We start from the raw sequence: 57,671 nt of genomic DNA on the forward strand, positions 1-57,671 counted from the left end.
TATAATGATGTCCAAGAAACCTAGTGTAAGCTAAAAGTTAGCTATTTTCTATAAGTCCGAATGTAGAAATAGAGTCATCTCATAAATTTAGATTAAAATAATTTTAGTTTTAAACTTATTTAATCGCTACCCTTTCGTGACTTTTATGAGCTTATTCTTATTAATACACCAAGACAGTCATAAATTAACACATTTAAGGTGCTATTTAATTATATTATGTTATCCAAACATTATTTTACTAGTTTATGTAACCATAAACATAACAGCTCAATAACACAAAACCCGCGTTCTTTTTTATCTTCCTGTTGTAACACTTACTAACAAATAAAATAGTTTTTTGTTACACAAGAAGAGTGTTTTAAGCACTCTCACAGTATCTGTACTGCTTTAAAAACATTTCAGTGCAACCACTTTACTTAAAAACTCAAAAACAAGTAACTTACTTGGAATTCATTTATAAAAAAGACAGCGAACAATAAATTTCATGCATTCTCAATAGGTTATATTTCAAAAAACCAACATATACCATACGTAGCACTCGTGTAATTATACCAACTCTTTGGAATAATTACTTATACTAAATTGATACTATTCGTAACTCAAATTTATTTTTAACATTATTATATAGACTACTTTCTGCTAATTAGCGAATACGAACAAAAAAAAGACTGGCACATATTATGTTGATATTAGATTGAGAGGCTTGGGGAGTCGCAAGATACGTAGAATAAAAAACAAGGAAAGTTTGAACATATTAAGAGTAAAATGATGTGCCCAGTATTATCTGGGCACAAAAACAACATCGGCTATTTTGTCGGACGTAATGCTGGGAATAAAATAACATCACGAATGGTATGACTGTTAGTGAATAACATCACCATACGGTCGATACCAATACCAAGACCTGCAGTTGGCGGTAAACCATGTTCTAAAGCAGTAACATAGTCTTCGTCATAGAACATTGCTTCATCATCACCTTCGTCTTTTTGACGAACTTGCTCAGCAAAACGTTCTGCTTGGTCTTCTGCATCATTTAATTCCGAGAAACCATTACCAATTTCACGACCACCAATAAAGAACTCAAAACGGTCAGTAATAAATGGATTGTCATCATTACGACGTGCTAAAGGTGAAACTTCAGCAGGGTATTCAGTGATAAATGTTGGTTGAATTAAGTGGCTTTCAGCGACTTCCTCAAAGATTTCACACTGGACACGACCTAAGCCCCAACTTTTCTCAATCTTAATACCTAATGATTTTGCAATCTCAACGGCCTTATCCATATCGTCTAAATCAGCCACATTGGTTTCTGGACGATATTTACAGATAGCTTGCTTCATGGTCAATTTAGTGAACGGCTGACCAAAATCAAACTGTTGGTCGCCATACTGAACGACTGTGTTGCCTAACACTTTTTGTGTCAGTGTACGGAATAAATCTTCCGTTAATTCAATCAAATCACGGTAATCTGCATACGCCATATAGAGTTCCATCATAGTGAACTCAGGGTTATGACGAGGCGATAAACCTTCATTACGGAAGTTACGGTTAATTTCAAAAACGCGTTCGAAACCACCGACCACTAACCGTTTTAAGTACAGTTCTGGTGCGATACGCAAATACATATCGATATCTAATGCGTTATGGTGCGTGATAAATGGACGTGCTGATGCGCCACCTGGAATAACTTGCATCATTGGGGTTTCCACTTCCATAAAATCACGACCAACCATGAAGTTACGGACTTCAGCTAAGATTTTAGAGCGCACAATGAAAGTGTTACGTGATTCATCATTTGCAATCAAATCCAAATAACGCTGACGATAACGTGTTTCTTGGTCTGATAAACCGTGAAATTTATCTGGCAATGGACGCAAAGCTTTGGTTAACAAACGTACTTCATGACAATGAACAGTGAGTTCACCCGTTTTCGTTTTAAATAAACGCCCTTTCGCACCTAAAATGTCACCCAAGTCCCATTTTTTGAACTGTTCGTTATAAACGCCTTCCGCTAAGTCATCACGTGATACGTAGATTTGAATACGGCCACCAACATCTTGCAATGTTGCAAATGAAGCTTTACCCATGATACGGCGCGTCATCATACGACCCGCGATAGAGACTTCAATATTCAAGTCTTCCAGCTCTTCCGATGACTTTTCACCATACTGAGCATGGATTTTGTCTGAAAGATCTTCACGACGAAAATCATTTGGGAATGGAATTCCTTTTTCACGCAACGCCGCAAGTTTTTCTTTACGGGTTTTAAGTTCGTTATTCAAATCGGGAGCCTGTTCTGCACCCTGTTGCTCTTGAGACATTTTTCCCTCACAGGCCAGCTTTTAAACTAGCTTCAATGAATTTATCCAAATCACCATCCAGTACGGCTTGCGTGTTACGCGTTTCCACACCAGTACGTAAATCTTTTATTCTTGCATCATCAAGGACATAAGAACGAATTTGGCTTCCCCAGCCAATATCTGATTTGTTCTCTTCCATCGCTTGCTTGTCCGCATTTTTCTTTTGCATTTCCAGTTCATATAGCTTCGCTTTTAACTGGCGCATTGCTTGGTCTTTATTTTTATGCTGCGAACGGTCGTTCTGGCACTGCGTCACAATATTCGTTGGAATATGAGTAATACGTACCGCTGACTCCGTTTTGTTTACGTGCTGACCACCCGCACCTGAAGCGCGGTACACATCAATACGTAAGTCCGCTGGGTTAATTTCGATATCAATATCGTCATCAACTTCAGGGTAAATAAAGGCTGAGCTAAACGAAGTATGACGACGCCCGCCCGAGTCAAATGGACTCTTACGAACTAAACGGTGAACCCCAGTCTCTGTTCTTAACCAGCCGTAAGCGTAGTCGCCAATAATTTTCACTGTCGCTGATTTTAGACCCGCGACATCACCATCAGACTCTTCAATAATCTCGGTTTTAAAGCCCTTCGACTCCGCCCAACGCAAGTACATACGTAATAACATACTTGCCCAATCCTGAGCTTCAGTACCACCAGAACCCGCTTGTAAGTCGATATAGCAATCAGCGCTGTCGTATTCACCCGAAAACATGCGGCGAAATTCCAATTGCTCTAATTTGCCTTGTAGTAATTCAAGCTCCGCCCCCGCTTCATTGAAGGTATCTTCATCGTCAGCCTCAACGGCCAACTCCAATAAACCTTCAACATCCTCAAGACCTTGTGTTAGTTGATCGATTGTTTCAACTATCGCCTCAAGAGATGAGCGTTCTTTACCAAGAGCTTGCGCTCTTTCTGGCTCATTCCAGACATCGGGTTGCTCTAGCTCTGCGTTGACTTCTTCTAAGCGTTCTTTCTTGGCATCATAGTCAAAGATACCCCCTCAGAACCGATGTCCGATCAGACAGGTCCTGAATCTTACTTTTTACTGGGTTTATTTCAAACGTCATTTTCAATATCTTATGGTTGGTCAAAATAATTTTTATTTACAAACCAATTAGTATAACGGAATTTATCTCAGGTTTATAGCACCCTAAAACGCTATTTCATCCCATACTCATCGATAATATTTGTGTTTAATCAGGCCAAATATGCTCAACCATTAATTGTACGCTTCGTTGCCCTCGGTATTCATTTACATCGAGTTTAAACGCAATTTTAGCTTTCTTAATGCTGTTATCTGGCCATCTGCGCACATCAATGTTAAACATAATTGCATCCAGCATTGGACCACCATTGGCAGGTTCTACCATCAGTTTAAGGTGGCGCTCTCCCACTAACCGTTGCTGTAATAATAAAAAGTGTCCGTCAAACACGGGTTCGGGGAATGATTGCCCCCATGGCCCGCTTTCACGAATTAATTCTGCGGTTTCTAGGCAAAACTCGTTGCGAGACAGCTCACCATCGCTCCAAACAACACCCGCTAATTGTTCTGGTTTAATGAGCTCCCCCATTAAACGCTCAAAATGATGCTTAAAATCCTCAAATTTACTTTCGTCTAAAGTCAAACCCGCAGCCATCGCGTGGCCACCAAACTTTTGCATTAATCCAGGTTGCAAGGTATTTAAACGTTCAAGGGCATCACGCATATGCACACCTTGAACTGAACGCCCAGAACCTTTGAGTACGCCATCCCCTGCGGGAGCAAATGCAATCACAGGCCGATGATATTGCTCTTTAATTCGAGATGCTAAAATCCCAACAACCCCTTGATGCCACTCAGGGTGATAAATGGCAAGGCCATTGGGTAGTTGATTATCACTGTACTCAAATTTGTTAAAAAGCACCGACGCTTCGTGCTGCATTCCCTGTTCAATTTCACGACGAGTTTGATTTAACCCATCTAATTCGTTAGCAAGCTCCCTCGCATAAGCCATATCATCAGTCAGCAGTAATTCAATACTCACAGACATATCATCCAACCGACCCGCCGCATTCAACCGTGGGCCAAGGGCAAAACCAAAATCATTGGCAACTAGCCTTGGTAAATCACGCTTTGACACCTCAACGAGTGCCTTAATACCTGCGCAGCAACGCCCTGCTCTAACACGGTTTAATCCTTGGTGAACCAGTATCCGATTGTTGGTATCAAGAGGTACCACGTCCGCCACCGTGCCTAATGCCACCAAATCAAGATATTCGGCTAAATTAGGTTCGCTTAACCCTTGTTGGATAAACCATTCTTTTTGACGTAAATGTGCGCGCAGTGCTGACATTAAATAAAATGTCACCCCGACGCCTGCTAATGATTTTGAGCCAAAGTGACACTCATTGAGGTTTGGATTAATAATAGCGTCGGCTTCAGGCAGCGTTTCTCCTGGCAAATGGTGATCGGTAATGATGACATTAATCCCATATTGCTTTGCAACGACTACACCTTCATGAGATGAAATACCATTATCCACGGTGATAATTAAATTTGCCCCCCGCTTGTGTGCTTCTTCAACCACCAGCGGTGTTAAACCATAACCATTTTCAAAACGATTCGGTACGATATAATTTAAATTGGCATAACCCATCGATTTTAATGCACGAATAGCCAGTGCTGTACTTGTTGCACCGTCCGCATCAAAATCCCCTACAATGGTAATGGATTCGTGCTCAGTCAGTGCTCGGTAAAGTAAGGCAAGTGCATTCTCAATGCCTGATAGCGAACGATAATCCAGCAAATTTGTGGCTTTACGCTCCAGCTGAGCCATATCCGTAATACCACGATGCAAGTAAATACGCTGCAATAATTCAGGGAGCCCTGGAAGTTGAGCAGACTCACCATCAATGTGCCGTTGTCGTAAAAAAGTTTCTACATTCACAATAATTAACTATTTTTCGTCGAGTAATTGAATAAGTGCATCAGGTTTTAGGAAGCCAGGTAACATTTGACCATTAGGTAAAATAATCGCGGGGGTGCCAGTCACTTTAAATAAATTAGCTACATTCATATGCTTACTTAGATCAATTTTACAGTTGTCTATCATAGCGATTTCTTCACCCTTAAACGCTTGTGTTAACGCATTTTGTGGTAAGCCATTACACCAAATAGACGCCATCTTTTTACCTACATCACTTTGGGCACCTTGACGAGGGTAAGCAAGGTAACGCACCGTCACACCTTTACTATTAAGTTCGCCGACAGTTTCATGGAGCTTTTTGCAATATCCGCAACTAATATCAGTGAAGACAGTGACCACGTATTTTTCTTGTGGCGCTTTAAAATAAATCATTTCATTTTTAAGGGCTTCAACCTTTTTCATTAGCGGCTGGTTACTAATATTCACGGGGTTTTTTCCACTCATATCGTAAATTGGCCCTTGAAGTAAATACTTACCATCATCCGTAATGTAGACGATACCCGTCGTCGTTTCGACCACATTCAACCCAACGATAGGTGAAGGTTTAATTGACTCCACTGTCATATCGTATTTTGCCAATGTATCACGAATGACTATCTCTTCCGTTGCACTGTATGCGTTCGCGGTAATCGCAGCAAAACAAGCCACCGCCAGTAATAGCAATTTGCGTTTCATTAATAATCCTTTAATTGTCATCCTCTTGGATGATGTTGTTCATGTAGCGCGCGTAATCGTTCAGTCGCAACATGGGTATAAATTTGCGTTGTTGATAAATCGCTGTGGCCTAATAACATCTGTACGACACGTAAATCTGCCCCATGGTTCAATAAATGTGTTGCAAAGGCATGTCTAAGGACGTGAGGCGAGAGTGATTCTGCATCAATTTGTGCCAGCACCGCGTAGTACTTTATTCGATGCCAAAATGTCTGCCGGGTCATTTTTGTTCCACGTTTACTCGGAAACAAAATATCACTAGTTTTACCCTTTAATAAATCAGGGCGACCTTCATCAATATATTTTTCCAGCCAATATATTGCCTCTTCCCCCAAAGGAATCAATCTTTCTTTATCGCCTTTACCGACAACACGAATGACGCCTTGGCGCAAACTAATGTCAGAAAACGTTAAACCAATCAGTTCAGAAACACGTAAACCGCAGGCATATAAAACCTCTAGCATGGCTTTATCCCGCAATTCTAGGGAGTCTTCTGTTGCAGGCGCATTTAATAAATCATCGACTTGTTGTTCACTGAGGTCTTTTGGTAATCGCTGCGGTATTTTAGGTGCTGCAATGACAGCTGAAGGATCATCGCTACGCAACTTTTCTCGATATAAGTATTGAAATAGACGACGCATCGCGCTTAATAAACGAGCAGAGCTAGCGGCCTTATAACCACCATCAATACGTTCAGCGAGAAAAGATTGCAAATCAATTGATTGAACACTCTCTAAATGTAAATGATGCGCATCAAGCCATCTATCTAGTGATTGAAGGTCATTACGATACGATGCTAATGTGTTCTCCGCTAAATCCTGTTCAAGCCAGATTGTATCAAGAAATTGCTCAATTAATGGATTAAGGTGTTTTGTTTCCACAGCTAATTCGTTTCCTTTGAATAATACCACACGATTCTATTATGCCTGAAAGGGGGGGCTTCTGTTACAATACCCCTCTTGTCATCAAAACCATAGCTGGACGTAGTAATAATATATATGAAAATAGGCCTTTTTTACGGTTCTAGCACCTGTTATACCGAAATGGTTGCTGAAAAAATACGTGATATTCTCGGTGATGATTTCGTCACACTGAATAATGTTAATGATACTCCCCCCAGTGAAATGGAACAGTATGATATTCTAATTTTGGGAATACCCACCTGGGATTTCGGTGAAATACAGGAAGACTGGCTAGAAATTTGGGACGCGCTTCCCAACCTTAACTTAACGGGCAAAATTGTTGCTATGTACGGGTTAGGCGATCAAATAGATTATAGTGAGTGGTTCCTCGATGCATTAGGGTTGCTATACCATCAACTTAAACCGACGGGCGTGCAGTTTATCGGTTTTTGGCCAACCGAAGGATATACTTTTGATAGCCCAAAACCTTTAAATGAAACAGGCGATATGTTTGTGGGGCTTGCGCTTGATGAAGTGCACCAATTTGAACAAACTGATGAACGCATTGCCCAATGGTGCGTACAAATTTTACAAGAAATTGAAGCGTCCCTTTAAGACGCAATTCTGGCGGTAAATATTGTTCCTACTTAACTATGGATTGAACTCACTTTTAAATATCTGGGTATTGGAGCAATAACTGATTGAGATTCCGCCAGTTTTCTTCTGAAACTGAATCTCTGGCAACCCACAAATGAATCTTCTGCGCCTTTCCTTGCAGAGCTTCCAGTGTCAGTAATATACCATAGCGGGTCAGCCACGGCGCTTTCACGATATTCCATTCGTTTTTCTTCCATTGAACTTTATTACCGTTTACCAGTACAGCAACACCTTTTATTTTGCTGATATTTTTTTGGCTTTTAGCCCAACTAGCCACCACAACAACGAGTAATGGCAGCCAAAACACAGAATTACCTTGTGACCATGGAGCCAATAGCAAAAATATGCCAACGACACCATGAACACAGGTAGAAAAAAATTGTGTCTTCCATGAAATGGAGAGATTAGATTTCCACAGGACCACGATTTTTATTTTTTTCCTGAATAAGTTTGACCATACGGAACAACTCGTCATCCTCAGGACGACCGTGATTCATTAACCAATTGAATAAGTCTGGATCCGCACACTCTAATAAACGAACAAAAATTTGTTTGTCGTGTACCGTTAAGCTATCGTATTCATACTCAAAAAAAGGCATGATTGAAATATCTAGCTCACGCATTCCACGACGACAAGCCCAATGAATTCGTGCTTTATTCTCAATATCCATTCCACTACGACCTTTTGTTGCAGTTAACTGATAAGATTGATTATTTTCAATACTCTAACAGATTATCTGCGAAGAAAACATGTCATAGACTACATTGTTGTAATTTTAGTAGTAAAATGCCGTTTTTCTACAAACAGATGATAAAAAAATCCGAGATAATGCAAGCTGCATCATAATAACTACTTGCAATGTTATCTAGCTATTTTACCATTAAGCACCTTTAATCTATCCAAGAACAACAGGTGAAATCATGACTACCCACATTGATAGTACACAGCAATTTCCCCTTGAATCTCAGTCTTTACCACTCGTTTTGATTTCACTGGAAAACTGGGAACTTATTCATCTTGCAGGCCTCGATGCAGAAAAATATCTGCAAGGACAAGTAACTGCAGATATCACCACACTGGGACAAGCTCATACCTTAACAGCACATTGTGACCCAAAAGGAAAAATGTGGAGTGACCTACGCTTATTTCATCATTTAGAGGGTTTTTCTTATTTGCTTAGGCGCAGTGTTGCAGACTCGCAATTAGCTGAGCTTAAAAAATACGCTGTTTTCTCCAAGGTAACTTTTGAGAAAAAAACCGAGATAAAATTACTCGGTGTTGCAGGAAAAGGGGCAAGAGAAGCACTCGCAACGTTATTTACCACGTTACCTGATGAGCAAAACCAAGTTGTCTCTGAGGGTGATGCTACGTTGTTGTATTTTTCATTACCTGCTGAACGTTTTTTAGTGTTAGCCACTGAGGACGTTGCACAAAAAATGGCTGAAACATTAGGTGCTACTCAAGTCAATGATGACCAATGGCTCGCGTTAGATCTCGAAGCGGGTTTCGCAGTTATCGACCAAGAAAATAGCGCACAGCACCTGCCGCAAGCAACTAATCTGCAAGCACTTCCTCACGGGATCAGCTTTAAAAAAGGCTGCTATACTGGCCAAGAAATGGTCGCTCGAGCAAAATTCCGTGGTGCTAATAAACGTGCAATGTATTTATTAAAAGGCACTGCCACAACACTTCCAGCTATTGGCGAAGGTGTAGAATGGCAATTGGGTGACAAGTGGCGCCGCACAGGAACTGTTCTTGCCGCTGTTCGCCTAGGTAATGGTGAAATTTATGTGCAAATCATTATGAATAACGATATGGAAGCCGACAGCATTTTTCGTGTCATGGCTGATGAACAAAGCCATTTAACCATTGCAGCTTTACCTTATTCATTAGAAGAAGAACATTAATTGAGGTTTTTATGTCATCTGCATTAAGTAACAAGCCCATTGAGGTGGTTAATTTTGGGGCTTTTACTGAAGTCGTCCAATTTTTAATGGAGCTCGATAAGCTTAAAAGTATTTATCGTAAAAATAAGCTACTCAACCGTGAACGCCATGAAAATACCGCGGAGCACAGCTGGCAATTTGCCGTTGCCGCAATGAGTTTTGCGCCTTATGTTCAAGGCGTGAATATAGAACATGCAATTAAACTGGCTCTCGTGCATGATATTGTTGAAATTGATGCGGGTGATGTATTGGTTTTCGATAATGCTGCTCGTGATGCTATTCATGCAGAAGAAGTCAAAGCCGCAAACCGTATTTTTAATCTTTTACCAAGCCCACAAAATACAACATTGTTAGCACTGTGGAACGAATACGACGCATTAGAAACCCCTGAGTCGCTCTATGCGAATGCGATTGATAGAGCCATGCCAATGCTGATGAACTTGCATAATCAAGGTCAAAGTTGGGTCGAAAATCATATTCGCCTCGAACAAGTACTCAGTAAATGTGATTACATTGAGCAAATACTTCCTGAGTTCTACCAACAACTTAAGCAACAATTAGAGCTTGCTCAACAAAAAGGTTGGTTGCTTTAATTAATCGGCTAAAGCGGCTTTTCTGTCGCTTTAGCCTAATCCAGAAAGCATCTCTTCACTTACCTTCACCTTAAATAAAACTAGCCTAATTAATAGCCATTTATTAAATCAAATTAAACTATACTTAGATAAATAATTGCCTAGTAATTTATCTTTTATGCAGTTTTGATTCGCTGTCAATGAGGTTAGATATGCCAAAAGACAATAAAAATGCTTCCCCTTATTTGTTATTGCTTGATATTCATTCCCCTTCTATTGTTCAGTTCAATAAGTCAACTCATCACCTAATGCCTCTAATTGAAGGACTCGGGGGTACACCTGACGGTATTGCAGTTGATCCTGATAATCGCTTAATCTATTGGAGCAACATGGGGGATAATTTTGATGAAAATGATGGCTCAATCAATGTTATGCATTTTGATGGTAGCAATAGAAAAATGCTATTAGGCAAAGGAGCAATAAGAACCCCCAAACAATTACAACTCGATCTGCTCAATCAACGGTTATATTGGTGCGATCGTGAAGGTGGAATGGTTTGCTCCTGCAGCATTAATGGTTCTGATCTAATGACCCACATTGCAAGGCCGCGAGATAAAAATGATCAAGTTGACATACTCGAACAATGTGTAGGCTTTGCCCTTGATCTAAAAAACAATTGGATTTACTGGACGCAAAAAGGAACGCCTAAGGGAAACTTAGGACGCATTTTTAGAGCACCATTAAGACCCAAAAATCCGCAATCTCCAGAAAGCCGCAGTGATATTCAGTTACTCTTGGCTGATTTACCTGAGCCTATCGATTTGTTACTCGATGAAGAAGCGAATATTTTATATTGGACTGATAGAGGGGCTGAACCTGATGGTAATAGCCTAAATTGTGCCAATGTCACCCTTCACGGGCTCACGAATCACCGCGTGATCAGCCGAGGATTCAAAGAAACAATAGGCCTAACTTATGATAAATCGGCACAACTGATGTATGTCGCCGATCTCCGTGGCGGCGTTTATCAAGCTAATATAACAACGGGTGAGGTTGAAAAAATTTACCAAGGCAACAGTTATACAGGTATTGACCAATATTCTGGTTAAACGATAGAAGAATAAAAAGGCTTGCCCCAATGAAAATGAAAAAGGAAGCAAGCCTAATATTTATCTAACTAAATACATCTAGTTTACCAGATTAATCAATTACATATAGTCTTCAATCGGCACACATGAACAATGTAAATGACGGTCGCCATAGACATCATCAAGGCGTTTTACTGCTGGCCAATATTTGTTCGCTCTGGTTTGTTCCGTTGGGAATACTGCCAGCTCGCGGCTATAAGCGTGTGGCCACTCACTTGCCAGTTCAGTTTGCACGTGAGGGGAATTCACTAACGGGTTATCTTCTAATGTCCATTTCCCTTCAACCACTTGGTCAATTTCATCACGTATCGCTAACATCGCATCGATAAAACGATTGATTTCTGTGATACTTTCAGACTCAGTTGGCTCAATCATCAATGTTCCCGCCACAGGGAAAGACATCGTTGGCGCATGGAAGCCATAGTCAATCAGACGCTTAGCAATATCTAATTCGCTGATCCCAGTATCTTTCTTAATAGGACGCAAATCGACGATACATTCGTGAGCCACATAGCCCTCTTGCCCCGTGTACAGAATGTCATAACGACCCGCAAGGCGCTTAGCGATGTAGTTCGCATTCAAAATCGCCACTTGACTAGCCTTTCTTAAGCCATATGAGCCCATCATGCGAATATACATCCAGCTGATAGGTAAGATTGACGCACTACCAAACGGAGCAGCGGAAACCGCGCCTTGGTCAGTAACCATATCTAATTCAACCACACTATGCCCTGGCACAAATGGTGCGAGATGCTTTTTCACACCAATAGGCCCCATACCTGGACCGCCGCCGCCATGTGGAATACAGAAAGTTTTATGTAAATTAAGATGAGAAACATCCGCGCCAATGAAGCCAGGTGTCGTCAACCCAACCTGCGCATTCATATTGGCACCATCAAGGTACACTTGCCCACCGTGCTGGTGAATGATTTCACACACTTCGCGAATGCTTTCTTCATACACTCCATGGGTGGATGGATAAGTGACCATCACACAGGATAAATCATCGCTATGCTGCTGTGCTTTTTCACGCAAATCCGTTAAGTCGATATTACCTTCATCATCACAACGCACCACCACGACTTCCATTCCTGCCATATGGGCAGATGCAGGGTTAGTACCATGCGCAGAAGCAGGGATCAAACAAATATTACGCGCACCTTCATTGCGGCTTTCATGGTAACGGCGAATAGCTAACAGACCAGCATATTCCCCTTGTGCACCTGAGTTTGGCTGCATACAAACCGCATCATAACCCGTTAATTGCACCAACCAGTGAGAGAGCTGCTCAATCATTTGGTGATAGCCTTGAGCTTGATCCGCTGGACAGAATGGGTGTAGCTCGCCAAACTCTGGCCACGTAATTGGGATCATTTCCGCGGCAGCATTGAGCTTCATGGTGCAAGAACCTAGCGGGATCATGGCTTGGTTCAGCGCTAAGTCTTTGCGCTCTAAGCTATGCATATAACGCATCATTTCCGTTTCGCTGTGGTAACGGTGGAAATTAGGATGCGCTAAGATTTCGTCTTTACGCTGTAATGCATTGGGGATGGCTTGTTCAATTTCAGCAACTTGCTGATCTAGCTTTTCAAAATTTAGTTTTTCGTCTGAGCCAGTGATTACTGCAAATAATTGATTGATATCTTGGCGAGTGGTTGTTTCACTTAGTGTGACACCTACAGCGCCATGAATATCAGTACGTAAGTTGATTTTTGCTTTTTCTGCACGCGCTAATACCGCAGTTTTGTCTGCCACCTCAATCGCTAAAGTATCAAACCAGGTTTTGTGACGTGATACAAAACCTGCATCTGCTAACGCTTTCGCCAAAATTGATGTAAAGCGGTGGATACGCCCTGCAATCAATTTAAGCCCTTCAGGGCCATGATACACCGCGTACATGGCAGCAATATTAGCCAGTAATACTTGGGATGTACAAATATTCGAGTTCGCTTTTTCACGGCGAATATGTTGTTCACGGGTTTGCATTGCCATGCGTAATGCCGTATTACCCGCTGCATCACGTGAAACACCAATAATACGACCTGGCATAGCCCGTTTAAACTCATCACGGCATGCAAAGAATGCTGCGTGAGGCCCACCATAGCCCATCGGTACACCAAAGCGCTGAGCGGAACCAAAAACAATGTCCGCCCCTTGTTTACCTGGGGCCGTTAATAATACGAGCGCCATCATTTCTGCCGCAACACAGCTGACAATTTGACGCTCTTTTAATTGGGCGAGCAGCTCAGTGTAATCATGAACATTGCCTGTTGTGCCAACTTGTTGTAACAACACACCAAATACGCCTTCATGATCTAAAACTTTTTCAGCACTATCGACAATAATTTCAAAGCCGAAAGTCCCTGCACGCGTGCGCACTACATCAAGCGTTTGTGGGTGAACGTCATCCGCCACAAAGAAACGCTCCGCATTTTTTAATTTACTAATGCGCTTCGCCATCGCCATCGCTTCTGCCGCGGCAGTGGCTTCATCCAATAATGATGCAGAAGCAAGGTCTAACCCTGTTAGGTCAATAGTCAGTTGCTGGAAATTAAGAAGAGATTCTAAGCGGCCTTGGGATACTTCGGGTTGATATGGGGTATAAGCCGTATACCAACCTGGGTTTTCCAGTAAGTTACGTAAGATAACAGGTGGCAATACAGCAGGTGCATAGCCCATCCCAATGTAGCTTTTATAGCGTTTATTCAACGATGCAATGGCTTTTAACTCAGCCAATGCTTCTTGTTCGGTGGCTCCGCCGCCTACTCTTGGCGGCTCTGGAAGTAAAATGGCCTTCGGCACAATTTTATCCATTAAGTTATCGAGCGATGACGCCCCCACGGTATCTAACATGGTTTTTATTTGTTGTTCTGAAGATCCAATGTGGCGCGAGATAAATTCTGAACGGTTTTCTAATTGACTCAGTGACATCGACATATCTGTGTTCCCATCCTTTGTCTGCTATGCATAAGTTGTCGGGCGGTTATTACGGAACTTGCGAGATAACACTCAAAATCAGTGATGTAGCGATTTGTTTCTTGTTTCTAACGAATTATATTTTATCAATCCTCTAAATAGTTCAGCTTGTGGCTAGGCGGCAAGCAAATGAGCCCCTAGGAGCATACACAAGTATGTGACTAGGGCGAGTGAGCGAAGCCAACACCGCCACAAGATGAAATATGACGAGGATTTTATTCTAAATAGTTTGAGTTGTGGCTAGGCGGCAAACGAAGACAATCTTGGGGAGCATACACAAGTATGTGAGCCAAGTTGTCGAGTGCAGCCAACACCGCCACAACACAAAAGATGACAAATAAACTATTCTTCAGCTTCAATCATAGAGGTATACCCCGCCGCATCAATCAAATCCGCCAGCTCTGCGGTATCCGATGCTTTAATACGGAAAATCCAACCTTCTTGGTATGGTTGTTCATTTACCAGCTCAGGAGAATCGCTCAGTTCGCTGTTTACTGCCACAATTTCGCCGCTCAGTGGTGCATAGATATCAGACGCGGCTTTTACAGATTCAACCACAGCAACATCATCACCTGCACTGACGACATTTCCCACCTCAGGTAAATCAACAAACACCATGTCCCCTAACGTTTCTTGCGCATGTTCAGTGATACCAACGGTATATTCACCATTGCCTTCATCACGCAGCCACTCATGTTCACGGGTATACATTAACTCTTTAGGTGTATTGCTCATCATTAGCCTCTCATTTTAAATTTATTGATTGGGTTAGCCCAAATTACACTAAGCGGTTACCTTCGCGGACAAAGCCCGGTTTAACCACTTCAACTGGCATTTCTCGCTGTCGAATTTCAACAATCGCTTTGTCTTGAATTCCGTTCGGGACACGTGCCAACGCAATACTAAAACCTAAAGTGGGTGAGAAAGAACCACTGGTAATGACGCCTTCTTTCAATTCACCCAAATCATCAGTGAAGCGAATCACTTGCCCTGCACGCAGTATACCCTTATCACGCATCACAATACCGACAAGTTTTTCTGTTCCTTGCTCACGTAATTTTTCGAGCGCTTCACGGCCAATAAACTGGCGGTCTTCAGGTTTCCACGCAATCGTCCAACCCATATTTGCAGCAAGAGGAGAAATTGTTTCATCCATATCTTGGCCGTATAGGTTCATCCCTGCCTCTAAACGTAATGTATCACGGGCACCTAAGCCTGCAGGATGAACACCTGCTTTCAATAATTTATGCCAAAAATCAACAACCTGTTCTTTTGGCATTGCAATTTCATAGCCTTTTTCGCCAGTATAACCCGTTGTTGCGATAAACAAATCGCCAGTTTGAACGCCATAAAATGGCTTCATACCCTCAATGGCATGCTTTTGCTCTGGGCTCAATAATGAATGGACTTTCTCTGGCGCTTTAGGGCCTTGAACAGCAAGAAGAGCTAAATCATCACGCACTTGGATATCGACGGCATAGCCTGCAGCGTGTTGCTCAATCCATGCAAGGTCTTTTTCCCGTGTTGCCGAGTTAACCACGAGACGATAAAAATCATCAGCAAAGTAATACACAATCAAGTCATCAATCACACCACCTGATGCATTCAACATACCGGTATACAGTGCTTTGCCTTGCTCGGTGAGTTTATTGATATCATTCGCTAAAAGGTAACGAAGGAAGTCACGGCAGCCACCGCCATGCAAATCGACAATGGTCATATGGGAAACATCAAACATCCCTGCATCCGTTCGAACAACATTATGTTCATTAATTTGCGAACCATAATGCAATGGCATCATCCAACCATGAAAATCCACCATCTTTGCACCACAAGCAATATGCTCGTCATACAGTGTTGTCTGCTTTACCATGAATACCCTCTTTGTTCGATTAAGATATTTTGGAATGTTTACGGGTTAAAAATATCAATTGGTCATTATTAAATGGGCATTTTTAACCTAACGCAAACGATAACTTCTGTTAAAAAACTACCACTGTTTGCCTTCTGACTCTATAAAAAAAAATAGGGCGATATCTCCCTCTGTATTACTGATTACCCCCTACTTTTACCAGTGATTTTTGTTAAATAATTGAGAATGATCACTCAAAAACAGCCCAACACTGCTTATTTAGCTCAAAATATCGTCAGGCAGCTCTAAAAACACATGAATGATTTAATTAATTAAAAGCCCATTAAATTAGAAAAACTAATGCGAAAACTTGATGTAATTAGTTTTTTTCAGTCATTGATGGAAATAATAACAGAGCAAAATTAACTCAGAAATGATCATCAATGGCGACAAAAGATAAAAAGATGAATGACTCAATTATTTAAATTGGCAATTGATGTTATGAAAAAATAGGTCACTGATAGTGGAAAATTGGAAGGTTTTAATCATTTGAGAAGGCATAATTTATATTATGCCTTCTGAGAAAGGAATTTATACTACTTCATCAACTTGTAGCTGTTCCAACCACTTAGGCATATCAAACAACCCCATCGCGTGGTTCAATAATTGGGGTTTTACACCTGGTAGGCTATCTGCCAATACTAAGCCTATATCACGCAAGAGTTTTTTCGCTGGGTTATTGCCATCGAACAACTCACGGAAACCTTGCATCCCTGCTAACATCAATGCAGCGCTGTGTTTACGACTACGCTCATAATCGCGCAAATAAAAATACTGGCCAAAATCCTTACCTTCACGATGTAAACGCTTAATTTCACCGATTAACATCGCCACATCCATGAAACCAAGGTTAACCCCTTGTCCAGCCAATGGGTGGATGGTATGGGCTGCATCCCCCAATAAGGCTAATCGCTGCGCCGCAAACTGCCGTGCATAACGCCCTGTGAGCGGAATGGTCATACGGTCACTTTCGACTTGGCAAAGACCAAGCTGAACATCGAACGCAACAGCAAGTTCTTTATCAAAATCGGCTTTATCCAATGCTTGGCGCCTTGCGGCTTCTGTTGCCGGCTGTGACCAAACAATGGAGCAAAGATGCGGATCAGCTAATGGTAGAAAGGCCAAAATGCCTTCGCCATCAAAAGATTGGCGAGCAACACCTTCGTGCGGTTTTTCTGTGCGAATAGTTGCCACCAGCGCGGTATGTTCGTAATCCCAAAACGTCAGTGGGATATCGGCATGGCTACGTAACCACGAATTCGCGCCATCAGCGCCTACAATCAGCCTTGCAGTCAACATGTTTTCATCATCTAACGTGATAAACACATCATTCTCACCCCATACGACTTTTTTAATGGTTGCAGGTGCCAATAATGTCACATCACGCAGTTCAGAAGCCTTTTGCCACAATGCATCGCGTACCACATTATTTTCGACAATATGGCCTAAATGAGTCAGATTGCGCTCTTGTGCTGAAAATGTGATACGCCCAAAACTGTTGTTGTCCCACACTTTCATACCGTTATAGGCGGCAGCTCTCATGCTTTTAATCGCTGACCAAACGCCCAAATGGGTCAACAGTTTTTCACTTGCCGCATTAATCGCGGATACTCGTAATGCATAAGGCTCCGACGCAGAAAATGTCTTTTTCGGTGGATGATTTTCCACCACAGCAACGCGCAGGCCGCTTCCTTCAAGGCCACATGCAAGGGCAAGCCCCACCATGCCACCACCAGCGATAACCACATCAAACGATTGCATACTTTTTTCCTCTTTATATCGTGGTTATTGGTGAACAACCCAGCCCAATGTTTGACGAGCCAAAACATCGCGGACAGGCGGCAACATCTCCATTGCCATTAAACCTAAATTTCTTCCCACAATTAATGGGATACAGCGATTTGCAAATACGCGAACCAAACCATCAGTCATGGTCACAGTTTTTTCTCGGTCAATTGCACGAGCCTGTTGATACTGACTTAATAGGGAATAACTGCCAATATCTTGCTGATTTTCATGAGCCTTAACCACAATTTGTGCCAATTGCATCACATCACGAATACCAAGGTTAAACCCTTGCCCCGCGATAGGGTGTAATGTTTGAGCTGCATTACCGACTAAAACGACACGGTGACTCACTGGGGTCAGTGCTTTGCGAAGTGCCAGCGGGTAGCAATGGCGTTTACCCGCCATTTCTATTTTCCCTAGACGCCAACCAAATGCGGTCTGCAATTTGTTAATAAAGGTTGCATCATCCCATGCATTAATCGCCTCCGCATGTTCTTGATGATGACACCAAACTAGCGAGCTGCGCCCCTCTGACATAGGTAATAACGCCAGTGGCCCAAACTCAGTAAAGCGTTCAAAAGCTTGGCCTTTCGGGTCAATGGCCGTTTTCACATTAGCAATAATGGCGACTTGGCCATAATCATCCTGCTGCCACTGCATATTGCAGGCTTGACCAACTAAAGAACGACTACCATCTGCAGCAATCAATAGTTCACCACTCACCGTTTTCCCCGTATCTAATGTCACGGTGACTGAATCTTGTTCGCGGCGAATACTGTCAACTTTTGCAGGGCAATATAACGTGACGCCAGGCGCCTTTCGTAATAGCGAAAAAAGACGAGCACCCGCTTCGTGCAACTCAATCACATTACCAAGAGCAGGAATATGATAGTCTTTTGCGTTGATATTCACAAAACCTGCGTGCCCACGGTCAGAAACATGAACGTGAGTAATCGGCGTTACACAATCGGCAAACGCTGGCCATACCCCTATTTTCGCTAAATATTGGCACGTACCATGGGCTAATGCGATAGCACGCGCGTCGAATCCAGGGTGTTTACCTTCTGGTAAAGAGGCCTCGATTAATGAAACCGATAATTTTCCTTGGCTAAGTGAAGAAATTGCCAAGGCTAATGTCGCCCCAGCCATTCCTCCACCCACGATGATCACATTCATGGGTTGTTTATTACCTTTTTATGATTAACCTTTTACCGTTAATAACCTCTACCCTAAACGCTGCTTTGCAGCCGCCATTAGGGCTTCTATTTCATCAGGGTCTTTGACTACTAAATCCGTTAAGTTTTCATTCCCGTTTTCAGTGATCACAATATCATCTTCAATACGAATACCGATGCCACGGTATTGTGGCGGTACGTCAGCATCTGGCGCAATATATAAACCAGGTTCAACCGTCAGCACCATTCCTACTTCTAGTGTACGGTCACGGTCTGTACCATAGAAACCAACATCGTGCACATCTAACCCTAACCAATGACTTAAACCATGCATAAAGAAAGCTTGATATGCTTTGTTTTCGATCAATTGATCGACGTCGCCCTGTAAAATTCCGAGTGCAACTAACCCTTCAGTCTTAATCCGCACAATTTCACGTGTTACCTCATGGATACTGGTACCTGGGCGATACAGCGTTAATGCTGTATCCAGCGCTTTAAGAACAATGTCATAAATTTCACGCTGTGCTTGACTAAACTTACCGTTCACTGGGAAAGTGCGAGTGATGTCCCCTGCATAGCCGTCAAACTCGGCGCCTGCGTCAATCAACACTAACTCGCCATCTTTCATTTGGCATTCATTTTCGGTGTAATGCAAAATGCAGGCATTTTCGCCGCTACCCACAATCGAGTTATACGATGGGAAACGTGCTCCATGACAAATGAACTCGTGTTCTAACTCGCCACAGAGTTGATATTCATACATATTTGGTCGGCAGGTTTCCATCGCACGAATATGTGCTAAGGCGGAAATTCGCCCTGCCTCACGCATGGTATTCAGTTCGGCCTCAGATTTAAACAAGCGCATTTCATGGACGATTGGACGCCAATCGATAACCGCTTGCGGTGCACGTAGATTACGGCGACTGCCTTTACGCAAGGTTTCCAGCGCATCAAATACCAGCTTATCTGCATACGCAAATTCCCCCTGAGCATGATAAACCACATCCAATCCATTCAGTAATTGGTAAAGTTGTTCTTCAATTTCATCAAAGGGCAATGCTTTATCAATCCCCAGTTTTTGAGGGGCAGCTTCTTGACCAAGGCGACGACCAAACCAAATTTCAGCCGTTAAATCACGAACGCGGTTAAAAAGAACAGTATGGCTATGCTTTTCATCACTTTTAATCAGTACTAATACCGCTTCTGGCTCACTAAACCCTGTCAAATAAAGAAAATCACTGTGTTGACGATACGGGTATTCACAATCGGCATTACGCTGCGCAGTTGGTGCAGAAAAAACCACTGCTGCACTTCCCGCGTCCATTTTTGCCAATAATGCATTGCGACGAGCAACAAATTCCTGTTTATTCATACCGTTTTTGCCTTATTATCTGAATTATTAGGTTGCTAACATATTGTTGGTGCCAATATGCGCGACGATAATGACTTAACACTGATTAAAATCGACCCAAAGCCGCTTCGTTCTACCTTTCGATAAAACAAAGTGGCGTGTTTTTAGTCATAAACAAGTCGGGATTAGTGAAGGATCGGCTTGTTATTCTCAACAACAGTTGGGCCTTTTTTCGGCTCAACTAACGCGATATAACATAACTGCACAGCCACTCTCACGTATTCAACCACTTCTTCTAGTGCCTGTTCTAGTTCTTCTTGGTCTTCATCTTCATCGTAACCAAGCATCCCGATATTACGCAAATCCGTAATGACTTCACTGATTTCTTTTTTATCAGCTAATTTCGGTTGTGCGACACCCACGCCTAATAGAAAGTGATTAACCCAGCCCGCTAATGCATCTGCGTGGTCAAATATCGACGCCTCTTCATCAGGGAATAGCATGGTAAATGCAAATTCACTGTCATCAAGCGCTTCAAATGTGGTATCGAACAATTCACGCAGAGGTTGAGCGACAGTTTGCGGGAATGCAAGGCCATCGTTAGCAAGGTCATGGACAAGTGTTTGCCAGCCATGATCACGGCTTCCACCACAGATTAAGCCCGTAATTAAACCATGGATTTCCGCTGCGGTAAGTGCTATTGAGTGCTGTTGCAGCAGTTTGTCCAGTGATTCATAGTTTGGTAAAGATTTTTGTATAGACATCTGAATTCGTCATGTTAGCTTATGATTCGTGATATGCTACCATCAAGGGTAGTCGCTAACCAGTATGCTTTTGTCTTATCTATTAATTGCGCCAAATATGATGTATTTATGGCGAGTATTATTCAGTATGGAGGTTTCATGTCCGCACAACCTGTCGACATTCAGATTTTTGGGCGTTCAATGCGCGTTAATTGCCCATCAGAACAAAAAGAGGCCCTTCTTGAGTCGGCTAAAGAATTAGAACAACGCTTGCAAAATCTGAAAGATAAAAGCGGTGTTACCAATATGGAACAACTTATTTTTATCGTAGCATTGAACGTCTGTCACGAATTAGCACAAGAAAAGACAAAAACGCGTGATTATGCTTATAATATGGAAGAGAAGATAAAAATGTTGCAGCACACAATAGAACAAGCCTTGCACGATCAGGTGAAAATCACTGAGAGGCAAGTATTGCCCTTAGAGTAAATCTGCTTATTAATCAGACACTAGTAAAAAAAAATATACAAAATTAGGGTTGCATTTTAAATCTAGTTTCGTACAATGAAATCACTGAGTAACGATAAGTTCTCAAACCAAATTTCTCTGAGATGCGCGTGAGTGGGCGAGTCCCCTGAGCCGATATTTCAACTAAAAAGAATGCGGTTATTGCGCTGGTGAGCATGCCTGATTCGTTCAGGAAGCCTAAAGGTTGCTAAACTGCGTTCACCTTGAACCAAGGGTTCAAGGGTTACAGCCTACAACGGCATCTTGGAGACCCTCAATTTAGTTTCTGCTTATTTTTCATTTGTTTTCTGCATAACCTTTCATCTTGCGATATACTCTAAGTAATATAATTACTGGGTTAACTGTTTCTTATTGCATTTATAACAGGTTATCACATGCAAGACTCCCTCTCGACACAACGCCAACAGGTACGCCGAACTATTCGTCAAGCACGCCGCCAACTAAGCCCTGAACAACAACACAGTGCCGCTGAGCAAGTCATGCATAACGCATTGCACCACCCGAAAATTGCACAAGCCAATAATATTGCGTTATTTCTTTCTTTTGATGGTGAAATTAATACCCAACCGCTTATTGATGCCTTATGGCAACAAAATAAACAGATTTACTTACCTGTTTTACACCCTTTTAGTGCCCACCATTTGCTATTTCTTCACTATCACCCAGATTCACAGCTAGTGAAAAATCGCTTTAATATTGCGGAGCCGCCATTAGATGTGCGTGATGTTTTACCACCCGAGCAACTTGATGTGATGTTAATTCCGCTAGTGGCCTTTGATAGCCAAGGACAACGCTTAGGAATGGGTGGCGGTTTTTACGATAGAACGTTATCGAATTGGCAGAAAAGTGGTTTTTACCCCATCGGTCTGGCTCATGATTGCCAACATGTTGAACTGTTGCCTGTTGCTCATTGGGATATTCCATTACCTGAAATTATTACCCCGAAAAAAATATGGCGCTGGTAATCAATACCTGCGCCATCGCATTAGAAATAAAACGGGTTATACGAAATTAGAATAACAGACGTGCACGAATAGTGCCTGGTAAGTCTTTCAGTTTTTGTAACGCTTCATCTGTTTGATTTGGTGTTTGCATCAATACGTCAATAACGACGTAACCAACATTGCCAGATGTCCGCAAATACTGACCCACCACGTTAATGTTACTTTCAGTAAACACTTGGTTAATGCTATTCAAGATACCAGGGCGGTTTTCATGGATATGCAAGAAACGGTTAGTATCTTCAGTATGCACTGGCAGAGAAACTTCTGGGAAGTTAACCGCAGAGAGCGTTGAACCGTTATCTGAGTATTTCGCCAGCTTACTTGCGACTTCTAATCCAATATTTTCTTGCGCTTCTTCTGTAGAGCCCCCGATATGAGGGGTTAAGATCACATTATCGAATTTAATCAGTTCAGAAATAAATGGATCATTCGGGTCATTATTTGCCGCAGGCTCACTTGGGAATACGTCAACTGCTGCACCTGATAAATGCTTACTTTCCAGCGCAGCTGCCAATGCAGGAATATCCACCACAGTACCACGTGACGCATTAATAAAGATTGAACCTGGTTTCATGCGGTCAAACTGTTCTTTAGCAAACATGTTTTTCGTGCTAGCTGTTTCTGGGACATGGAGGCTGACGACATCACTCATATTGAGTAACTCAGTCAAAGAACGCACTTGTGTTGCATTTCCTAAAGGCAATTTATTTTCAATATCATAGAAGAAAACATTCATACCAATACCTTCAGCCAAGATCCCCAGCTGGGTACCGATATGGCCGTATCCAACGATACCAAGACGCTTACCACGTGCTTCAAAACAGCCTTTTGCTTGTTTTTCCCAAATGCCACGGTGTGCTTGCATATTCGCTTCAGGAATACGACGTAACAGCAGTAATAGTTGACCTAATACCATCTCAGCAACGGAACGGGTATTTGAGAATGGTGCATTAAAGACAGGGATACCGCGTTTTGCCGCAGCGTCCAAATCCACTTGGTTGGTTCCGATACAGAAACAACCCACCGCCACTAATTTTTCAGCAGCGGCGAAAATCTCTTCAGATAAATGAGTGCGGGAACGGATACCGACAAAGCGCGCATCTTTGATCGCTTCTTTTAATTCTTCATCAGATAATGCGCTTTTATGGTATTCAATATTGGTATAACCCGCCGCTTTTAGGTTATCAACAGCGCTCTGGTGAACACCTTCTAGCAGTAAAAATTTTATTTTGTCTTTATGCAAAGATACCTTGACCATTTCCCTACCCTATCGTGAACGTTTTAAATTTGTGACAGATGAATTTGCTTGTTTGACTCATGGTTTTGCTCAACATAATTCAAGGCATATCCATACCAGCACATTCATCTACCTTGAAATCTGAAAAGAGTATACCAACATAGCAAAATTCCGCGCAGTATCAATACAACCGTTTGCTTAAGAGGTGCTAAAAAGCGCGAAGAAAAAGAAGTTAAATGGTAGAAAATCAGGAGCAGTAACACAAAATAAGGATTTTTCCTGCACAATACATATTAGTGTGAGATATATCACCAAAATCGCGGAATAATAAAAATAATGAAATAAATTTCAAATTAATGATATTTATAAAACTGGTCAATTATTTTCCTATCTACCCACTAACTAAATACGTTAATTCCTTTTTTACCTTATAAAAAAGCCAGCAACTAAACAGTTTGCTGGCCTATAAATTAGGTCAATTAATTCACCAAAATAATTAGCGATTATAATTTGATCGTTTTAACACCTTCATCTGTTGTTCCCATCAGGACAACATCAGCACCGCGATTAGCAAATAAACCAACAGTGACAACGCCCGCAATACCATTAATGGTATTTTCTAACGCGACAGGATCAACAATGCTTAAATTGTGAACATCTAAGATCACATTGCCGTTATCAGTGATCACATTTTGACGGTATTCTGGTGTACCGCCCAGTTTAACCAATTCACGTGCCACATAACTACGTGCCATTGGGATAACTTCAACAGGCAGAGGGAACTTACCTAATACATCAACCAGTTTTGATTGGTCAACAATACACACAAAGGTTTTCGCGATCGCAGAAACGATTTTTTCACGTGTTAACGCAGCACCACCGCCCTTGATCATGTTCATATGGTGATCGACTTCATCCGCACCATCAACGTAAACATCTAATGAATCCACTTCATTGCAATCAAAAACAGGAATACCTAATGATTTAAGTTTTTGAGTAGACGCTTCAGAGCTAGAAACAGCGCCTTCAATTTGCCCTTTCATTGTCGCTAAAGCATCAATAAAGTGCGATGCAGTAGACCCTGTACCTACACCGACAATTGTGCCTGGTTTGACGTATTCTAGTGCTGCCCAACCCACCGCTTTTTTTAATTCATCCTGCGTCATGCTCATGCCTTTTGCTATTTAATTGAGACGTAATTGTGAATGAGTATATACCGAACCGAAAATAAGTTGCAGTGTTGTTCGCTGCATTTGTGCGTTACTTCTTGCGATTTGTCGGAAGCTCGCAATAATTGCAGGTGTTATCAATAAAAATATGGCATAGTGCTTAGCAGAATAACAACAAGGAGACTTTTTGATGAAGCGCCCTGACTACCGCGCATTACAAGCACTGGATGCTGTTATCCGTGAACGCGGCTTTGAGCGTGCAGCTCAAAAGCTTTGCATCACGCAATCTGCTGTTTCACAACGGATAAAACAGTTAGAGAACCTGTTCGGGCAACCTTTACTTGTGCGAACCGTTCCGCCACATCCGACTGAACAAGGGCAAAAACTGTTAGCACTGCTTCATCAAGTTGAATTATTGGAAGAACAGTGGCTTGGAGATGAAAATACAGGGTCAACACCTCTATTACTTTCCCTTGCAGTTAACGCCGACAGTTTAGCAACGTGGTTTCTCCCTGCGCTCAACCCAGTTCTAGGCAATAGCCCTATTCGGTTGAATATCCAAGTGGAAGACGAAACACGCACTCAAGAACGTTTAAGACGCGGTGAAGTGGTGGGTGCAATCAGTATCCAGCCACAAGCGTTACCCGGCTGTTTAGTAGATAAACTAGGCGCCTTGGACTATATCTTTGTTGCTTCTCCTGATTTCGCCGCAAAATATTTCCCTGATGGCGTCACTCGCTCATCCCTATTAAAAGCCCCCGCAGTCGCATTTGACCACTTGGATGATATGCACCAAGCTTTTGTTCAGCAAAACTTTGGCTTATCGCCGGGCAGCGTTCCTTGCCATATTGTTAATTCGTCAGAAGCCTTTGTGCAATTAGCTAAGCAGGGTTCTACCTGTTGTATGATCCCTCATTTACAAATTGCCGAAGAATTGAAAAATGGTGAGTTAGTCGACTTAACACCGGGGCTATGCCAACGTCGTATGCTGTACTGGCACCGTTTTGCACCCGAAAGCCGTACCATGAAGAGAGTGACTGACGCCCTCTTAAAAACTGGGCGTCAGATGCTAAAACAAGAAGACGAAAATGAGACTGAAAGTTAACGTTTCAGTTCAAATACAACATCAACTTGGTCATTAAAATCAATACTTTGCTGTTCATAGGTCTCATCAATATTGAGATCTTGAGCAGCGGCTTTCATTTTACCACCATAAGCTCTTGCCGCTATTGGATAAGGCACTGCCGCAGGTGCATTGTAACTAATGCTATACACTGGGCCCAACTGTGCATTAAACCCTTTTGCAACTTCAGTCGCTTGCTCTGTCGCATTTTTGATAGCTTGCGCACGAGCGGCATCACGGTATTGCTCAGGTTTTAACACCCCAAATTGCACAGAATTAATATCATTTAAACCTGCGGCTAACGCACCGTCTAATAGGGTGTTTAGTTGGTCAAGTTTAGTGACTTTCACTTCAACTGAACGGATTGCGGTATAACCTTCAATCGTCGATTTTTGCTTCACGCTGCTGTAATCATATTTTGGCTGCGTACGCACATTGGCGGCGTTAATGTCTTGTTTCTCGATTCCGTTTTTCTTTAAGAATTCGAAATACTCGGCAACACGCTTGTCTACCGCAGCCTTCGCAGCCGCAGCATCTTTTGCTGTCACTTCCACAACGATATTCAATGTCGCCATATCAGGTGTTGCTTTCACAACAGAATTACCCGATGTGGTAATGTGCGGGCCATTTGGTAGCGCATCGGCCAGAGACAGGGTAGGAACCGCTGCACCTGCCACCATGGCAGCGAGAACTAAAGATTTTAATTTCACAGAACCTCCCAATACAATAATTTGTCGCTAAAAAAGGGACAGTTCACCATAAACTATCCCGAGTACAAATTAACAGTAACACATCATAAAAAAAGTGCAGATCAGAATAATAAGAAATTCATAGTATTTATCATTCTGTTGAGGTTATGTTGTTATTAGGATACTAGCCCCAATCCTTTAAGCCCTTGTATTGCAAGTTGAAATGCAATAAACCACATCACACTTCCTACAAAGATATTAATAATTCGCTGTGACGCTGGCTTATTCAATACAGGCGAGAACCAAGCAGCCAAAATCGCTAATGCAAAAAACCACACAAATGATGCTGTCAGCGCGCCTGCCGTAAACCAAGGCCGTAATTGGCTTTCTAATTGCCCTCCCACGCTACCAAGCACCACGAATGTGTCCAAGTAGACATGCGGATTTAGCCATGTGACGGCAAATAGCGTAACTATCACTTTCCAGCGAGTAATCACTTTATTTTCAGCTTGTAAAACAACATCATCTGGGCTGAGTGCAGTACGGAACGCACCATTGCCATACCACACCAGAAAAATAACCCCTGCCCATGTAATTAACTGCATCAATATTTCGGATTGGCTCAATAGAGCGCTGCCACCAAATACCCCACCAATAATTAACACGGTATCACTTAAAGCGCATAGAAATGCACTCATCATATGAAACTGTTTACGACTGCCTTGTTGTAAAATAAAGGCATTTTGTGGCCCTAGCGGTAAAATCATCGCTGCACCAAGAAGTGCACCCTGGATATAAGTTGTAAACATGCAAAAAATCCTAATAATTATTCAGTTCGTACACGCAAATAGTAACGAGAAAAAATTATTAGTGGAAATGATTAACTCTAATAGGTCATAAGCTAGGCTTATATAATAGAATGGGAATACAGAGACAAAAATAGCGCCATAAATAGCGCTATTTTATTGAGTCTAATTAAAAATTCTTTTATTGAATTTTGTGGGTTTCAGAACCTTGTTTATGTACATGTACATCCATTTGTGGGAATGGAATACCAATGTTGTGCTTATCTAATGCACGTTTGAATTCTTCTAACAAATCCCAATAGACAGGCCACGCATCACCATTTGTTGTCCAAAAACGAACTAAATAATTTAATGACGATGGAGCCATATCATGCAAACGAATAGTCACACCTTTACCATGTTGAATACGGCCATCAGCAGCAACAATGTCACCTAAAACTTTTTTCACCACATCAATATCAGAATCATAAGCCACACCAATAATAATATCTTGACGACGGTTAGGCTCTCGAGTTGTGTTGATGATATTATCTGCGATTATCTTACCGTTCGGAATAACAATAATTCGGTCATCGGCTGTTTTCAGTGTAGTGGAAAAAATCTGGACATTTTGCACTGTACCTTCCACGGCACCAATAGACACATATTCTCCCGCTTTCAGTGGTCTAAACACCACCAGTAATACGCCTGCAGCAAAGTTACCCAGTGAATTTTGTAATGCTAAACCAACCGCTAAACCAGCCGCACCCATCACCGCAATAACAGAAGCCGTTTGAACGCCAATCTTGCCTAAAACAGCAATTAAGGTAAATGCAACAATGGTATAACGCGCAATTGCCGATAAAAAGTCACTAACAGTGCTATCAATACCTTTTAGGGTCATCACACGGTGTAAACCGCGACCAACCCATTTCGCAATCATCATACCGACAATCAGGATGACAATGGCAGAAACAATATTCACCACATACTGGACTAACAGATCTTGGTTTGCGACAAACCAGTTCGTTGCATCATTCAACGCACCTGTAACATCATCAGTATTCATATGTGTGTTCCTTTCGCTTTTGTTATCAAAAAATAAATTTCCGCTAGCTTATCTTAACTAAAGCGTTAAACCGCTAGTTTCACACTGCAAATAATAATGATAATTTGTTAAAATACAAAACTTATCACTAAAAAAAATGCATTTATCGATTTTCGATAACAAAAACACGATAATCCTTTAACATTAAGAGGAAGTCGTCAATACCACAAAAGGCAACGCTTTCATTATCATAGTAGCTCATTCCCTCTTCAAGCCCCTCAGTTTCAAACGACAACTGATTGGCTTTAATCATCACTTCTTCATCATCAAGTAGCAGCGTGTATTCATGGCCAATTAGCTCCCACTGATTTTCGCTGCCTTTTATTTTTTCGTAATTTTCTTCGATAGTATCGAGCAGACTAAGGTCGTTTTTAACCTCTTCATTTAGCCAATATCCAATCGCCTCATGATCCATCGAGAATTTTGCGGAAATAGCGCCTGTTATGTCTTGGAAAAATTGGTAGTCCATATGCAATACCTCTACTCTTGCGTCATTATGGCTCAGTATAACGCGAGACAATTCGATTTGTTGAGCGGTATTAACGCCTATTGCGCGATATTTAAAGAAAGGCATCAATTTCAATGCCGTCTCGATATAATTCGCTTAAAATTAATGCAAATGATATGAATGCAATGAATAGGAGCGGCAATGATCAATCGCTTAGACCATATCGTCCTGACGACAACACAATTAGACGCCTGCCTTGATTTTTACCAGCGCGTTTTAAAAATGCAGGTAATAACCTTTGGTGAACAGCGTTATGCCCTACAATTTGGCCAGCAAAAAATCAATATTCATCAGTATGGTAAAGAGTTTGAACCCAAAGCACACTTGCCTGTACCCGGTGCGTTAGATTTGTGTTTTATCAGTGACATCCCTCTCACTGAAGTTCAGGCGCATATTCAGCAGCAAGGGATCGAGATTATTGAAGGGCCCGTTAGACGAACAGGGGCAATGGGCCCCATTCTGTCTATTTATTTACGTGATGTGGATTTAAATCTGATTGAAATTTCGGAATATCTTTAGACAACAAAAAAGGCCTCTAGTCAGTAGAGGCCTCATCGTTAACAAAATAACAGATTACACTGCGGTTTGGAAAATCACACCGTCAGCTTTTTCCGTATATTGTGATAACTGGTCAAAGTTCAGATAGCGGTAGGTATCTGCCGCAGTTTCATCCACCTTGTCCATATATTGCAGGTATTCCGCAGGCGTTGGTAAACGACCTAACAATGACGCAACAGCGGCCAACTCAGCGGATGCAAGATACACATTCGCCCCAGTCCCTAAACGGTTAGGGAAGTTACGTGTTGAGGTCGAAACGACGGTAGCGCCATCTGCCACACGTGCTTGGTTACCCATACACAGTGAACAGCCTGGGACTTCAATACGTGCCCCACTCTTACCAAATACGCTATAATAACCTTCTTCCGTTAATTGTGCGGCGTCCATCTTCGTTGGTGGAGCAACCCATAAACGTGTTGGTAATTGGCCTTTATGCGAGTCTAATAACTTACCTGCGGCACGGAAGTGACCAATGTTAGTCATGCAAGAACCGATAAACACTTCATCGATTTTCTCGTTCTGAACATCAGACAGCAAACGCGCATCATCAGGGTCATTTGGTGCACACAGAATTGGCTCTTTGATATCATTTAAGTCGATTTCAATTACAGCTGCATATTCCGCATCTGCATCACCTTCAAGCAGTTGCGGGTCCGCTAACCAACTTTCCATGCCTTTAATACGACGTTCGATAGTACGACGGTCGCCGTAGCCTTCTGCGATCATCCATTTTAACAGGACGATGTTAGATTGCAGGTATTCTGTGATTGGCGCTTTATCCAGTTTGATCGTACAACCCGCGGCTGAACGCTCAGCGGATGCATCCGCCAATTCAAACGCTTGTTCAACTTTCAGTTCTGGCAGACCTTCGATTTCTAAAATACGACCAGAGAAAATGTTTTTCTTCCCTTTTTTCTCAACCGTCAGAAGGCCATCTTTAATCGCATATAATGGGATAGCATGTACAAGGTCACGTAACGTGATACCTGGCTGCATTTCACCTTTAAAGCGCACCAATACAGATTCTGGCATATCCAGAGGCATAACCCCTGTTGCTGCTGCAAACGCCACCAAACCAGAACCCGCTGGGAACGAAATACCGATTGGGAAACGTGTATGGGAGTCACCACCTGTACCAACGGTATCTGGTAACAGCATACGGTTTAACCATGAGTGGATAATACCATCTCCTGGACGCAGAGAAACACCACCACGGTTCATGATAAAATCAGGTAATGTGTGGTGAGTTGTTACGTCAACGGGTTTTGGATACGCCGCAGTGTGACAGAATGACTGCATCACTAAATCCGCAGAAAAACCTAAACACGCTAAGTCTTTTAACTCATCGCGAGTCATTGGGCCCGTCGTATCTTGCGAGCCTACTGAGGTCATTTTTGGCTCACAGTATTCACCAGGGCGAATACCTGGGCGACCACAAGCACGACCCACCATTTTCTGTGCTAATGAGAAACCACGATTGCTTTGTGCAACAGATTTCGCATGACGGAAGACGTCGGTTGCTTCTAACCCTAATGACTCACGCGCTTTGCTAGTTAAACCACGACCGATAATCAGTGGAATACGACCACCTGCACGCACTTCATCAATCAGCACGTCAGTTTTTAATTCAAACGTTTCGAGTAACTCATTGGTTTCGTGGTTGCGAACTTCACCTTTAAATGGATAGATATCAATGACATCCCCCATATTTAGTTTAGACACATCCACTTCTATTGGTAGCGCACCCGCATCTTCCATTGTATTAAAGAAGATAGGCGCAATTTTGCCACCTAATACCACACCGCCACCGCGTTTGTTCGGCACGAATGGAATATCATCGCCCATAAACCACAATACGGAGTTAGTTGCAGATTTACGTGAAGAGCCCGTACCTACAACATCACCGACATACGCCAGTGGGAAGCCTTTTTTGCTCAGAGCTTCGATTTGTTTGATTGGTCCAACGTTACCTGCGTCATCTGGTTCAATACCTTCACGGGCATTTTTCAGCATCGCTAACGCGTGCAGAGGGATATCTGGGCGTGACCATGCATCTGGTGCAGGTGATAAATCATCGGTATTGGTTTCGCCTGTCACTTTAAACACTGTAACAGTCATTTTTTCGGCTAACGCAGGGCGTTGTTTAAACCACTCGGCATCTGCCCATGATTCAATAACTTGTTTCGCGTGTGCATTCCCAGCTTTCGCTTTTTCTTCTACATCGTAGAAGTTATCGAACATTAATAAGGTGTGGGAAAGGGCTTTTGCCGCGATAGGAGCTAATTTAGCATCATCCAGCGCTTCAATCAGTGCATGGATATTATATCCACCCTGCATAGTACCAAGCAGTTCAATCGCTTTTTCAGGGGAGATCAGAGGGGAGGAAGTTTCGCCTTTTGCGATAGCGGCTAAAAATCCAGCTTTTACGTACGCTGCTTCGTCAACACCAGGGGGGACGCGGTTGGTCAGCAGGTCTAACAAGAAATCTTCTTCACCTTTGGGTGGGTTTTTCAGTAACTCTACCAGTGCAGCTACTTGTGACGCATCTAATGGCTTAGGGACAATCCCTTGAGCGGCACGCTCGGCTACGTGCTTACGGTATTCTTCTAGCACGACGTTCTCCTCGCTTCTTTGTTATTTATATACCCGGCTGTCTGCACCTTATTGACAAAATTATCATCCGGTGCCAGGTCAGAGGAATTTGCTCGCATAATCTCAATGGCGGTAAAATTATGCCCAGCTTCGGGCTCTCAGCATAGCAGAATTTAAACGTAATGTTAATTCATTCACAAGAAAGTAACATTTATCTACTAACTTCATGCCTTAACACTTAATTACGGGTTATTTTTTAGCTTAAGAGACTATAAATCATCATAAAAAGCTGAAAAAACCATACTTTTTATAATGCATTTTACTGAGTAAAGCACCCTCTTTTGTGGCTTTTTCCCTCAGGTATCACAAATTATATTTATTATCGCAATTTTATTTACATTACTAATTGATAAGGTAAATCATTGCGATTGGTTTTTATAAACTTAAAGGATTTAATTGATTTTATTGACCTTTTATTCCAAGCAAGTTTCCGAAGGGATCAACGAACTGACACATTTGCTTGTTACCATCGATTAACATCGGTCCACGATACAACTTAGCCCCTAGCTGAGTGAAATGCCCAAAAGCCAAATCAAAATTATCGACCTGCCAATACAATACCGTCCCTTTTTTACCCTCGCTCACTTTGGCATCCGCTTGTACCACCTCAATGGTGAAATCCCCGACATGTAATAAGGTGAAATCAAAATCAGGCAGGTACTCCGCCCTAGCATGTGGAAAGGCTTGTTGGTACCAAGCCAAACCCGCTTGAACATCAGGTACATGAATTAAAATTGCAGTGGGTTTTAGTTCCATAGCGCTTTCTTATTGATATGTATTATTTTATTTTAGCTTACACGAATGATTGAAAGTTAGTAGATGCAGATAAGGTGTAAACAATAGCCAAACCAACATTTGCCTACACCTTTAGCATCATCAAGTCAGATCATATTGCGTGTTTTTCTGATAAATAACGAAGAATGGCTAATACATTGACTCTGTAAATATACAGAACTATTTACAGAGTAATATTGTATTGTTCTAACCCAATTTAGATAAAAATTTAGGAACCCACATATTTTCCTGATTCATCTCGCCATAAAATTGCTGGCATTTCATAAAAGTAGAAATTCAACTCATCATCATCTTCTGCTTTCGCATTTTCAGGCCAGTGTTGTTCAAGATAATTCATAATATCTTGGCTATTCGCACTCCAGTACGGAACCACTTTGCCTAAAGGGTCATCTGGTGAACAAAATTTAATTACTTGCTCATCTAATAAATCTTTTATCATAGAAAAAAATATACTCCGATGTTCATAGAAAGATTTATTTGAATTCCAACCCACGATGGAACCAAAGAGCCCTGATAACCATAACCCTTTTGAATCATTCAAAATTTCATTAAAATATAACGTTTTTTCCATTATAGACTCACTTAAAACCAGCTATTGCTTACACCTTTAGCGTCATCAAATCAAATTATATTGCGTGTTTTTCTGATAAATAACGAAGAATGGCTGATATATTCTTTAAGTTATATTTTACAAGTAGTTCATTTTCTTTAGCTTTACATAGCATCTCATAATCAGCCTCTAATTGCCCAATATCTAACTGAGTAGGCTCATTGTATATATCATAAATAGATTCAGAAGGCACATTCCAATAAAAATCTGCATCTAAGTCTATATTATCCATTCCCTGTACTTTCATTTCTTTGAAAATGGCTACTATAGCCTCTTCCAGTAGACTCAGTTCTATTTTCATATTTTAACCTTTACCATTCTTAATTTCATTTATGTTCTAAACATTTAGTTAGTCATCAATAATATTAATTTCTTTATCAATTAACCGTCCTAAATTTTCACTATGAGAGATTACTGATAATGTTTTGTCTAATAGATCTTTTATCTGAACGTGAAGATCTTCTGGATATAAACTTGCCACATCATCTAATTCACAACCTAGGTTTATTATATCTATCAATTTTTCCTCAGAACCCATTTGTTCAAGTAACTTGGCCAAATACGGTTTGAAAATGAATCCTTCCGCTTCATCAATTGATATCAAATTTTTATCTAATGCAGTTAATACACCTAAAGTTAATAAGCTTATAAATTTGCTCGTCTGTTTATCACTAATACTATAATTAAGCCTAGTCACCTATTACTCCAACCACATTTAATTTTCACATTAATGACTCTGCCACTTTGGTTCCCCCACGCTAAAAATGGAGGAACCAACCTGCTTATGCGAGAATCAAACTAAAGGTTCTAAACGTAAAAGATGATCTTTAGCTTTCTCTATCAATAATAAAAATTCACTGTAATTAAATTCTAAAAAATCCGAGTCAGGATAAATAATAATTTTTACCTCTTTCTTATCTTCAGAAAGTGAAATTTCCCCCCACTGAACATCATTAAAGGAGAGCTCAGCATATAAATCATCTCGGCTTAAAGAACTTCCAACACTGTATTCCAACATAAAATCCCCCCATCAATCATTTGCAAACATTATGGCTCTCTAAAACCAATAAATTTCTTACCATCTATACTAAATCTTAATACCCGACCATCAGGTGATTTAGCATCAATCACTTCAATTCTTTTCCTATTTTCATAAATAGTTCTAGGTCTTATTATTACATTTGGATTATCTAATATTTCATCGATTAATGCTCTAGCTTCCTGATTCAATACTGAAGCTTTTTGGTTGGAATAAGCCATCGCGAATATTACCTAAGTTAGCCACTCCCCCCTCAACCAGCGGGACGGTTGATTATCTGGTTGGCTGACAGCGAGTAAGACCGTTAATTTAGCTCCAAGTGTGGACTGGGATATCCTTACTTTTAAAAATCAGACCACTCTGCGTAGCTAATATCATCTTCGGTTAATTCAGTGAAGCCATCTTGACTTAGCATTTTATTAAAATAAAGGATCGTGTCTTCTAGAGCCTCTTCAATAGTATCTCCATACCCAATAGCACATTCGGGAGAGCCATCAAATTTTCTTTTTATTGCCAAGTCAGTCATTCCAGTAAAATTTCCGGATTGACTTTCATAAATTTTCACTTTCATCTTTGAATAAGGCAAAATAGGGATCATCGTAATCGTGAATTCAGCAACTGTTTTCTCTATACAGCTCACATTTGTAATATTTAAATCATGCCACATAAGACATTCCTTTCTATTAATCTGATAGAACCTACCCTCCACGGCTCTATGTCCATTCTACTGCCCCGTCTTTAAGTACCCAAACGGCTCCACCAGGGCATCCTTCATCAAAAAACCAAAATTGATCAATTAATTGCTCCTCTGTTTCTGGAAATGCAGCATAGAATGACTGCAATTGTTCATCTATTGAACCACTTAAAAATTTACCGTACTTAGCTAATTTTAATTTTCCATCACGTAATAATTTGTCTAAAAACCAAAAAAATATTTTTTTCCTTTCCTGAAAAGAAAAATTATCATAAATGAAATGAAGTGAAGGAATCATATCTGGCGTTATATACGCCCATAATCCGTCTAGGGCTTGGGTTTCAGCGTATTCAACAATAGTTTTATATTCAATATTTGATATCATCTTACTTGTTACCTAAACTTGATCTCTGCGTTTTTTCCAAGGCCGTTCTCTACTTGGCGTAAAGCCGGACAATTGATTATCCAGCTGACTGAAGGGGAGTAAAGCGGCTAAGGAGATCCCAGCACAGAACCGGGCTCTCTCTTTAATTATTTTAAACTACAAAACCATCAACCCAACCATCTCTATCTAGAACTTCTTCACTAATACTAAACCCATCAGGGTAATCTATGAATCCAGGTTGATTAGATACCTTGTCTTGAGCCTTTTGAGCAAGCTCAAAACTTGAGTAAATTCCAATAATTTTCATATCTTCATCCTTGGTATCTTCATCTCGAATATGGTAGAGCATATAAACTGTTACCATTATTTAAAGCACTCTCTCTAAACTAGTCAGTAATATGGTCATAGTTCCCCCATTCAGATTGCATATATGGGTTTTCTTTAACAGGTAAGCGTGTTCCAATAACCGTTATTGAATCTACATGCGTCATCTTGTCCATAAACCAACTTCCTTATTAGTTATAAAAAACAGAACAAAGAAATTAGAATTTAATATTTTTATAGTCAACTAACCGTTATTACTAATAAAGATTCGTTAGTTAAAATTAAAAATATATTATTTATAAAATGATTAATATCGATTTTAATAAATAATTGAACAGACACATGCGACTAATTATTTATATTCACAAAAACAAAAAAAGTCAATGTGTTTCCATATTGGCCTCTATACGCTTTGGTGATAAACAGCATACTAGAGATACTGTTTATCTATACGATTAAAGAAAATTATTTTTCCTTTTTCGCTTTTGCGTTTGGTAAATCAGTAATGCTACCTTCGTAAATCTCAGCAGCCATACTGAATATTGCCTAAGGTAGCAATTACACACTCACGCACCAAACTAGACAGTTAATCATCCAATTAGCTGACAGCGAGTAAGACCATTAATTCAATAAAAGTTTATTGTTTCTTTAATGTATCTCTGGCTTCAATTAATATTGAAATTAGATCATCTAAAGGCATTTTCGCTGTAAAACCGCGGGATAGATCTGAACCAAATAGTTCAACTTCTAAATTGTCTACACCTTTATCTTGATTAATTTCTGCAACCCGCCCCCAATTTAATTGAACTTCTAACGTTAGATTCTCATATTCCATTGGACTTGAAAAAAATAGTTCTAATTTATTATCTTTCATTTTATTGCCTTCTTTGGATCTAACACAGTATTAAATGAGCCATCCGTATTATATCTAACGCCTTTTCCACTAGGCAATCGATATTCAAATGCACCGCCACCTAAATCGTTTCGAACGACTTTAGGATCGTTAAAGATTTCTCGGATGAAGTTCTCGGCAGCAGCATTTTTTTGTGCTGGATTACCATTTAAGGGTTAAAAAACGCCATTGGGTCTAGCGGCATGTTTGCCCCACACACGTACAGCAACAGAAAGCCTTTGCTTATTTATTATTTTATTGGCTGAAAAAATGAGCTCTTGTTTAGTAAAGTTTTCAAATTTACTCTCATTTTGTCTTTGATTATTTCTATATTCTTCATCATCTGGCTCAAAACCATTCGGTGTCCCGCTAGTGCTTCTTCCACTTGAGATCCCAAGCGCTTCTTTTTCTTCTGCTGTTAACTCTTTCCCTACATTCGAATTTTTTGCTGCTTTATCTATATCATTTGTGCAACTCATTCCAAAAGAGCAATCAAACGGTTACGCTAAGCCATCACAAATATTGCCTAAGGTAGCCACTACACACTCACACGCTAAACCGGACAGTTGATTATCCGGCTGACTGAGGGAGAGTGAAACTGTTAACAGAGATCCCTGCACTTACAGAGATCTTTTAACTTTTAAAAATCAGACCATTCTGCATAGCTAATATCATCTTCGGTTAACTCAGTAAAACCATCTTGACTCAACATTTCTTTAAAATAGAGGATAGTATCTTCTAACGCTTTCTCAATGGTACTTCCACGTCCAATAGCGCACTCGGGGCAACCATCAAATTTTCTTTTTATTGCTAAATCCGTCATACCTGTAAAAAAACCCGACTGATCTTCATAAATTTTTATCTTCATTTTGGCGTAAGGCAAAATAGGGATCATAGTAACTGTGAATTCAGCAACTGTTTTCTCTATACAGCTCACTTTTGTAATATTTAAATCATGCCACATAACATATCCCTCTATATTATTGTTTTCCAAAAGATATTATCTTTCCTTCGGATGTTCTATCTAAATATTTCCCATTTTTATAATAACGAGTCACATTATCAGTCGCACCTCTTACTTTCACTGTTCTAGCACCTTTTAAGTTTTTGACAAATTCTTCAGCTTTGTTTCTATACTGCTCAACACTACCCGCTCCAACTTCTTTTCCATGTTTTTCATAATGCTTCTGTAATGATTCGTCAGGAGAGTTAAAACTACCCTGATGCCATTTATTTTTAATATTATTTTTGTTTTCAGATAAATAGGCAATATCTTCTACTGTAATCTGATTAGGCAGTGGGGTTATATGCGTATTATCTATATGTTCAGGTATTTGATCTCCGCCAGTATCCGTCCGCCCTTGTTCAGGTATCTGTTTTCCACCCGTATCAATTTTTCCTTGTTCGGGTATTTGGTTTCCACCTGTATCTATCCGACCTTGCTCAGGTATTTGGTCGCCACCAGTATGAGGTTTCCTAACATTCGAATTTTTTGCTGCTTTATCTATATCATTTGAGCAACTCATGCCAAAAGAGCAATCAAACGTTTCCGCTAGGCCATCGCGAATATTACCTAATGTCTTTTCGATACCTTTTACAATATTGCTATTTGCCGTTTGTGTTACTTGTGAATTTGAAGCAACGCCATGAGGTAATGTAGGAACATTCGGTGTGGGAACAGCAAATACACTACTTTGGGCTATTTTCAGCTTATTTAATTCATTTACATTAAACTGAATTTTATCCGTAATACTTTTATGTTGTTTTTTAATTTCGAGCAATTGATTTCTAGCATCACGGTCAGCTCGCTTATTAACCGCATCTATATATAGATCTAGATTATCAAAAGGAAACCTCGGTATACCCGGTATATTATCGTCAAAATCCTCTGCGAGGAGCCTGTCTCTATCTTCAATTGTGCGAAATTTAAAGGTTGCTGAAATTTTTAATTTTGAGGAGTCTGAAGATTGAAAATTCCATTTATATGTACAAGGGTACTTTTGCGGATCAATGATAAATTTCCAGCCAGGCGATTTCTCAATCTCCGCAATATCCTTTCTCAATGTAATTAAATCATTTTCAATTAATGTTTATTTAGATTTTAAATCATCCTTAATTGTAGTAGAAGAATCTTGAAAAGTATCGACTTTGTGATTATCAACATCATCATGGATATGAGCTATATTTTTATTATCATATAGATTTTCATGTAAAATATTTTTTAATCCTTCATACCTCCCTGTTAAATCAATATCTTCATGAGCATTATCATAATTATTAAAATAATCATTGAAATGTTCTCTTGGATTGTTTCCCCTTACAGTTATTGTACCTAGGTGTGTCACATCATCCATAAACTAACTTCCTTATTAGTTATAAAAAACAGAATAAAGAAATTAGAATTTAATATTTTTATAGTCAACTAACCGTTATTATTAATAAATATTCGTTAATTAAAATTAAAAACATATTATTTATAAAATGATTAATATCGTTTTTAATAAATAATTGACAGGCACATGCGACTAATTGTTTATATTCACAAAAATAAAAAAAACCAATGTGTTTCCACATTGGCTTCTATACGCTTTGGTGATAAACAGCATACTAGAGATACTGTTTATCTATGCGATTAAAGAAAATTATTTTTTCTTTTTCGCTTTTGCGTTTGGTAAATCAGTAATGCTACCTTCGTAAATCTCAGCAGCCATACCAATTGATTCGTACAGTGTTGGGTGAGCATGGATAGTTAATGCTAAATCTTCAGCATCACAGCCCATTTCAATTGCTAGGCCGATTTCGCCCAGTAATTCACCACCGTTCACACCGACAACCGCACCACCGATAACACGGTTAGATTGCTTGTCGAAAATCAGCTTAGTCATACCTTCTGAGCAGTCAGATGCAATTGCACGACCTGACGCAGCCCATGGGAAAGTCGCAACTTCGTAGCTGATATTTTGTTCTTTCGCTTCTTTTTCAGTTAAACCAACCCATGCAACTTCTGGCTCAGTATAAGCGATTGATGGGATCACTTTCGGGTCAAAGTAATGTTTCAGACCAGAGATAACCTCTGCTGCAACGTGACCTTCGTGAACACCTTTGTGAGCCAACATTGGTTGACCAACGATATCACCGATAGCGAAAATGTGTGGAACGTTAGTGCGCATTTGTTTATCCACGTGGATAAAGCCGCGATCATCAACTTCAACGCCAGCTTTGCCTGCATCTAAGTTTTTACCGTTAGGAACACGGCCGATAGCCACTAACACAGCATCATAACGTTGTGGTTCTGCGGAAGCTTTTTTACCTTCCATAGACACATAAATACCGTCTTCTTTCGCTTCAACTGCGGTAACTTTCGTTTCTAACAGCAGGTTGAATTTTTTGCTGATTTGTTTGGTGAATACTTTAACCACATCTTTGTCAGCCGCAGGGATGACTTGGTCAAACATTTCAACCACATCGATTTGAGAACCCAGTGCATGGTACACAGTTCCCATTTCTAAACCGATGATGCCACCGCCCATAACCAGAAGACGCTCTGGAACTTCTTTCAGTTCTAACGCATCGGTTGAATCCCAAATACGTGGGTCTTCATGAGGAATGAATGGTAATTGAATTGGACGTGAGCCCGCTGCAATGATTGCGTTATCGAAATTGATAGTCGTACTACCGTTTTCGCCTTCAACAACCAGCGTATTTGCACCCGTAAATTTACCCAGACCGTTAACGACGGTCACTTTACGACCTTTCGCCATCCCAGCTAGACCACCCGTCAGCTGATTAATGACTTTTTCTTTCCATAAGCGAACTTTAGAGATATCGGTTTTTGGCTCACCAAATACGATACCATGCTCTGCTAATGCTTTCGCTTCTTCGATCACTTTTGCAACATGCAATAAAGCTTTTGAAGGGATACAACCCACGTTTAAACAAACACCACCAAGGGTTGAATAACGTTCAACTAAAACAGTTTCTAAACCTAAGTCAGCGCAACGGAAAGCCGCAGAATAACCTGCAGGGCCTGCACCAAGCACAACGACTTGGGCTTTAATTTCAGTACTCATCATGACCTCTTTTTGTTTTGTCCAGCGGTACTGCTGAATAAACGATCTTCCACTGGAAAAGTACACACCGAGAGCAGTTTACAGAATTGTTAACACCCTGAAAAGGCTCATTTCGTGATGTAACTCCCAACCTTTCGTAGCAGCAGCAAAAAATTCTGCCTCAGCCTAAATAAAACAGACCGGCCTATCAGCCGGTCTTATTATTTACATCACTAAACGGCGAATATCGCTCATTAATTGCCCTACTAGGGTGATGAAGCGTGCTCCATCAGCCCCATCGATGACACGGTGGTCAAAGGACAGTGACATAGGCAGGATCAGGCGAGGAACAAACTCGCTACCGTTCCAAACAGGTTTCATTGAAGAACGTGACAGCCCCATAATAGCCACTTCTGGTGCGTTCACGATTGGTGCAAAACCAGTTGTACCGATACCACCAAGGCTAGAGATGGTGAAACATCCGCCTTGCATATCAGCCGCAGTCAGTTTACCTGCACGCGCTTTCTTAGAAACTTCCATCAGTTCACGAGATAACTCTAAAATGCCTTTTTTGTTAACGTCTTTAAAGACAGGAACAACTAAGCCATTTGGTGTATCAACCGCGATACCGATATTGATATATTTTTTCAAGAACAGACGCTGTGCATCTTCAGAAATCGAGCTGTTAAAGCGCGGCATTTCTTCCAGAGCGCGGGCAACTGCTTTCATGACAAAAACTAATGGCGTGATTTTCACGTCCAGTTTTTTCTTCTCTGCTTCTTTATTCTGTTGCTTACGGAATTCTTCAACTTCAGTGGTATCCACTTCTTCCATCAGCGTAACGTGTGGGATCATCACCCAGTTACGGCTCAGGTTTGCACCAGAGATTTTTTGGATACGACCCAGTTCGACTTCTTCAACTTCACCAAACTTGCTGTAATCTACTTTCGGCCATGGCAGCATACCAGGTAAACCACCACCTGCTGCAGCTGGAGACTCAGCACGTTTGACTGCATCTTTCACGTAAGCTTGAACGTCTTCACGCAGGATACGGCCTTTACGACCAGTGCCTTTTACTTTCGCTAAGTTAACACCGAACTCACGCGCTAAGCGGCGAATAACCGGTGTTGCGTGGATGTATGCGTCGTTCTCAACAAATTCATTTTTGCTATCAGCTGCTTTTGCAGCTGGAGCTGGAGCTGCTGCAGGTGCTGGTGCCGCTGCTTGAGCAACTGGTGCCGCAGCTGGTGCCGCACCGGCAACTTCAAAAGTCATGATCAGCGAGCCAGTTTTCACTTTGTCGCCTGTCGCAATCTTGATTTCTTTAACAGTACCAGCAAATGGTGCAGGAACTTCCATTGATGCTTTATCGCCTTCAACCGTAATGATTGATTGCTCAGCAGAAACGGTGTCGCCCACTTTAACCATCACTTCGGTAACTTCAACTTCATCACCGCCGATATCTGGCACGTTAACGTCTTTAATTGCAGAGGCTGCTGGAGCCGCTGGCGCTGCTTGTGCAACTGGAGCAGCGGCTGGCGCTGCGCCTGCGACTTCAAAGACCATGATCAGCGAACCAGTTTTCACTTTATCGCCTGTCGCAATCTTGATTTCTTTAACAGTTCCAGCAAATGGCGCTGGGACTTCCATTGACGCTTTATCGCCTTCAACAGTAATTAAAGATTGTTCTGCGGTCACGGTGTCACCCACTTTAACCATGATTTCAGTGACTTCGACTTCATCGCCACCGATATCTGGTACAGCAACGTCTTTTGACGCTGCTGCGCTTGGTGCTGCCGCAGGGGCTGCTGGCGCTTGTGCGGGAGCTGGTGCTGCTGCACCCGCTTCTGCTTCAAAGACCATGATTAGCGAGCCAGTTTTTACTTTGTCGCCTGTCGCAATTTTAATTTCTTTTACCACACCCGCTTGTGGTGATGGGACTTCCATAGAAGCTTTATCACCTTCAACGGTAATGAGCGATTGCTCTGCTTCTACTTTATCACCAACTTTAACCATCACCTCGGTGACTTCAACTTCATCAGCACCGATATCTGGCACTTGGATTTCAATAGACATTGATATTTACCTCTTATGCCAAACGTGGGTTAACTTTTTCTGGGTTAATGTTGTATTTTTTAATCGCTTCTTCAACGACTTTAACATCAACCTCACCACGTTTAGCTAATTCACCTAACGCTGCTACGATGACATAGCTGGTATCCACTTCGAAGTGGTGACGCAGGTTTTCACGACTGTCAGAACGACCAAAACCATCAGTACCCAGTACGCGGTAATCACTTGCAGGTACATAAGTACGAACTTGTTCAGCAAACAGTTTCATGTAGTCAGTTGATGCAACTGCTGGTGCGTCATTCATTACTTGTGCAATGTATGGAACGCGTGGTGTTGCAGATGGGTGCAGCATGTTCCAACGCTCACAATCTTGACCATCACGTGCCAATTCAGTGAATGAGGTTACACTGTAAACATCAGAACCAATGCCATACTCTGCAGACAGAATATCTGCCGCTTCACGAACGTGGCGCATCATTGAACCTGAACCTAACAACTGCACTTTACCTTTGCTACCTTCAACAGAAGCCAGTTTGTAGATACCTTTACGGATACCTTCCTCTGCACCTTCTGGCATTGCAGGCATGTGGTAGTTTTCGTTCAGAGTCGTGATGTAGTAGTACACGTTCTCTTGTTTCTCACCGTACATGCGCTCTAAACCGTTTTGCATAATCACTGCAACTTCATAAGCGAATGCAGGGTCATAAGAAATACAGTTAGGAATAGTCAGTGATTGAATATGGCTGTGACCATCTTCGTGTTGTAAGCCTTCACCATTCAGCGTTGTACGACCTGAAGTACCACCAATCAGGAAGCCACGTGCTTGTTGGTCACCCGCTGCCCACATTAAGTCACCAATACGTTGGAAACCAAACATTGAGTAGTAGATATAGAATGGGATCATCGGCAAGTTGTTAGTACTGTAAGATGTTGCAGCCGCTAACCAAGAAGAACCTGCGCCCAACTCATTGATACCTTCTTGCAGGATTTGACCTTTCGAGTCTTCTTTATAGTAGGCAACCTGTTCTCTGTCTTGCGGTGTATATTGCTGACCTTTCGGGCTATAAATACCGATTTGACGGAACAGACCTTCCATACCAAATGTACGCGCTTCGTCAGCGATAATTGGCACTAAACGCTCTTTAATAGAGTTGTTTTTCAACATCACGTTCAATGCACGAACGAAAGCAATTGTGGTCGAAATTTCTTTTGATTGTTCTTCTAATAATTGGCTGAAATCTGCCAGTGCAGGGATTTCCAGTTTCTCATCAAAAGTTGAACGACGAGCAGGCAAATAACCACCCAGCGCTTGGCGACGCTCGTGCAGGTATTTGTACTCTTCGGAATCTTTTTCGAAAGTAATGTATGGCAGTTTTTCGATTTGCTCATCAGCCACTGGCACATTGAATTGATCACGGAAGTGGCGAACACCGTCCATGTTCATTTTCTTCACTTGGTGCGCAATGTTTTTACCTTCAGCTGTTTCGCCCATACCATAACCTTTAATGGTTTGCGCTAAAATAACAGTTGGTTTGCCTTTGGTTTCTTTTGCTTTCGCAAATGCAGCATAGACTTTCTTCGGATCGTGACCACCACGGTTCAATGCCCAAATTTCATCATCAGTCATATCTTTAACTAATGCTGCAGTTTCTGGGTAACGATTGAAGAAGTGTTCACGAACGTACGCGCCGTCGCGTGATTTAAAGGTCTGGTAGTCACCATCTAAAGTTTCGTTCATTAACTGAACAAGTTTGCCGCTCGTATCTTTACGCAGCAGCTCGTCCCAACGGTCACCCCACATAACTTTGATAACTTGCCAGCCAGCACCGTTAAAGATACCTTCTAATTCGTTAACAATTTTTCCGTTACCTGTTACTGGGCCATCTAGACGTTGCAGGTTACAGTTGATAACGAAAACTAAGTTATCCAGTTTATCGCGTGTTGCGATAGTAATCGCACCTTTAGATTCTGGCTCATCCATCTCACCATCACCTAAGAATGCATATACGCGCTGCGCAGATGTATCTTTCAGGCCACGGTTATCAAGGTATTTCAGGAACTTAGCTTGATAGATAGCATTGATTGGGCCCAGCCCCATTGATACTGTCGGGAATTGCCAGAAGTCAGGCATCAATTTAGGGTGCGGATATGAAGATAGGCCATTACCACCAATTTCTTGACGGAAGTTGTTCATTTGCTCTTCAGTTAAACGCCCTTCTAAGAAAGCACGTGCATAGATACCTGGAGAGATGTGACCTTGGAAGAATACTAAGTCTCCGCCATCATTATTGTTATGAGCACGGAAGAAGTGGTTGAAGCAGACTTCATACAAGGTTGCTGATGACTGGAAAGAAGCCATGTGGCCGCCCAGTTCTAAGTCTTTTTTAGACGCACGCAGAACAGTCATTACTGCGTTCCAGCGAATTGCAGAGCGAATACGGCGCTCTAAGTCCATGTTACCAGGGTATGCAGGCTCATCTTCAACAGCAATTGTGTTGATGTAATCAGAACGACCAGATGCACCAGCAGCAATACTTACGCCGCCTTTACGCGCTTCGCTTAATACCTGTTCGATAATAAACTGAGCACGATCAACACCTTCTTCACGGATGACCGATTCAATCGCCTGTAGCCAGTCGCGAGTTTCAATCGGATCCACGTCATTTTTTAACATATCTGACATGGTGTATTCCTTATCTGTTATCTATTTTATATGGTTATGTGGAGCCTATCTTCCCGCTATTTTCCCAATATTGCTAAAACAGCGGGAAGATAGGCCCTGATGTAGTTGCCGCTTTAACTCTCTTTTAGAGCATTCACAATAATATAGACGCAGCAGTCAGGATCTATATTACTAAGTTAAATCAGGGTGTTGCTGTAACCGCCGTAAAGAACGTTCTCTACGAGTTTGCTCTCGGCTAATATCCAATAGCAAATCTTCAATAAAAGACAGGTGACGGTGAGATGCTTCGCGCGCTTTTTCAGGTTCTCTTGCCATTATTGCAGCAAAAATTTGTGCTCTATGGGAGCTAACCGCGTTATACATCTCTTTACGGGTATACAAAAATTCAAAGTTTTGACGGATATTCTGTTCTAACATTGGGATCATGCAGCGCAATAAATGCAATAGAACCACGTTGTGAGCCGCTTCTGTCACAATGAGTTGGTATTGGAGTACCGCATCTGACTCGGCATCTAACTCGCCGCTTTTTTGCGCGGTTTCGATAAGTTCATAACTTTGACGAATACGGTCAAGATCTTCTTCAGTACCACGGAGTGCAGCATAATAGGCCGCAATACCTTCAAGGGCATGACGAGTTTCAAGAAGATCAAATTGAGATTCGGGATTACCTTCGAGTAACTGAGCTAAAGGATCACTAAAGCTTTGCCACATTTTCTTTTGTACGAAGGTGCCGCCGCCTTGACGACGAGATAGAAGCCCTTTCGCTTCTAATGTTTGAATTGCTTCACGCACTGATGGCCTAGATACGTCAAACTGTTTTGCGAGTTCACGTTCAGGGGGCAGCTTTTCGCCAGGGCGCAATGTCCCTTCGAAAATAAGATGTTCAAGCCGTTGCTCTATTACATCTGATAACTTTGGTTGGCGAATTTTACCGTAAGTCATAATCTGCCATATTCATAAGTGAGTAATTATTGATTACGTATTACCCAGTGTTAATTGGTAATACCAATTTGTTTATGGGCTAATAAAGTAACAAAGTATTCACTATCTGTCCATAAAGACCTTGCGCTAAATCATAAAATCCTGCAAATATTAACAATTTATTTTAAAATTTAGCATGTTTTGATAACTAAACAACCAATATCGTGAGAGTATTTTTAACATAAAAAACATCATTTACCGATTAAAAATACAAACTGAATCGTAAAAGCAATCACTTTAATGAATAAAAATTCATTAAAAGCAAATTAAAAATCAAATAAAACCTTAGCTGCTCTATTATACTTAAACGTCTCACTTTTTTTGTTTCAAAAATGTTAAAATCACAACTGAATTTACACTTATCTTAAATTCTAACCGCATCTTCAACTCAAATTGGCCCGCTTTCTATTGAATAATATTGATGCTTTTAAAAATAATATGCCAATACTTCCACTTTATGAATACTGATATAAATCACTTAATGAGAAATAAAAGAACTGTATGATGAAATTGAGCAATACAGTTCTTATATCAAACTTTGATAGCGTAATGATGCCCTAGGAATGGTTCTCAACAAAACGCATTGATAAGTCCATCGCTTGAATATGTTTAGTCAAAGCACCCACTGAAATAAAATCAATGCCAGTTTCTGCAAATTCTTTTATTGTTTTTAGTGTCACATTACCTGAGACTTCAAGCGCAGCCTTCCCTGCAGTTAGCACTACAGCCTCTTTCATCATTGTCGGTGTAAAGTTATCTAACATAATGATGTCTGCGCCTGCTTTTAGCGCTAGAAGTAACTCATCTAGGCTTTCCACTTCAATTTCAATAGGTACTTCAGGGTGTGCTTGTCTGGCAAGTTCAACCGCCATATCCACCGAACCTGCTGAAATAATATGATTTTCTTTAATTAAATAGGCATCTGACAATCCCAAACGATGGTTAAATCCCCCCCCCATAAGAACAGCATACTTCAATGCAGTTCTTAGGCCAGGAATCGTTTTGCGAGTATCAAGTAGCTTGGCACGAGTTCCTGCAATCTCTTTTACATATATCGCAGTTACTGTCGAAACCGAAGAGAGTGTTTGGATAAAATTCAGCGCAGTCCGCTCCCCTGTTAATAAAACTTGAGATGGTCCCTGCATTTCACATAACACTTGATTTGATGTGACGGTATCACCGTCTTTCACTTTCCAATCAATTTTAACTAGCCCGCCTAATTGAAGAAAGACTTCTTCTAACCATTGTTTACCGCAAAAGATACCGTTTTCCCGTGTAATAATACGGGCGGTTGCAATCGCGCTTTCACTAAGTAGCTGCCCTGTGATATCTCTTTTATAGTCAACAACCTGTCCAAGGTCTTCTTTTAATGCAACTGTCACCATAAAAGGGATATCAACTGCTAATCGCTCTAATAGAATGCCGCGTCTTTGCTGTTCATCATAACGCCGTATAGCCATTTCTTTCTCCAAAATATGCTCTCGTCTTATTGTATCTATGCTAATCTTTCCATCCAAAGATAACGAGCCCTGACAAAAAGAAGATAGAATACTATGGATAACGAGATGAAAATACATGATGGTTGGTTAAATAATGTGACTCATATCCCCTCACCGCATCATGATCAACGCCCTGATGGTGTTACTCCCTCTTTGCTTGTTATCCATAATATTAGCCTTCCTCCAGGTCAATTTGGTGGGCCTTATATTAATCAATTATTCACGGGGGTTTTGAATCCTCAAGAACATCCTTTTTTTGAGGAAATAAAACACCTTCGCGTTTCTGCTCATTGCTTAATTCGCCGTGATGGCTCAATTATTCAATATGTTCCTTTTCATTTACGTGCTTGGCATGCAGGGCAATCAAGCTACCAAGGAAAAGAAAAATGCAATGATTTTTCAATTGGCATTGAGCTAGAAGGCACTGATTTTGAGCCGTTTACTGAATCACAGTACCAATCTCTCGCGACTTTAACCCAACAACTTATTACTCAATATCCATTGATTGCCCATAATATTACGGGTCATAGTGATATTGCCCCTTTACGTAAAACCGATCCTGGCCCATTTTTTGATTGGCAATATTATAGAAACTTACTTTAAAATTAGTTTAATCATATATAGCAATGAAAATTAATTATTTTCCAATTGCTATATATTTATTATTCTTAATACATCCATTTCCCTTTAATTAAAGAAATTAAAAAAGGCCAATATTAAAGTTAAATTATATTTTGCGAAGCCGATCGATAAAAAATGTAATAAACCATCAATTCATTTATTTATCTACAAAGCGTTTCGCAACATCATTTACAATGAATAAAATATAGAGAAAAATAGCTTTATGATAAAACCTCACTTAACAACAGAGGTTTTATCATGCGCCAACAAGGATTTTCACTTATCGAAATAATGGTTGTTATTGCAATAATATCTATACTTGGTGTTATTGCTATTCCTGGTTATCAAAGCTATATGCAAAAGGCTGCAATGACCGATGTCCTGCAAACCATTTTACCTTACAAAAATAGTATTGAAATATGCCACTTCAATTTCGGTAGTCTATCTCAATGTAATAGTGGCAACGATAATATTCCAAATAATATTTCAGGGAAACACATCAAAACCATTGATGTAAAATCAGGTATTGTGAAACTGAGTGGAGATAAAACATTATCAGATCTTAATATTACACTAACACCTGTTGTCACAGGTAATAACTCGCCATTTAAATGGAATGTTGCTTGCGAAATAAAAGACAATACCAATTTAAAATCTTTATGTGAAAAAACGTTTAGTTTTTAATTAGGGGTAATTATGAATATAACGAAAGATAACCAGTTTATATTTAAAGAACTAAAAAAATTATGTGATAAGCACTATATTATTATCGTGGATTATAACCATAAAAGATTATCTATAGCCACGGTTAAAAAACCTGATGATAATCTTATGGCAACTCTAAAGTTTATTGCTAGCGTTCCTGTTTGCTATGATATTTGGCCTAAAGAAAAGGTTGATCATTACTTCAATAGTGTAATACATCAAATCAAAGAGGAGGATATCCCTTACCAACCTAAAGAAGCAGAGACATTAAATATTACATCCCCTGCGGTTGATTTTGTTGAGAATTTACTTAAAACCGCAGTTCATAAACGCTCATCAGATATTCATCTTGAGCCATCCAAACAGGGGTTAAAGATTAGGATTCGTGTTGATGGGAAACTTTACTTTCTTCCTTCTGCACCCTACGAAATTAACAATGAAATCATTGCTCGGCTAAAAATACTTTCCAAAATGAATATTGCGGAAAAAAGACGTCCACAAGATGGACAAATGAATTGGTATTTTGATGGGCAAAATTACAGCATACGCCTTTCTAGTATTCCCACCTTATATGGTGAGAAACTCGTATTAAGAATTCTTAATACTCAATTAAAATATTCATTAGAGCACATAGGGATGTGCTCTTCCCTTCTTGACTCATTAAAAAGATACTTAAATCAGCCTCAGGGTCTAATCTTAGTGACAGGCCCTACAGGCAGTGGCAAAACAGTGACTTTATATAGTGCCCTGGAATTTTTAAATCAATCTTCTCGGAATATTTCAACAATAGAAGACCCGATTGAAATTCCTTTGCAAGGAATTAATCAAATACAGGTTCATGAAAAATCCGAACTTAGCTTTGCTTTTATTCTTAGAGCACTATTACGCCAAGATCCCGATATTATTATGATTGGTGAAATAAGGGATGAAGAAACCGCCCAAATTGCTACTCGTGCAGCGCAAACTGGCCATTTAGTTTTATCTACATTGCATACTAATTGTACTGTAAGCGCTATAGAACGTATGATCCAGCTTGACGTAGAAAAAAAACAATTAATGTCTTGCTTAAAAATGGTGATAGCTCAAAGATTAGTACGTAAATTATGTCCTAAATGTAAAATACCTACACCATCAAAAACTCAGCTAAATAGAGTGTTAACGATTAATGAATGGAGGTCTAAGGGATGTGAGCACTGTTTTTCTGGCTTTATGGGAAGAACAGCTGTTTATGAGTACATTGACCAGCAAATAATTCAAGATTTACAGGAGCAACAAGGTCGTAATATTGTAAATTTTGAACGTCTTTTTCAAGCAGGTATCAAGCTCATTGAATCAGGGGAAACAACATTACAAGAAATTTACGCCATTGTTGGCAACGAGGGGGCTTGAAATGTTCATTTATTCATATATTGCACTCAATGCTCACAACCAAATAATTGAAGATACCTTGTTAGCTAAAAGTAAAAAAAAAGCTTTTCTTATTATTACTGAAAATAACCTTATTCCATTGAAAATCAAAATTAAAGCGATTTTTAATTTAAATCACGCCTGTATTAACTATCGAATACATTTCTTTCATCAACTAGGTGCCTTAACATCATCTGGGATAACACTAATACAAAGCTTAAAAATACTTTCAGAAAATTGCCACCTTCCTTTTTGGCGTCACTTTATTAAAAATTTGATTCTACATATCGAAAAAGGGGAGCTTTTTTCCGATTTTTTAAAGAATCATCCACAAATTTTTAGCAGTACAATTATTAGCCTTATCATTGTTGCAGAAAAGACAGGTAAATATGATGAAAATTTTAATACGATTAGCTTTATGTTAGAGCATAATGAAAAAATCTCTGCATTGTTCAAAAAAGCAATACGTTATCCGCTCACTCTCTGTCTATTTTCAGGTATGTTACTATGTATTATGTTTTTGTATGTCATTCCTCAATTTAAAGAAATTTACGATAGCTTTCAACAGGAGCTACCTCTATTAACACAAGCTATGCTTTACGTATCCGACTTTATAAAAGAACAATTCACATATTTTTTATCAGTTATTTTCGTTCTTCTAATATTTACACTAAAAATAAATAAGCATCAGCACTTACAACATTTTTTTTCACAACTGCCAGTATTCAAAAGTTTAATCTCCTATCATTATCTAAGCTTGTATTTTCTAACAGTATCATCCACATATAAAATCGGCCTTCCGCTAATTGATTGTTTAAAATGTACAATACAAACAATCAATAATAAGCAATACAAAAAAGATTGTGAAAATATTCTCTCTGCTGTTCTTAAAGGTGGGACACTTTCAAATGCAATGAAAGAGACTGTTTTATTCCCAAGTTTAGCAGTTCAATTAATCGCCGTTGCTGAAGAATCAGGTAAACTCTATTATTTTACAAGATACCTATTTAAGTTCTACTCCGAACAATACATGCTCCATATAGAGAGAAAAGTGAAAAACTTAGAACCTGTCCTTCTTGTATTTATTTCACTCTTAATTGGCATCATTATGCTAGCTATGTACCTTCCAATATTTAATCTAGGGAATGTTGTCACTGGATGATAGTTTTTAATAATATCTATCTCATATTATTAAGATACTCTAACCATATAGAATCATGTTATATAAGTATTTTTAACTATATTCATTCAAGTTAATTTGAGTGAAGACAAACGGATAATTTCAGTGTAATCTATTTTTATTTTCTATAAGTGATCGAAAAATTTATGCCTTATATCGTTGCTTTAACAGGGGGAATTGGGAGTGGTAAGACGACCATTGCAAACAACTTTGCTAAATTTGGTGTCCCCATCGTCGATGCTGATGTAATAGCTCGCCAAGTTGTAGAGCCGAATACCCCTGCTTTTGACGCTATCAGGTCACACTTTGGTAAAGAGATTATTTCTTTAGATGGCACGCTAAATCGAGGCCTTTTAAGAGACATTATTTTCTCAAACACTAATGAAAAAAAATGGCTAAATACACTTCTTCACCCCTTAATTCAGCAAGAGACGCAAAAACAGCTCTACCAAGACAATTATCCTTATGTTTTATGGGTTGTTCCTTTATTAATCGAAAACAACATTTCTCATTTAGCAGATAGGGTATTAGTCGTTGATGTTACCCCTGAAGAACAAATTCAACGTACAATAAAAAGAGACAATATAAGTCTCGAGCAGGTCAAAAATATATTAAATGCACAAGTTAGCCGTGAAAAACGATTATCTTATGCTGATGACGTTATTACAAACCATACTAAAGACACCAGCATTCAAGACAAGGTAGCAAATCTTCACAATAAATATTTAACACTAGCAAAAATAAAACCATAGGAATTAAAATGGGCGAACTAGCAACTACAAATTTAATCACTTATGAATATCCAATGAATGAAAAGATCCGTTCTTGGTTGCGCCTTGAAACTCTTTTATCTCAAATTTATGAGCTCAGCAATATCACCTCCTACTCTTCTGGTATCGCATTTTTTCGTTCAGTCTCAGAACTTATTGAAATTCTAGATAGAGGCGAAGTCCGTTCAGATCTTATTAAAGAGCTTGAAAAACAACGCACTCGCTTATCAAATTGGGCTAGCGACCCTAATGCGGACAATCAACTAATTAGTTCATTACTCACTGATTTATCAGATAAAATATCTCACTTAATGTCTGCACCTCGCTTTGGTCACCATTTACGAACAGATAAAATTATTAGCATGGTTCGCCAAAGACTAAGCATTCCCGGTGGCTGCTGTAGTTTTGATTTACCTACATTACAATTATGGTTAAATATTCCAAAAAATGAACGAGATAAAGCCATCAGTGGCTGGCTTCAAAGTCTCGATCCTTTAAATGATGCTTTAAAAACAGTTCTGTCATTAATTCGCCAATCAGGAACGTTTGAAACTAAAGAGTCATTTAATGGCTTTTATCAAGATAGTGTCGAAGGTAAAGAGCTACTGCGCATAAAATTGCCCGCAGAAAACTTTATTTACCCACAAATTTCAGGTCACAAAACACGCTTTGCTTTACGTTTCCTGCATATCGATAGCGAGAATGGTATACTCCCTGATATGATCCGTTTTGAATTATCTTGCTGTTAAAGTAGAGAAATGTTTTATGAGTGAAATTATTGAAGTTAACTGCCCAACCTGTCAAAAAGTTGTGATTTGGAATGAAAGCAGCCCTTTTAGGCCTTTTTGCAGCAAGCGTTGCCAGCTCATTGATCTTGGTGAATGGGCCAGTGAAGAGAAACGCATTGCAAGCCAGAGCGATATCTCTGAAAGTGATGATTGGAGTGAGCAACCAGATAACTAGCTTTATATTTTTATAAAGTGGAAAATGTAACCTCTGTTTAAACTTGTATATTTTCCACTTTATTTTCAATGTATTAAAAAATTATTACTGTATAAGCATCTCTACAATAACACGGTTTGCAGGTGGGAACTCATTCTCAACCAATGCTTTTTGTTCTACCCAGCGTGAATCCTGCCCTTCTTTTCCATAAGGCTCATTATCCCACGCAGAGACAATAAAGAAATAAAGCGTAATAATTCTATCTTCAAACTCATGATCTACACGGTGAAATTGTTCATACTGAGTGGCAATAATCCCGACTTCTTCCTCAAGCTCACGAATCAAGGCAGCTTCAGGTAATTCACCTTGTTCTAGCTTTCCGCCAGGAAACTCCCAAAAGCCAGCCATATGTGTGCCTTCTGGTCGTTTAGTAATAAAAATTTTTTGCTGGGAATTACGAATAATTCCAGCCGAGATACGCAGATGTTTTTTTTTCATAATCTTTTCGTCAAAAAGGCGGGTTACCCCGCCTTTTTTATATTAATGAGTTAATAGTAACTTAATTCAAACGGCCATGGCATTGCTTATATTTTTTACCTGAGCCACAAGGACAAGGGTCGTTACGACCAATTTTGTGACCTTGAGTTGCTATGTTAGCTTCGGTTTCAGTCATTAAAGATTCAGCGCCCGCTTCATGACTTAATTGTTGTCTTTTCGCTAAACGCTCAGCTTCTTCACGACGCTGTTGCTCTAATGCTTCAACCTCTTCAGGTAAACGAACTTGTACCTTAGATAATGTGCTGATAACTTCATATTTCAAGGCTTCAAGCATATTAGCAAACATACTAAAGGATTCGCGTTTATATTCTTGTTTAGGGTCTTTTTGTGCATAACCACGTAAGTGAATGCCTTGGCGCAAGTAATCCATTGAAGCCAAGTGCTCTTTCCATAAGGTATCTAGTGTTTGTAACATGACACCTTTTTCAAAGTTACGCATCGCTTCTGCACCAACAATTTCCTCTTTACGCTCATAGATTTCAACCGCTTTTTGCATGATACGTTCACGTAAAGTTTCTTCATGCAATTCAGGTTCTTTATCCAGCCATTCTTTCATTGGCAGATCAAGATCAAAGTCATTAACTAAACGCTGATGCAAACCATCAATATCCCACATTTCCTCTAATGATTGAGGTGGAATATAGGCATCCATCGTGGTGGTAAAAACATCTTCGCGAATGCTGTCAACCGTTTCTTTAATATCACCACCGTCGAGCAATTCATTACGCTGAGTATAAATAGCACGACGTTGATCACTCGCAACATCATCATATTCAAGTAATTGTTTACGAATATCAAAGTTACGGCTTTCAACTTTACGCTGTGCGTTAGCAATCGCTTTAGTTACCCATGGGTGCTCAATCGCTTCTCCTGGTTTCATACCCAGTTTTTTCATCATGCCAGTCACACGATCAGAAGCGAAGATACGCATCAGAGCATCTTCCATCGATAAATAAAAACGTGAAGAACCCGCATCCCCTTGACGACCTGCACGACCACGTAACTGGTTGTCGATACGACGTGATTCATGGCGCTCTGTACCAATGATATGTAAACCACCCGCAGCTAAAACCGCATCATGGCGCACTTTCCAATTCGCTTTGATTTCATCAATTTGCTCTTGCGTTGGCTCTTCTAACGCAGCAACTTCCGTTTGCCAGCTCCCACCTAACATGATATCCGTACCACGGCCTGCCATGTTCGTTGCAATAGTAACTGCACCAGCTTGTCCCGCGTTTGCGATGATATCCGCTTCCATTGCGTGGAATTTTGCATTCAGGACGTTATGGGCAATTTTGGCTTTTTTCAGTGCATTAGAAATTAATTCAGATTTTTCGATGGAAATTGTACCAACAAGAACAGGTTGCCCATTGGCGGTTCTTTCACGAATATCTTCAATAATGGCTGCAAATTTATCGGTTTCGTTCATATAAACGAGGTCAGGTAAATCTTTACGCACCATTGGACGGTTAGTTGGGATAACAATAGTGTCTAATTTATAAATTGAGCTAAATTCAAATGCTTCAGTATCCGCTGTACCCGTCATACCCGCCAGTTTTTCGTATAGACGGAAATAGTTCTGGAATGTAATCGACGCTAAGGTTTGGTTTTCATTTTGAATTTCAACACCTTCTTTTGCTTCAACCGCTTGGTGTAAGCCATCTGACCAGCGACGACCTTCCATTGTACGACCTGTATGTTCGTCAACAATAACGATTTGGCCATCTTTAACGATATAGTCAACATCTAAGGTGAACAATGCATGAGCACGTAAGCCTGCCATTACGTGGTGCATAAGCATAATGTTTGTTGGTGAATATAATGATTCGCCTTCATCCATTAAGCCTTCTTTTGCCAAAAGTTCTTCAATTAACACCAGACCGCGTTCGGTGATAGTGACTTGGCGTGATTTCTCATCAACAGAGAAATGCCCTTCCCCTTGGAAAGTATCTGAATCTTCTTTTTCTTGGCGTTGCAGATGTGGAATTAACTTATCCACTTTTTGGTAAAGTTCTGAGCTATCTTCTGCAGGACCTGAAATGATCAGCGGTGTACGCGCTTCATCGATAAGGATTGAGTCGACCTCATCCACTAATGCATAGTGCAATTTACGTTGTACACGCTCTTCTGGGCTAAATGCCATGTTGTCACGTAAGTAGTCGAAACCAAATTCATTATTAGTACCATAAGTAATATCTGCAGCGTAGGCTTCGCGCTTCGCAGGCGGTGCCATACCTGGTAAGTTGATACCAACCGTTAAACCTAAGAATTCAAATAAAGGGCGGTTATTTTCCGCATCACGTTTTGCTAAGTAGTCGTTTACCGTCACAACATGGACGCCTTTGCCACTTAACGCATTAATATAAGCAGGTAATGTCGCAGTTAATGTTTTACCTTCACCTGTACGCATTTCTGCAATACAACGCTCGTTCAGTACCATCCCACCAATTAACTGCACATCAAAGTGACGCATACCAAAAACACGACGGCTGGCTTCACGCACGGTCGCAAATGCTTCTGGAATAATGCTTTCTAAGCTCTCGCCTTTAGTTAAGCGTTCACGAAATTCAACTGTTTTGGCTTTTAACTCATCGTCTGATAGCTTTTCAAAATCAGGCTCTAAGCGATTAATTTTTTCCACTTCTTTGCGCAGTCTGCGCAGAGTACGATCGTTACGGCTACCGAATACTTTGGTCAAAATTTTAGTTAACATACTTTTAATCTCATTAAATCAATAAGTTATTTTATTATTTCATAGATTTTAAGGCGCAGATTTTCTCAACATTGAGTTGATAAATCTATTAAGAGATCAAGCAGTTAATGGACCAGCACGAATGCCATGTACTTGTGCAACCCAAATAGCAGGCTGGTAGGTAACAAAATGAGGGT

General features: G+C 40.5%; 58 protein-coding genes, 1 other RNA gene and 1 pseudogene (1 of these 60 running past the window's edge). 16 read left to right on the plus strand and 44 right to left on the minus strand.

Annotation, left to right across the window (positions count from 1 at the left end; genetic code table 11):
• Positions 1-806 precede the first annotated feature (806 nt).
• The 5 genes from lysS to xerD form a co-directional block, all read right to left on the minus strand.
• Positions 807-2,321, minus strand: a complete 1,515-nt coding sequence (lysS, locus tag M1F05_RS13790; protein WP_206082640.1) for a lysine--tRNA ligase — start codon at positions 2,319-2,321, stop codon at positions 807-809.
• A 7-nt stretch (positions 2,322-2,328) separates the two neighbouring features.
• Positions 2,329-3,430 (minus strand): peptide chain release factor 2 gene (prfB, locus tag M1F05_RS13795; RefSeq protein ID WP_206082641.1). Its coding sequence is split into 2 segments (ribosomal slippage): positions 2,329-3,351 and positions 3,353-3,430, totalling 1,101 coding nucleotides; the frame shifts between segments, so codons are not numbered across the junction.
• 126 nt (positions 3,431-3,556) lie between these two features.
• Positions 3,557-5,290, minus strand: a complete 1,734-nt coding sequence (recJ, locus tag M1F05_RS13800; RefSeq protein WP_206082642.1) for a single-stranded-DNA-specific exonuclease RecJ — start codon at positions 5,288-5,290, stop codon at positions 3,557-3,559.
• A 9-nt stretch (positions 5,291-5,299) separates the two neighbouring features.
• Complete coding sequence (gene dsbC, locus M1F05_RS13805; RefSeq protein WP_206082643.1) at positions 5,300-6,004, minus strand: bifunctional protein-disulfide isomerase/oxidoreductase DsbC; 705 nt, start codon at positions 6,002-6,004, stop codon at positions 5,300-5,302.
• 17 nt (positions 6,005-6,021) lie between these two features.
• Positions 6,022-6,924 carry a site-specific tyrosine recombinase XerD gene (xerD, locus tag M1F05_RS13810; RefSeq protein WP_206082644.1) on the minus strand — a complete coding sequence of 301 codons (903 nt, stop codon included), beginning with the start codon at positions 6,922-6,924 and terminating at the stop codon, positions 6,022-6,024.
• A 117-nt stretch (positions 6,925-7,041) separates the two neighbouring features.
• Here xerD and fldB point away from each other — a divergent pair, with 117 nt between their 5' ends.
• Positions 7,042-7,560 carry a flavodoxin FldB gene (gene fldB, locus M1F05_RS13815; RefSeq protein ID WP_206082645.1) on the plus strand — a complete coding sequence of 173 codons (519 nt, stop codon included), beginning with the start codon at positions 7,042-7,044 and terminating at the stop codon, positions 7,558-7,560.
• Between the two features lie 55 nt (positions 7,561-7,615).
• Here fldB and M1F05_RS13820 read toward each other — a convergent pair whose 3' ends face one another.
• Positions 7,616-8,077 carry a protein YgfX gene (locus tag M1F05_RS13820; protein ID WP_241016779.1) on the minus strand — a complete coding sequence of 154 codons (462 nt, stop codon included), beginning with the start codon at positions 8,075-8,077 and terminating at the stop codon, positions 7,616-7,618.
• Positions 8,007-8,273 carry an FAD assembly factor SdhE gene (gene sdhE / locus M1F05_RS13825; RefSeq protein ID WP_206082647.1) on the minus strand — a complete coding sequence of 89 codons (267 nt, stop codon included), beginning with the start codon at positions 8,271-8,273 and terminating at the stop codon, positions 8,007-8,009. The genes M1F05_RS13820 and sdhE overlap by 71 nt, the downstream gene beginning before the upstream one ends.
• A 250-nt stretch (positions 8,274-8,523) precedes the next feature.
• Here sdhE and ygfZ point away from each other — a divergent pair, with 250 nt between their 5' ends.
• From ygfZ to M1F05_RS13840, 3 genes are all read left to right on the plus strand, one after another.
• A complete protein-coding gene (gene ygfZ, locus M1F05_RS13830; RefSeq protein ID WP_206082648.1) occupies positions 8,524-9,510 on the plus strand; it encodes a tRNA-modifying protein YgfZ in 987 nt (328 codons plus the stop codon).
• Between the two features lie 11 nt (positions 9,511-9,521).
• Positions 9,522-10,142: an HD domain-containing protein gene (locus tag M1F05_RS13835; protein WP_206082649.1), complete on the plus strand. Its 621-nt coding sequence runs from the start codon at positions 9,522-9,524 to the stop codon at positions 10,140-10,142.
• Positions 10,143-10,333: 191 nt separating this feature from the next.
• Positions 10,334-11,230, plus strand: a complete 897-nt coding sequence (locus tag M1F05_RS13840) for a YncE family protein (protein WP_206082650.1) — start codon at positions 10,334-10,336, stop codon at positions 11,228-11,230.
• A 99-nt stretch (positions 11,231-11,329) separates the two neighbouring features.
• Here M1F05_RS13840 and gcvP read toward each other — a convergent pair whose 3' ends face one another.
• The 7 genes from gcvP to M1F05_RS13875 form a co-directional block, all read right to left on the minus strand.
• On the minus strand, positions 11,330-14,206 hold the full coding sequence (gene gcvP / locus M1F05_RS13845) for an aminomethyl-transferring glycine dehydrogenase (RefSeq protein WP_206082651.1): 2,877 nt from the start codon (positions 14,204-14,206) through the stop codon (positions 11,330-11,332).
• Positions 14,207-14,587: 381 nt separating this feature from the next.
• Positions 14,588-14,980: a glycine cleavage system protein GcvH gene (gene gcvH, locus M1F05_RS13850; protein ID WP_047756761.1), complete on the minus strand. Its 393-nt coding sequence runs from the start codon at positions 14,978-14,980 to the stop codon at positions 14,588-14,590.
• Positions 14,981-15,023: 43 nt separating this feature from the next.
• A complete protein-coding gene (gcvT, locus tag M1F05_RS13855) occupies positions 15,024-16,118 on the minus strand; it encodes a glycine cleavage system aminomethyltransferase GcvT (protein ID WP_206082652.1) in 1,095 nt (364 codons plus the stop codon).
• A gap of 570 nt (positions 16,119-16,688) precedes the next feature.
• The gene (gene ubiI / locus M1F05_RS13860) at positions 16,689-17,918 is read right to left on the minus strand and encodes an FAD-dependent 2-octaprenylphenol hydroxylase (RefSeq protein ID WP_206082653.1); all 1,230 of its coding nucleotides are present in this window, start codon (positions 17,916-17,918) and stop codon (positions 16,689-16,691) included.
• Positions 17,919-17,942: 24 nt separating this feature from the next.
• On the minus strand, positions 17,943-19,121 hold the full coding sequence (gene ubiH, locus M1F05_RS13865; protein ID WP_206082654.1) for a 2-octaprenyl-6-methoxyphenyl hydroxylase: 1,179 nt from the start codon (positions 19,119-19,121) through the stop codon (positions 17,943-17,945).
• A 48-nt stretch (positions 19,122-19,169) separates the two neighbouring features.
• A complete protein-coding gene (pepP, locus tag M1F05_RS13870; RefSeq protein WP_206082655.1) occupies positions 19,170-20,492 on the minus strand; it encodes a Xaa-Pro aminopeptidase in 1,323 nt (440 codons plus the stop codon).
• Between the two features lie 164 nt (positions 20,493-20,656).
• Positions 20,657-21,235 carry a YecA family protein gene (locus M1F05_RS13875; RefSeq protein WP_206082656.1) on the minus strand — a complete coding sequence of 193 codons (579 nt, stop codon included), beginning with the start codon at positions 21,233-21,235 and terminating at the stop codon, positions 20,657-20,659.
• Between the two features lie 138 nt (positions 21,236-21,373).
• On the opposite strand from M1F05_RS13875, the gene zapA reads away from it, so the two are divergent.
• From zapA to M1F05_RS13890, 3 genes are all read left to right on the plus strand, one after another.
• Positions 21,374-21,703: a cell division protein ZapA gene (zapA, locus tag M1F05_RS13880; RefSeq protein WP_047756767.1), complete on the plus strand. Its 330-nt coding sequence runs from the start codon at positions 21,374-21,376 to the stop codon at positions 21,701-21,703.
• A 111-nt stretch (positions 21,704-21,814) separates the two neighbouring features.
• Positions 21,815-21,996: non-coding RNA, 6S RNA (gene ssrS / locus M1F05_RS13885), on the plus strand.
• Positions 21,997-22,116: 120 nt separating this feature from the next.
• Complete coding sequence (locus M1F05_RS13890; RefSeq protein WP_206082657.1) at positions 22,117-22,707, plus strand: 5-formyltetrahydrofolate cyclo-ligase; 591 nt, start codon at positions 22,117-22,119, stop codon at positions 22,705-22,707.
• Positions 22,708-22,753: 46 nt separating this feature from the next.
• On the opposite strand, the gene serA is transcribed toward M1F05_RS13890, so the two are convergent.
• On the minus strand, positions 22,754-24,004 hold the full coding sequence (gene serA / locus M1F05_RS13895; RefSeq protein WP_206082658.1) for a phosphoglycerate dehydrogenase: 1,251 nt from the start codon (positions 24,002-24,004) through the stop codon (positions 22,754-22,756).
• Positions 24,005-24,486: 482 nt separating this feature from the next.
• Positions 24,487-25,149 carry a ribose-5-phosphate isomerase RpiA gene (rpiA, locus tag M1F05_RS13900; protein WP_206082659.1) on the minus strand — a complete coding sequence of 221 codons (663 nt, stop codon included), beginning with the start codon at positions 25,147-25,149 and terminating at the stop codon, positions 24,487-24,489.
• A 193-nt stretch (positions 25,150-25,342) separates the two neighbouring features.
• Between rpiA and M1F05_RS13905 the strand changes: the two genes are divergently transcribed.
• Positions 25,343-26,257 carry a LysR family transcriptional regulator ArgP gene (locus M1F05_RS13905; RefSeq protein WP_206082660.1) on the plus strand — a complete coding sequence of 305 codons (915 nt, stop codon included), beginning with the start codon at positions 25,343-25,345 and terminating at the stop codon, positions 26,255-26,257.
• Here M1F05_RS13905 and M1F05_RS13910 read toward each other — a convergent pair.
• The 4 genes from M1F05_RS13910 to M1F05_RS13925 form a co-directional block, all read right to left on the minus strand.
• Complete coding sequence (locus M1F05_RS13910) at positions 26,254-26,985, minus strand: oxidative stress defense protein (RefSeq protein WP_206082661.1); 732 nt, start codon at positions 26,983-26,985, stop codon at positions 26,254-26,256. The genes M1F05_RS13905 and M1F05_RS13910 overlap by 4 nt on opposite strands.
• A gap of 155 nt (positions 26,986-27,140) precedes the next feature.
• Positions 27,141-27,773, minus strand: a complete 633-nt coding sequence (argO, locus tag M1F05_RS13915) for an arginine exporter ArgO (RefSeq protein WP_206082662.1) — start codon at positions 27,771-27,773, stop codon at positions 27,141-27,143.
• Positions 27,774-27,951: 178 nt separating this feature from the next.
• The gene (gene mscS / locus M1F05_RS13920; RefSeq protein ID WP_206082663.1) at positions 27,952-28,818 is read right to left on the minus strand and encodes a small-conductance mechanosensitive channel MscS; all 867 of its coding nucleotides are present in this window, start codon (positions 28,816-28,818) and stop codon (positions 27,952-27,954) included.
• A gap of 142 nt (positions 28,819-28,960) precedes the next feature.
• Positions 28,961-29,326: a YacL family protein gene (locus M1F05_RS13925; protein ID WP_206082664.1), complete on the minus strand. Its 366-nt coding sequence runs from the start codon at positions 29,324-29,326 to the stop codon at positions 28,961-28,963.
• A gap of 180 nt (positions 29,327-29,506) precedes the next feature.
• On the opposite strand from M1F05_RS13925, the gene M1F05_RS13930 reads away from it, so the two are divergent.
• On the plus strand, positions 29,507-29,884 hold the full coding sequence (locus M1F05_RS13930) for a VOC family protein (RefSeq protein WP_206082665.1): 378 nt from the start codon (positions 29,507-29,509) through the stop codon (positions 29,882-29,884).
• Positions 29,885-29,938: 54 nt separating this feature from the next.
• On the opposite strand, the gene acnB is transcribed toward M1F05_RS13930, so the two are convergent.
• The 21 genes and pseudogenes from acnB to nadC all read right to left on the minus strand — a co-directional run bounded on the left by acnB (position 29,939) and on the right by nadC (position 48,560).
• On the minus strand, positions 29,939-32,536 hold the full coding sequence (gene acnB, locus M1F05_RS13935; protein ID WP_047757406.1) for a bifunctional aconitate hydratase 2/2-methylisocitrate dehydratase: 2,598 nt from the start codon (positions 32,534-32,536) through the stop codon (positions 29,939-29,941).
• Positions 32,537-32,977: 441 nt separating this feature from the next.
• Positions 32,978-33,331 (minus strand): VOC family protein, encoded by a 354-nt coding sequence (locus M1F05_RS13940; RefSeq protein ID WP_206082666.1) that lies wholly within the window; start codon positions 33,329-33,331, stop codon positions 32,978-32,980.
• 247 nt (positions 33,332-33,578) lie between these two features.
• Positions 33,579-33,941, minus strand: coding sequence for a hypothetical protein (locus M1F05_RS13945; protein ID WP_206082667.1), 363 nt, complete (start codon positions 33,939-33,941; stop codon positions 33,579-33,581).
• A 55-nt stretch (positions 33,942-33,996) separates the two neighbouring features.
• Positions 33,997-34,281, minus strand: a complete 285-nt coding sequence (locus tag M1F05_RS13950) for a hypothetical protein (RefSeq protein ID WP_206082668.1) — start codon at positions 34,279-34,281, stop codon at positions 33,997-33,999.
• 48 nt (positions 34,282-34,329) lie between these two features.
• The gene (locus tag M1F05_RS13955; RefSeq protein WP_206082669.1) at positions 34,330-34,677 is read right to left on the minus strand and encodes a DUF3969 family protein; all 348 of its coding nucleotides are present in this window, start codon (positions 34,675-34,677) and stop codon (positions 34,330-34,332) included.
• 96 nt (positions 34,678-34,773) lie between these two features.
• Complete coding sequence (locus tag M1F05_RS13960) at positions 34,774-34,998, minus strand: hypothetical protein (protein WP_004261965.1); 225 nt, start codon at positions 34,996-34,998, stop codon at positions 34,774-34,776.
• Between the two features lie 29 nt (positions 34,999-35,027).
• Positions 35,028-35,240: a hypothetical protein gene (locus tag M1F05_RS13965; protein ID WP_206082670.1), complete on the minus strand. Its 213-nt coding sequence runs from the start codon at positions 35,238-35,240 to the stop codon at positions 35,028-35,030.
• Positions 35,241-35,362: 122 nt separating this feature from the next.
• Positions 35,363-35,686, minus strand: coding sequence for a hypothetical protein (locus tag M1F05_RS13970; protein ID WP_272516300.1), 324 nt, complete (start codon positions 35,684-35,686; stop codon positions 35,363-35,365).
• A gap of 46 nt (positions 35,687-35,732) precedes the next feature.
• Positions 35,733-36,098 (minus strand): DUF596 domain-containing protein, encoded by a 366-nt coding sequence (locus M1F05_RS13975; RefSeq protein WP_206082672.1) that lies wholly within the window; start codon positions 36,096-36,098, stop codon positions 35,733-35,735.
• Positions 36,099-36,249: 151 nt separating this feature from the next.
• Entirely contained in the window at positions 36,250-36,405 is a 156-nt protein-coding gene (locus M1F05_RS13980) for a hypothetical protein (RefSeq protein ID WP_206082673.1), read from the minus strand.
• Positions 36,406-36,887: 482 nt separating this feature from the next.
• A pseudogene (locus M1F05_RS22780) lies at positions 36,888-36,956 on the minus strand (dihydrolipoamide dehydrogenase); the annotation flags it as partial.
• A 103-nt stretch (positions 36,957-37,059) separates the two neighbouring features.
• A complete protein-coding gene (locus M1F05_RS13985; RefSeq protein ID WP_206082674.1) occupies positions 37,060-37,296 on the minus strand; it encodes a hypothetical protein in 237 nt (78 codons plus the stop codon).
• A 194-nt stretch (positions 37,297-37,490) separates the two neighbouring features.
• On the minus strand, positions 37,491-37,793 hold the full coding sequence (locus tag M1F05_RS13990) for a hypothetical protein (protein ID WP_241016780.1): 303 nt from the start codon (positions 37,791-37,793) through the stop codon (positions 37,491-37,493).
• A 161-nt stretch (positions 37,794-37,954) separates the two neighbouring features.
• A complete protein-coding gene (locus tag M1F05_RS13995; RefSeq protein WP_036959259.1) occupies positions 37,955-38,278 on the minus strand; it encodes a hypothetical protein in 324 nt (107 codons plus the stop codon).
• A gap of 16 nt (positions 38,279-38,294) precedes the next feature.
• Positions 38,295-39,377, minus strand: coding sequence for a hypothetical protein (locus M1F05_RS14000; protein ID WP_206082675.1), 1,083 nt, complete (start codon positions 39,375-39,377; stop codon positions 38,295-38,297).
• A 27-nt stretch (positions 39,378-39,404) separates the two neighbouring features.
• The gene (locus M1F05_RS14005; RefSeq protein ID WP_206082676.1) at positions 39,405-39,668 is read right to left on the minus strand and encodes a hypothetical protein; all 264 of its coding nucleotides are present in this window, start codon (positions 39,666-39,668) and stop codon (positions 39,405-39,407) included.
• Positions 39,669-39,956: 288 nt separating this feature from the next.
• Complete coding sequence (gene lpdA, locus M1F05_RS14010; protein ID WP_206082677.1) at positions 39,957-41,384, minus strand: dihydrolipoyl dehydrogenase; 1,428 nt, start codon at positions 41,382-41,384, stop codon at positions 39,957-39,959.
• A gap of 204 nt (positions 41,385-41,588) precedes the next feature.
• Complete coding sequence (gene aceF, locus M1F05_RS14015) at positions 41,589-43,439, minus strand: pyruvate dehydrogenase complex dihydrolipoyllysine-residue acetyltransferase (protein WP_206082678.1); 1,851 nt, start codon at positions 43,437-43,439, stop codon at positions 41,589-41,591.
• A 13-nt stretch (positions 43,440-43,452) separates the two neighbouring features.
• Positions 43,453-46,119: a pyruvate dehydrogenase (acetyl-transferring), homodimeric type gene (gene aceE / locus M1F05_RS14020; RefSeq protein ID WP_206082679.1), complete on the minus strand. Its 2,667-nt coding sequence runs from the start codon at positions 46,117-46,119 to the stop codon at positions 43,453-43,455.
• Positions 46,120-46,290: 171 nt separating this feature from the next.
• Positions 46,291-47,061, minus strand: a complete 771-nt coding sequence (gene pdhR, locus M1F05_RS14025; protein ID WP_206082680.1) for a pyruvate dehydrogenase complex transcriptional repressor PdhR — start codon at positions 47,059-47,061, stop codon at positions 46,291-46,293.
• A 596-nt stretch (positions 47,062-47,657) separates the two neighbouring features.
• Positions 47,658-48,560 (minus strand): carboxylating nicotinate-nucleotide diphosphorylase, encoded by a 903-nt coding sequence (nadC, locus tag M1F05_RS14030; protein WP_206082681.1) that lies wholly within the window; start codon positions 48,558-48,560, stop codon positions 47,658-47,660.
• A gap of 105 nt (positions 48,561-48,665) precedes the next feature.
• Between nadC and ampD the strand changes: the two genes are divergently transcribed.
• From ampD to yacG, 7 genes are all read left to right on the plus strand, one after another.
• Positions 48,666-49,202, plus strand: coding sequence for a 1,6-anhydro-N-acetylmuramyl-L-alanine amidase AmpD (gene ampD / locus M1F05_RS14035; RefSeq protein WP_206082682.1), 537 nt, complete (start codon positions 48,666-48,668; stop codon positions 49,200-49,202).
• 276 nt (positions 49,203-49,478) lie between these two features.
• On the plus strand, positions 49,479-49,904 hold the full coding sequence (gene ppdD / locus M1F05_RS14040) for a prepilin peptidase-dependent pilin (protein WP_206082683.1): 426 nt from the start codon (positions 49,479-49,481) through the stop codon (positions 49,902-49,904).
• A gap of 12 nt (positions 49,905-49,916) precedes the next feature.
• Entirely contained in the window at positions 49,917-51,314 is a 1,398-nt protein-coding gene (locus M1F05_RS14045) for an ATPase, T2SS/T4P/T4SS family (protein ID WP_318825872.1), read from the plus strand.
• A 1-nt stretch (position 51,315) separates the two neighbouring features.
• Complete coding sequence (locus M1F05_RS14050; protein WP_206082685.1) at positions 51,316-52,494, plus strand: type II secretion system F family protein; 1,179 nt, start codon at positions 51,316-51,318, stop codon at positions 52,492-52,494.
• Positions 52,495-52,658: 164 nt separating this feature from the next.
• The gene (gene coaE / locus M1F05_RS14055) at positions 52,659-53,264 is read left to right on the plus strand and encodes a dephospho-CoA kinase (RefSeq protein ID WP_206082686.1); all 606 of its coding nucleotides are present in this window, start codon (positions 52,659-52,661) and stop codon (positions 53,262-53,264) included.
• 8 nt (positions 53,265-53,272) lie between these two features.
• Entirely contained in the window at positions 53,273-54,031 is a 759-nt protein-coding gene (gene zapD, locus M1F05_RS14060) for a cell division protein ZapD (RefSeq protein ID WP_206082687.1), read from the plus strand.
• A 16-nt stretch (positions 54,032-54,047) separates the two neighbouring features.
• Positions 54,048-54,245 (plus strand): DNA gyrase inhibitor YacG, encoded by a 198-nt coding sequence (gene yacG, locus M1F05_RS14065; protein WP_206082688.1) that lies wholly within the window; start codon positions 54,048-54,050, stop codon positions 54,243-54,245.
• 84 nt (positions 54,246-54,329) lie between these two features.
• Here yacG and mutT read toward each other — a convergent pair whose 3' ends face one another.
• From mutT to secM, 3 genes are all read right to left on the minus strand, one after another.
• Positions 54,330-54,722 (minus strand): 8-oxo-dGTP diphosphatase MutT, encoded by a 393-nt coding sequence (gene mutT, locus M1F05_RS14070; RefSeq protein WP_206082689.1) that lies wholly within the window; start codon positions 54,720-54,722, stop codon positions 54,330-54,332.
• A 61-nt stretch (positions 54,723-54,783) separates the two neighbouring features.
• Positions 54,784-57,495, minus strand: coding sequence for a preprotein translocase subunit SecA (secA, locus tag M1F05_RS14075; RefSeq protein WP_206082690.1), 2,712 nt, complete (start codon positions 57,493-57,495; stop codon positions 54,784-54,786).
• 96 nt (positions 57,496-57,591) lie between these two features.
• A protein-coding gene (gene secM, locus M1F05_RS14080) for a secA translation cis-regulator SecM (RefSeq protein WP_206082691.1) crosses the window boundary here: on the minus strand, positions 57,592-57,671 show its 3' end. Its footprint extends 448 nt past the window's final position; 80 of the gene's 528 nt are visible here — the last part of the coding sequence; the start codon falls outside the window, past its right edge; the stop codon is at positions 57,592-57,594.

The sequence above is a fragment of the Providencia sp. PROV252 genome (assembly GCF_033676005.1).
Taxonomy (GTDB): Bacteria; Pseudomonadota; Gammaproteobacteria; order Enterobacterales; family Enterobacteriaceae; genus Providencia; species Providencia vermicola.

Bases quoted from the DNA above. Each gene is read 5' to 3' on its own strand.
- lysS (WP_206082640.1), bottom strand. From the start codon at position 2,321: ATGTCTCAAGAGCAACAGGGTGCAGAACAGGCTCCCGATTTGAATAAC.
- dsbC (WP_206082643.1), bottom strand. From the start codon at position 6,004: ATGAAACGCAAATTGCTATTACTGGCGGTGGCTTGTTTTGCTGCGATT.
- fldB (WP_206082645.1), top strand. From the start codon at position 7,042: ATGAAAATAGGCCTTTTTTACGGTTCTAGCACCTGTTATACCGAAATG.
- M1F05_RS13820 (WP_241016779.1), bottom strand. From the start codon at position 8,077: ATGACGAGTTGTTCCGTATGGTCAAACTTATTCAGGAAAAAAATAAAA.
- sdhE (WP_206082647.1), bottom strand. From the start codon at position 8,273: ATGGATATTGAGAATAAAGCACGAATTCATTGGGCTTGTCGTCGTGGA.
- ygfZ (WP_206082648.1), top strand. From the start codon at position 8,524: ATGACTACCCACATTGATAGTACACAGCAATTTCCCCTTGAATCTCAG.
- M1F05_RS13835 (WP_206082649.1), top strand. From the start codon at position 9,522: ATGTCATCTGCATTAAGTAACAAGCCCATTGAGGTGGTTAATTTTGGG.
- M1F05_RS13840 (WP_206082650.1), top strand. From the start codon at position 10,334: ATGCCAAAAGACAATAAAAATGCTTCCCCTTATTTGTTATTGCTTGAT.
- gcvP (WP_206082651.1), bottom strand. From the start codon at position 14,206: ATGTCGATGTCACTGAGTCAATTAGAAAACCGTTCAGAATTTATCTCG.
- gcvH (WP_047756761.1), bottom strand. From the start codon at position 14,980: ATGAGCAATACACCTAAAGAGTTAATGTATACCCGTGAACATGAGTGG.
- gcvT (WP_206082652.1), bottom strand. From the start codon at position 16,118: ATGGTAAAGCAGACAACACTGTATGACGAGCATATTGCTTGTGGTGCA.
- ubiI (WP_206082653.1), bottom strand. From the start codon at position 17,918: ATGCAATCGTTTGATGTGGTTATCGCTGGTGGTGGCATGGTGGGGCTT.
- ubiH (WP_206082654.1), bottom strand. From the start codon at position 19,121: ATGAATGTGATCATCGTGGGTGGAGGAATGGCTGGGGCGACATTAGCC.
- pepP (WP_206082655.1), bottom strand. From the start codon at position 20,492: ATGAATAAACAGGAATTTGTTGCTCGTCGCAATGCATTATTGGCAAAA.
- M1F05_RS13875 (WP_206082656.1), bottom strand. From the start codon at position 21,235: ATGTCTATACAAAAATCTTTACCAAACTATGAATCACTGGACAAACTG.
- zapA (WP_047756767.1), top strand. From the start codon at position 21,374: ATGTCCGCACAACCTGTCGACATTCAGATTTTTGGGCGTTCAATGCGC.
- M1F05_RS13890 (WP_206082657.1), top strand. From the start codon at position 22,117: ATGCAAGACTCCCTCTCGACACAACGCCAACAGGTACGCCGAACTATT.
- serA (WP_206082658.1), bottom strand. From the start codon at position 24,004: ATGGTCAAGGTATCTTTGCATAAAGACAAAATAAAATTTTTACTGCTA.
- rpiA (WP_206082659.1), bottom strand. From the start codon at position 25,149: ATGACGCAGGATGAATTAAAAAAAGCGGTGGGTTGGGCAGCACTAGAA.
- M1F05_RS13905 (WP_206082660.1), top strand. From the start codon at position 25,343: ATGAAGCGCCCTGACTACCGCGCATTACAAGCACTGGATGCTGTTATC.
- argO (WP_206082662.1), bottom strand. From the start codon at position 27,773: ATGTTTACAACTTATATCCAGGGTGCACTTCTTGGTGCAGCGATGATT.
- mscS (WP_206082663.1), bottom strand. From the start codon at position 28,818: ATGAATACTGATGATGTTACAGGTGCGTTGAATGATGCAACGAACTGG.
- M1F05_RS13925 (WP_206082664.1), bottom strand. From the start codon at position 29,326: ATGGACTACCAATTTTTCCAAGACATAACAGGCGCTATTTCCGCAAAA.
- M1F05_RS13930 (WP_206082665.1), top strand. From the start codon at position 29,507: ATGATCAATCGCTTAGACCATATCGTCCTGACGACAACACAATTAGAC.
- M1F05_RS13940 (WP_206082666.1), bottom strand. From the start codon at position 33,331: ATGGAACTAAAACCCACTGCAATTTTAATTCATGTACCTGATGTTCAA.
- M1F05_RS13945 (WP_206082667.1), bottom strand. From the start codon at position 33,941: ATGGAAAAAACGTTATATTTTAATGAAATTTTGAATGATTCAAAAGGG.
- M1F05_RS13950 (WP_206082668.1), bottom strand. From the start codon at position 34,281: ATGAAAATAGAACTGAGTCTACTGGAAGAGGCTATAGTAGCCATTTTC.
- M1F05_RS13960 (WP_004261965.1), bottom strand. From the start codon at position 34,998: ATGTTGGAATACAGTGTTGGAAGTTCTTTAAGCCGAGATGATTTATAT.
- M1F05_RS13965 (WP_206082670.1), bottom strand. From the start codon at position 35,240: ATGGCTTATTCCAACCAAAAAGCTTCAGTATTGAATCAGGAAGCTAGA.
- M1F05_RS13970 (WP_272516300.1), bottom strand. From the start codon at position 35,686: ATGTGGCATGATTTAAATATTACAAATGTGAGCTGTATAGAGAAAACA.
- M1F05_RS13975 (WP_206082672.1), bottom strand. From the start codon at position 36,098: ATGATATCAAATATTGAATATAAAACTATTGTTGAATACGCTGAAACC.
- M1F05_RS13980 (WP_206082673.1), bottom strand. From the start codon at position 36,405: ATGAAAATTATTGGAATTTACTCAAGTTTTGAGCTTGCTCAAAAGGCT.
- M1F05_RS13985 (WP_206082674.1), bottom strand. From the start codon at position 37,296: ATGAAAGATAATAAATTAGAACTATTTTTTTCAAGTCCAATGGAATAT.
- M1F05_RS13990 (WP_241016780.1), bottom strand. From the start codon at position 37,793: ATGAGTTGCACAAATGATATAGATAAAGCAGCAAAAAATTCGAATGTA.
- M1F05_RS13995 (WP_036959259.1), bottom strand. From the start codon at position 38,278: ATGTGGCATGATTTAAATATTACAAAAGTGAGCTGTATAGAGAAAACA.
- M1F05_RS14005 (WP_206082676.1), bottom strand. From the start codon at position 39,668: ATGGATGATGTGACACACCTAGGTACAATAACTGTAAGGGGAAACAAT.
- lpdA (WP_206082677.1), bottom strand. From the start codon at position 41,384: ATGAGTACTGAAATTAAAGCCCAAGTCGTTGTGCTTGGTGCAGGCCCT.
- aceF (WP_206082678.1), bottom strand. From the start codon at position 43,439: ATGTCTATTGAAATCCAAGTGCCAGATATCGGTGCTGATGAAGTTGAA.
- aceE (WP_206082679.1), bottom strand. From the start codon at position 46,119: ATGTCAGATATGTTAAAAAATGACGTGGATCCGATTGAAACTCGCGAC.
- pdhR (WP_206082680.1), bottom strand. From the start codon at position 47,061: ATGACTTACGGTAAAATTCGCCAACCAAAGTTATCAGATGTAATAGAG.
- nadC (WP_206082681.1), bottom strand. From the start codon at position 48,560: ATGGCTATACGGCGTTATGATGAACAGCAAAGACGCGGCATTCTATTA.
- ampD (WP_206082682.1), top strand. From the start codon at position 48,666: ATGAAAATACATGATGGTTGGTTAAATAATGTGACTCATATCCCCTCA.
- ppdD (WP_206082683.1), top strand. From the start codon at position 49,479: ATGCGCCAACAAGGATTTTCACTTATCGAAATAATGGTTGTTATTGCA.
- M1F05_RS14045 (WP_318825872.1), top strand. From the start codon at position 49,917: ATGAATATAACGAAAGATAACCAGTTTATATTTAAAGAACTAAAAAAA.
- M1F05_RS14050 (WP_206082685.1), top strand. From the start codon at position 51,316: ATGTTCATTTATTCATATATTGCACTCAATGCTCACAACCAAATAATT.
- coaE (WP_206082686.1), top strand. From the start codon at position 52,659: ATGCCTTATATCGTTGCTTTAACAGGGGGAATTGGGAGTGGTAAGACG.
- zapD (WP_206082687.1), top strand. From the start codon at position 53,273: ATGGGCGAACTAGCAACTACAAATTTAATCACTTATGAATATCCAATG.
- yacG (WP_206082688.1), top strand. From the start codon at position 54,048: ATGAGTGAAATTATTGAAGTTAACTGCCCAACCTGTCAAAAAGTTGTG.
- mutT (WP_206082689.1), bottom strand. From the start codon at position 54,722: ATGAAAAAAAAACATCTGCGTATCTCGGCTGGAATTATTCGTAATTCC.
- secA (WP_206082690.1), bottom strand. From the start codon at position 57,495: ATGTTAACTAAAATTTTGACCAAAGTATTCGGTAGCCGTAACGATCGT.